The 56471-nt window shown below is 67.1% G+C and carries 52 protein-coding genes, 1 tRNA gene, 1 pseudogene and 2 riboswitches (1 of these 56 running past the window's edge); of the genes and pseudogenes, 36 read left to right on the top strand and 18 right to left on the bottom strand.

Annotation, left to right across the window (positions count from 1 at the left end; translation table 11 throughout):
• On the bottom strand, positions 1-998 hold the 5' portion of the coding sequence (locus DWV11_RS12295; protein ID WP_210725733.1) for a sensor histidine kinase. The gene continues 541 nt to the left of window position 1, outside the view; 998 of the gene's 1539 nt are visible here — the first part of the coding sequence; its start codon is at positions 996-998; its stop codon lies beyond the left edge, outside the window.
• 2 nt (positions 999-1000) lie between these two features.
• Positions 1001-1711, bottom strand: a complete 711-nt coding sequence (locus DWV11_RS12290) for a response regulator transcription factor (RefSeq protein WP_115789213.1) — start codon at positions 1709-1711, stop codon at positions 1001-1003.
• Positions 1712-1878: 167 nt separating this feature from the next.
• Between DWV11_RS12290 and DWV11_RS12285 the strand changes: the two genes are divergently transcribed.
• On the top strand, positions 1879-2085 hold the full coding sequence (locus DWV11_RS12285; protein ID WP_115789212.1) for a hypothetical protein: 207 nt from the start codon (positions 1879-1881) through the stop codon (positions 2083-2085).
• A gap of 38 nt (positions 2086-2123) precedes the next feature.
• Here DWV11_RS12285 and DWV11_RS12280 read toward each other — a convergent pair whose 3' ends face one another.
• Positions 2124-2903, bottom strand: coding sequence for a LysE/ArgO family amino acid transporter (locus tag DWV11_RS12280; RefSeq protein WP_245953589.1), 780 nt, complete (start codon positions 2901-2903; stop codon positions 2124-2126).
• Positions 2904-2972: 69 nt separating this feature from the next.
• Between DWV11_RS12280 and DWV11_RS12275 the strand changes: the two genes are divergently transcribed.
• The gene (locus DWV11_RS12275; RefSeq protein ID WP_115789211.1) at positions 2973-3932 is read left to right on the top strand and encodes a LysR family transcriptional regulator ArgP; all 960 of its coding nucleotides are present in this window, start codon (positions 2973-2975) and stop codon (positions 3930-3932) included.
• Between the two features lie 18 nt (positions 3933-3950).
• Here DWV11_RS12275 and DWV11_RS12270 read toward each other — a convergent pair whose 3' ends face one another.
• The 3 genes from DWV11_RS12270 to DWV11_RS12260 are packed head-to-tail and all read right to left on the bottom strand — an operon-like array spanning position 3951 to position 8340.
• On the bottom strand, positions 3951-5597 hold the full coding sequence (locus tag DWV11_RS12270; RefSeq protein ID WP_115789210.1) for a DNA repair helicase XPB: 1647 nt from the start codon (positions 5595-5597) through the stop codon (positions 3951-3953).
• 8 nt (positions 5598-5605) lie between these two features.
• Positions 5606-8083: a helicase-associated domain-containing protein gene (locus DWV11_RS12265; protein WP_115789209.1), complete on the bottom strand. Its 2478-nt coding sequence runs from the start codon at positions 8081-8083 to the stop codon at positions 5606-5608.
• Between the two features lie 41 nt (positions 8084-8124).
• Positions 8125-8340, bottom strand: a complete 216-nt coding sequence (locus DWV11_RS12260; protein ID WP_115789208.1) for a hypothetical protein — start codon at positions 8338-8340, stop codon at positions 8125-8127.
• Positions 8341-8509: 169 nt separating this feature from the next.
• On the opposite strand from DWV11_RS12260, the gene DWV11_RS12255 reads away from it, so the two are divergent.
• The 3 genes from DWV11_RS12255 to DWV11_RS12245 are packed head-to-tail and all read left to right on the top strand — an operon-like array spanning position 8510 to position 10873.
• Complete coding sequence (locus tag DWV11_RS12255; RefSeq protein ID WP_115789207.1) at positions 8510-8893, top strand: cold-shock protein; 384 nt, start codon at positions 8510-8512, stop codon at positions 8891-8893.
• A gap of 7 nt (positions 8894-8900) precedes the next feature.
• A complete protein-coding gene (locus DWV11_RS12250; RefSeq protein ID WP_115789206.1) occupies positions 8901-9542 on the top strand; it encodes a DUF3027 domain-containing protein in 642 nt (213 codons plus the stop codon).
• A 44-nt stretch (positions 9543-9586) separates the two neighbouring features.
• A complete protein-coding gene (locus tag DWV11_RS12245) occupies positions 9587-10873 on the top strand; it encodes an MFS transporter (protein WP_115789205.1) in 1287 nt (428 codons plus the stop codon).
• A gap of 112 nt (positions 10874-10985) precedes the next feature.
• Here the strand turns inward: DWV11_RS12245 and serC are convergent, their stop codons facing one another.
• Positions 10986-12116, bottom strand: coding sequence for a phosphoserine transaminase (gene serC / locus DWV11_RS12240; RefSeq protein ID WP_115789204.1), 1131 nt, complete (start codon positions 12114-12116; stop codon positions 10986-10988).
• A 290-nt stretch (positions 12117-12406) separates the two neighbouring features.
• Between serC and DWV11_RS12235 the strand changes: the two genes are divergently transcribed.
• From DWV11_RS12235 to DWV11_RS12200, 9 genes are all read left to right on the top strand, one after another.
• Positions 12407-13102, top strand: a complete 696-nt coding sequence (locus DWV11_RS12235) for an iron-dependent transcriptional repressor DtxR (RefSeq protein WP_115789203.1) — start codon at positions 12407-12409, stop codon at positions 13100-13102.
• A 113-nt stretch (positions 13103-13215) separates the two neighbouring features.
• Positions 13216-13421: riboswitch (cyclic di-AMP (ydaO/yuaA leader) on the top strand.
• Between the two features lie 2 nt (positions 13422-13423).
• The gene (locus DWV11_RS12230; RefSeq protein ID WP_115789202.1) at positions 13424-14245 is read left to right on the top strand and encodes a M23 family metallopeptidase; all 822 of its coding nucleotides are present in this window, start codon (positions 13424-13426) and stop codon (positions 14243-14245) included.
• A gap of 146 nt (positions 14246-14391) precedes the next feature.
• Positions 14392-14563: riboswitch (cyclic di-AMP (ydaO/yuaA leader) on the top strand.
• Positions 14564-14566: 3 nt separating this feature from the next.
• A complete protein-coding gene (locus tag DWV11_RS12225) occupies positions 14567-15343 on the top strand; it encodes an NlpC/P60 family protein (protein ID WP_115789201.1) in 777 nt (258 codons plus the stop codon).
• A gap of 263 nt (positions 15344-15606) precedes the next feature.
• The gene (locus DWV11_RS12220) at positions 15607-16107 is read left to right on the top strand and encodes an HNH endonuclease (protein WP_115789200.1); all 501 of its coding nucleotides are present in this window, start codon (positions 15607-15609) and stop codon (positions 16105-16107) included.
• Between the two features lie 62 nt (positions 16108-16169).
• A complete protein-coding gene (gene mobA, locus DWV11_RS20145) occupies positions 16170-16772 on the top strand; it encodes a molybdenum cofactor guanylyltransferase (protein ID WP_168404687.1) in 603 nt (200 codons plus the stop codon).
• A gap of 30 nt (positions 16773-16802) precedes the next feature.
• Positions 16803-17105, top strand: a complete 303-nt coding sequence (locus tag DWV11_RS20140) for a DUF6457 domain-containing protein (protein WP_168404685.1) — start codon at positions 16803-16805, stop codon at positions 17103-17105.
• Complete coding sequence (locus DWV11_RS12210; protein ID WP_115789199.1) at positions 17102-18430, top strand: molybdopterin molybdotransferase MoeA; 1329 nt, start codon at positions 17102-17104, stop codon at positions 18428-18430. Before DWV11_RS20140 ends, DWV11_RS12210 begins: the two co-directional genes overlap by 4 nt.
• A 152-nt stretch (positions 18431-18582) precedes the next feature.
• Complete coding sequence (gene fdhD / locus DWV11_RS12205) at positions 18583-19455, top strand: formate dehydrogenase accessory sulfurtransferase FdhD (RefSeq protein WP_115789198.1); 873 nt, start codon at positions 18583-18585, stop codon at positions 19453-19455.
• 185 nt (positions 19456-19640) lie between these two features.
• Positions 19641-22661 carry an alpha-mannosidase gene (locus DWV11_RS12200; RefSeq protein ID WP_115789197.1) on the top strand — a complete coding sequence of 1007 codons (3021 nt, stop codon included), beginning with the start codon at positions 19641-19643 and terminating at the stop codon, positions 22659-22661.
• 10 nt (positions 22662-22671) lie between these two features.
• Here the strand turns inward: DWV11_RS12200 and DWV11_RS12195 are convergent, their stop codons facing one another.
• The 5 genes from DWV11_RS12195 to DWV11_RS12175 all read right to left on the bottom strand — a co-directional run bounded on the left by DWV11_RS12195 (position 22672) and on the right by DWV11_RS12175 (position 26655).
• Positions 22672-23487: an amino acid ABC transporter ATP-binding protein gene (locus DWV11_RS12195; RefSeq protein ID WP_115789196.1), complete on the bottom strand. Its 816-nt coding sequence runs from the start codon at positions 23485-23487 to the stop codon at positions 22672-22674.
• Positions 23474-24139, bottom strand: coding sequence for an amino acid ABC transporter permease (locus tag DWV11_RS12190; RefSeq protein ID WP_115789195.1), 666 nt, complete (start codon positions 24137-24139; stop codon positions 23474-23476). Before DWV11_RS12190 ends, DWV11_RS12195 begins: the two co-directional genes overlap by 14 nt.
• A 15-nt stretch (positions 24140-24154) precedes the next feature.
• Positions 24155-24967 (bottom strand): amino acid ABC transporter substrate-binding protein, encoded by an 813-nt coding sequence (locus DWV11_RS12185; protein ID WP_115789268.1) that lies wholly within the window; start codon positions 24965-24967, stop codon positions 24155-24157.
• A 267-nt stretch (positions 24968-25234) separates the two neighbouring features.
• A complete protein-coding gene (locus DWV11_RS12180; protein WP_115789194.1) occupies positions 25235-25936 on the bottom strand; it encodes a hypothetical protein in 702 nt (233 codons plus the stop codon).
• Positions 25933-26655: a hypothetical protein gene (locus DWV11_RS12175; RefSeq protein ID WP_115789193.1), complete on the bottom strand. Its 723-nt coding sequence runs from the start codon at positions 26653-26655 to the stop codon at positions 25933-25935. The genes DWV11_RS12180 and DWV11_RS12175 overlap by 4 nt, the downstream gene beginning before the upstream one ends.
• Before the next feature lie 180 nt (positions 26656-26835).
• On the opposite strand from DWV11_RS12175, the gene DWV11_RS12170 reads away from it, so the two are divergent.
• Positions 26836-28500 (top strand): ABC-F family ATP-binding cassette domain-containing protein, encoded by a 1665-nt coding sequence (locus DWV11_RS12170; RefSeq protein WP_115789192.1) that lies wholly within the window; start codon positions 26836-26838, stop codon positions 28498-28500.
• On the top strand, positions 28497-30410 hold the full coding sequence (locus DWV11_RS12165) for an ABC transporter ATP-binding protein (RefSeq protein WP_115789191.1): 1914 nt from the start codon (positions 28497-28499) through the stop codon (positions 30408-30410). The genes DWV11_RS12170 and DWV11_RS12165 overlap by 4 nt, the downstream gene beginning before the upstream one ends.
• Positions 30411-30484: 74 nt before the next feature.
• Here the strand turns inward: DWV11_RS12165 and DWV11_RS12160 are convergent, their stop codons facing one another.
• From DWV11_RS12160 to DWV11_RS12150, 3 genes are all read right to left on the bottom strand, one after another.
• Entirely contained in the window at positions 30485-30883 is a 399-nt protein-coding gene (locus DWV11_RS12160; protein WP_115789190.1) for an NUDIX hydrolase, read from the bottom strand.
• The gene (locus DWV11_RS12155) at positions 30880-31323 is read right to left on the bottom strand and encodes a DUF6314 family protein (RefSeq protein WP_115789189.1); all 444 of its coding nucleotides are present in this window, start codon (positions 31321-31323) and stop codon (positions 30880-30882) included. Before DWV11_RS12155 ends, DWV11_RS12160 begins: the two co-directional genes overlap by 4 nt.
• Position 31324: 1 nt before the next feature.
• Positions 31325-31397, bottom strand: a tRNA-Arg gene (locus DWV11_RS12150).
• A 202-nt stretch (positions 31398-31599) separates the two neighbouring features.
• Here DWV11_RS12150 and DWV11_RS12145 point away from each other — a divergent pair.
• The 3 genes from DWV11_RS12145 (at position 31600) to DWV11_RS12135 (ending at position 34419) form a co-directional block, all read left to right on the top strand.
• Entirely contained in the window at positions 31600-32394 is a 795-nt protein-coding gene (locus DWV11_RS12145) for a hypothetical protein (protein ID WP_115789188.1), read from the top strand.
• 101 nt (positions 32395-32495) lie between these two features.
• Positions 32496-32909 carry a DUF7793 family protein gene (locus DWV11_RS12140; RefSeq protein WP_115789187.1) on the top strand — a complete coding sequence of 138 codons (414 nt, stop codon included), beginning with the start codon at positions 32496-32498 and terminating at the stop codon, positions 32907-32909.
• Positions 32899-34419, top strand: a complete 1521-nt coding sequence (locus DWV11_RS12135) for a putative bifunctional diguanylate cyclase/phosphodiesterase (protein ID WP_115789186.1) — start codon at positions 32899-32901, stop codon at positions 34417-34419. The genes DWV11_RS12140 and DWV11_RS12135 overlap by 11 nt, the downstream gene beginning before the upstream one ends.
• 72 nt (positions 34420-34491) lie before the next feature.
• Here DWV11_RS12135 and DWV11_RS12130 read toward each other — a convergent pair whose 3' ends face one another.
• A complete protein-coding gene (locus DWV11_RS12130) occupies positions 34492-34740 on the bottom strand; it encodes a hypothetical protein (protein ID WP_115789185.1) in 249 nt (82 codons plus the stop codon).
• A 180-nt stretch (positions 34741-34920) separates the two neighbouring features.
• On the opposite strand from DWV11_RS12130, the gene DWV11_RS12125 reads away from it, so the two are divergent.
• Both DWV11_RS12125 and DWV11_RS12120 read left to right on the top strand, forming a co-directional pair.
• Complete coding sequence (locus DWV11_RS12125) at positions 34921-35961, top strand: hypothetical protein (RefSeq protein ID WP_115789184.1); 1041 nt, start codon at positions 34921-34923, stop codon at positions 35959-35961.
• Between the two features lie 49 nt (positions 35962-36010).
• Entirely contained in the window at positions 36011-36781 is a 771-nt protein-coding gene (locus DWV11_RS12120) for a DUF998 domain-containing protein (RefSeq protein ID WP_115789183.1), read from the top strand.
• A 5-nt stretch (positions 36782-36786) separates the two neighbouring features.
• Here the strand turns inward: DWV11_RS12120 and DWV11_RS12115 are convergent, their stop codons facing one another.
• Positions 36787-37413, bottom strand: coding sequence for a hypothetical protein (locus DWV11_RS12115; RefSeq protein WP_115789182.1), 627 nt, complete (start codon positions 37411-37413; stop codon positions 36787-36789).
• 86 nt (positions 37414-37499) lie between these two features.
• Here DWV11_RS12115 and DWV11_RS12110 point away from each other — a divergent pair, with 86 nt between their 5' ends.
• The 5 genes from DWV11_RS12110 (at position 37500) to sucD (ending at position 44084) form a co-directional block, all read left to right on the top strand.
• On the top strand, positions 37500-38360 hold the full coding sequence (locus DWV11_RS12110) for an inositol monophosphatase family protein (protein ID WP_115789181.1): 861 nt from the start codon (positions 37500-37502) through the stop codon (positions 38358-38360).
• Between the two features lie 107 nt (positions 38361-38467).
• On the top strand, positions 38468-41026 hold the full coding sequence (gene pcrA / locus DWV11_RS12105; RefSeq protein WP_425452061.1) for a DNA helicase PcrA: 2559 nt from the start codon (positions 38468-38470) through the stop codon (positions 41024-41026).
• 14 nt (positions 41027-41040) lie between these two features.
• Positions 41041-41736, top strand: a complete 696-nt coding sequence (locus DWV11_RS12100; RefSeq protein ID WP_115789179.1) for a hypothetical protein — start codon at positions 41041-41043, stop codon at positions 41734-41736.
• Positions 41737-41997: 261 nt separating this feature from the next.
• On the top strand, positions 41998-43167 hold the full coding sequence (sucC, locus tag DWV11_RS12095; protein WP_115789178.1) for an ADP-forming succinate--CoA ligase subunit beta: 1170 nt from the start codon (positions 41998-42000) through the stop codon (positions 43165-43167).
• Between the two features lie 14 nt (positions 43168-43181).
• Positions 43182-44084, top strand: coding sequence for a succinate--CoA ligase subunit alpha (gene sucD, locus DWV11_RS12090; RefSeq protein WP_115789177.1), 903 nt, complete (start codon positions 43182-43184; stop codon positions 44082-44084).
• Between the two features lie 112 nt (positions 44085-44196).
• Here sucD and DWV11_RS12085 read toward each other — a convergent pair whose 3' ends face one another.
• Positions 44197-45183: a LacI family DNA-binding transcriptional regulator gene (locus DWV11_RS12085; protein ID WP_245953587.1), complete on the bottom strand. Its 987-nt coding sequence runs from the start codon at positions 45181-45183 to the stop codon at positions 44197-44199.
• A gap of 160 nt (positions 45184-45343) precedes the next feature.
• Here DWV11_RS12085 and DWV11_RS12080 point away from each other — a divergent pair, with 160 nt between their 5' ends.
• The 10 genes and pseudogenes from DWV11_RS12080 to DWV11_RS12035 all read left to right on the top strand — a co-directional run.
• Positions 45344-46795, top strand: a complete 1452-nt coding sequence (locus DWV11_RS12080; protein WP_115789175.1) for a sugar porter family MFS transporter — start codon at positions 45344-45346, stop codon at positions 46793-46795.
• Positions 46796-46905: 110 nt separating this feature from the next.
• Positions 46906-47313, top strand: coding sequence for a tautomerase family protein (locus tag DWV11_RS12075; protein ID WP_115789174.1), 408 nt, complete (start codon positions 46906-46908; stop codon positions 47311-47313).
• 126 nt (positions 47314-47439) lie between these two features.
• A complete protein-coding gene (gene iolC / locus DWV11_RS12070) occupies positions 47440-48438 on the top strand; it encodes a 5-dehydro-2-deoxygluconokinase (RefSeq protein ID WP_115789267.1) in 999 nt (332 codons plus the stop codon).
• The gene (locus tag DWV11_RS12065) at positions 48435-49376 is read left to right on the top strand and encodes a Cgl0159 family (beta/alpha)8-fold protein (protein WP_115789173.1); all 942 of its coding nucleotides are present in this window, start codon (positions 48435-48437) and stop codon (positions 49374-49376) included. Before iolC ends, DWV11_RS12065 begins: the two co-directional genes overlap by 4 nt.
• An 8-nt stretch (positions 49377-49384) precedes the next feature.
• Positions 49385-51313 carry a 3D-(3,5/4)-trihydroxycyclohexane-1,2-dione acylhydrolase (decyclizing) gene (gene iolD, locus DWV11_RS12060; RefSeq protein WP_115789266.1) on the top strand — a complete coding sequence of 643 codons (1929 nt, stop codon included), beginning with the start codon at positions 49385-49387 and terminating at the stop codon, positions 51311-51313.
• Between the two features lie 62 nt (positions 51314-51375).
• Positions 51376-52875, top strand: coding sequence for a CoA-acylating methylmalonate-semialdehyde dehydrogenase (locus DWV11_RS12055; RefSeq protein WP_115789172.1), 1500 nt, complete (start codon positions 51376-51378; stop codon positions 52873-52875).
• A 34-nt stretch (positions 52876-52909) separates the two neighbouring features.
• The gene (locus tag DWV11_RS12050) at positions 52910-53827 is read left to right on the top strand and encodes a sugar phosphate isomerase/epimerase family protein (protein WP_115789171.1); all 918 of its coding nucleotides are present in this window, start codon (positions 52910-52912) and stop codon (positions 53825-53827) included.
• Positions 53828-53872: 45 nt separating this feature from the next.
• Positions 53873-54904, top strand: a complete 1032-nt coding sequence (locus DWV11_RS12045) for a Gfo/Idh/MocA family protein (protein ID WP_115789170.1) — start codon at positions 53873-53875, stop codon at positions 54902-54904.
• Positions 54901-55779 (top strand): sugar phosphate isomerase/epimerase family protein, encoded by an 879-nt coding sequence (locus tag DWV11_RS12040; RefSeq protein WP_115789169.1) that lies wholly within the window; start codon positions 54901-54903, stop codon positions 55777-55779. The genes DWV11_RS12045 and DWV11_RS12040 overlap by 4 nt, the downstream gene beginning before the upstream one ends.
• A 151-nt stretch (positions 55780-55930) precedes the next feature.
• Positions 55931-56471 (top strand): annotated as a pseudogene (locus DWV11_RS12035) (hypothetical protein); the annotation flags it as partial.

The raw sequence follows: 56471 nt of genomic DNA, 5'->3' as shown, positions 1-56471 counted from the left end.
AGGGAGTCCAGGACGGCGTCGTTCGCCAGCAGCCGCAGGTCCACGGGGTTAAGCTGCAACGGCCGCTGTTCGTCCAGGCGGGCAAGCATCAAGAGGTCCTCGACCATCGATCCCATGCGCTTGGCTTCGCTTTCGATCCTGCCCATCGCAGTGCCGACGTCCTCGGGGGTGGCCAGGGCGCCGTGCCGGTACAGTTCCGAAAAGCCGCGGATGGTGACCAGGGGCGTGCGCAGTTCGTGCGAGGCGTCAGCGGCGAAGCGCCGCATCCGGCCCTCCGAGGCAGCACGTGCGGCGAAGGACGTCTCAATGTGCGCGAGCATCGCGTTCAGTGACGCGCTGAGCCGGCCCACTTCCGTGGCCGGGTTCTCGATCTCGACCCGGCGGGACAGGTCGCCGGCCGCGATGGCCGCGGCAGTCTTCTCCACGCGCACCAACGGCCGGAAGGACCGGCCCACCGTCCAGGTGGCAATGAAGAATGCCAGCACCAGCGTCAGCAGCCCGACACCGACCACCACGAGAGTGGCGTGCTCCATGACCTTGTCCACCGGGGTCAGCGGCAGGCCCACGGTCACCACCGCGTTCTGTCCCGTGCTGGTGTCCACGACGACGACAGCCACCACGCGCCAGTTGTTTCCGTCCGTGCCGCGTACTTGGAAGGGTTGGAGGCCATAGCTGCGTGCAGTGTCAGGGGAGAAGCTGGAGATATCCGGGTGGATGTTCTTGTCGCCGCCGAACGGGTACGGGGCCGCTCCAGGGCTGAAGAGCATGAGGGAGTAGTCGGTGGGGACGGCCGGATTGGGTTCGAGCTTGTCGAAGGAGCGCTGCTGTCGCGCGAGGTCGACGGCGGCGCGCAGCTTGTCGTCCACTTGGTCCTGCAGGTAGCTCCGCACCAGGGTCAGGGTTCCGGCGCCCGTCGCGGCGAGTGCCAGGAGCAGCAGGCCCATGATGATCGCCACGAGCTGTGACTTCAGGGATGCCGACTTCCAACGGTCGCTCAAGGTCAGCGCTTCTCCGCTGTCCGCAGCACGTAACCGACGCCGCGCTTGGTCTGGATGAGGCCTGCGGAATCGGGGTCGATGTCTACCTTGCGGCGCAGGTAGGAGATGTAGGACTCCACGATCGAGGCGTCGCCGTTGAAATCGTATTCCCAGACGTGGTCCAGGATCTGGGCCTTGGACAGGACCCGGTTCGGGTTGAGCATCAGGTAGCGGAGCAGCTTGAACTCGGTGGGCGACAGCTCGATCACGGTGCCGCCGCGGCGCACCTCGTGCGCGTCGTCGTCGAGCTCCAGGTCATCCACCCGGAGCACGGCGTCGTCGTCTTCAAGCGGTTGCGTCCGGCGCAGCACCGCACGGATCCGGGCCACCACTTCGTCGAGGCTGAAGGGTTTGGTGACGTAGTCGTCCCCGCCGACGGTGAGGCCGGTGACCTTGTCTTCGGTATCGTCCTTGGCTGTCAAGAACAGCACCGGGAAGTGCTTACCTGAGGCGCGCAGGCGTCGGGTGACGGTGAAGCCGTCCATATCCGGGAGCATGACGTCGAGGACCACGAGGTCCGGGGCATGCTGCTCGACGGCGGCCAGCGCCTCGCGTCCGTTGGACGCCGCGACAACGTCAAAGCCCGCGAACCGCAGCGAGGTGGAGAGCAGCTCGCGGATGTTCGGTTCGTCGTCGACAACGAGGAGCTTGGCTTCAGGACCGTTCTTCTTCATACATTCATGGTGCTCCCAGTAACTGTGAGTTTGCTGGAAGCTTGTTGTGAGGAATGTCCAGGTTCTGGGCGGCGGCGGTGGGGCTCTCTTTGACCGTCTGCCGCCGGGATACGGACACGCCGGGGTGGGAGGGCAAAAATGTCAGTGCCCGGTTCCACACTGGAGCCATGACAGAGCAAGCAGCACCGAAGACCGGATCCGCCACCGAATACCACGTTCACTACCTCGACGTGGAGTCCGGACGCCTCGGCCACGAAACATTCGATGCCTTGGCCGAGGCCGAGCGTTTCGCGGACTCGAAGCTGTCCGCTCCGGAGTGCTGGGCGACGGTGGATGCCGTTCCGGCGGCCCGTGAGGGACGCCTGGTGGCCTGAGGATCCGCTTGGTTTCTCGACGGGTCAGGTCCCCGGCGTCAGTTTCCCAATGCGAGGCCTGCCGCCAGGCCGGCCATCGTCAGGGCAATGCCGCCATCGAGGAGGCGCCATGAGGCCGGTCGGGCAAAGAACCCCCGCAGCAGGCGGGCTCCGAAGCCCAGCGAACAGAACCACAGGATGCTGCCGAGCGCCGCTCCCGCGCCGAACCACCATTGCAGGTCCCCGCCTTGGGCATGGGCCACCGATCCCAGCAGGACCAGCGTGTCCAAGTAGACGTGGGGGTTGAGCCAGGTCAGCGCCAGGATGGTGGCCAGCGCCGGGGACAGGTCCGTGGCGTGTGTGCCCTTGGTGTGGGCAATAGTTGCAGTCCTTGACGTGCCGGTCCCCGAAGTAGCCCGCACAACAGACCCAGAGACCACAGACCCAGAGCCCGCCGATCCTGAAGCCGCCGATCCTGAACCCGCAGACCCGTCCCGCGCAGTCAGCCCGTCTCCACTGTCCTCCCGCGGAAGCAGGGACCGAGGACGGAAGGCGCGCCGCGCCGCCATGGCGCCGTAGCAAAGCAGGAATGCAGCGCCGATGTACCGCAATGCCACAACTACCGCCGGCGCGGCTGCCACCAGCCCGCCCATACCGAGGATCCCTGCAGCGATCAGTACCGCGTCGGAGCCTGCGCATACCGCGACGACGGCGCCCACATGTCTGCCGAGGAGCCCCTGCCGGAGCACGAAGGCGTTCTGGGCACCGATGGCCACGATGAGGGCGAGCCCCGTGCCAAAGCCCAGGACGATTGAATGAATGATTGCGCTGATTTCCACCCGATTGACGCTACGGCGGTCCAAATGATTAGACCAGCTAAAGATTCTTAGTATCCCTAAGATGATCTTATGACTCGCTTTTCCTCCGAGCTGTTGCGGACCTTTTCCGCCGTCGTCAGCGAAGGCACCCTCGAGGCCGCCGCCCGGCACCTCCACGTCACGGCCTCGGCCGTTTCCCAGCGACTCAAGTCCCTCGAGGACAGCGCCGGACAGGTCCTGCTGCGGCGCAGCAATCCGGTCGAGGCGACGGCAGCCGGGGAAGTGGTGCTGCGCTTGGCCAGGCAAATGGCGCAGCTCGAAGAGGATGCCGGACGCGAGCTGGGGCTCGCGGCCGGGGCCACCGAGCACCACAGCATGCCCATCGCCATCAATGCGGACTCCCTCGCGGTCTGGTTCCTGCGATCACTGGCCAAGATGCCCGTCGGGTTGGACGTGGCCTTCGATCTGCGCCGGGACGACGAACAGCATTCCGCGGGCCTCCTGCGCTCAGGCGATGTGATGGCGGCAGTGACGGCCACCCCCGAGGCCGTGCAGGGGTGCCGCGTGGAACCCCTGGGCATCATGCGCTACCGGGCCGTGGCCGCACCGGACTTCCTGGAACGGTGGCTGCCGGACTTCAAGGCAGGTAGCCGGCTGGATCCGCAGCTGCTCAACGCTGCTCCCGCCGTCGACTTCGACCGGAAGGACACGTACCAGGACGCCTTCCTCGATGGTCTGTTCAGCAAGTCTCGCAGCCGTGCGGCACGGCCCGCGCGGGGGCCGCGGCACTACGTTCCGGCGTCGCAGGACTTCTTCGACGCCGTTCGCCTGGGCCTCGGGTGGGCACTCGTCCCCGAAATCCAATGCGGGCCGGAGGTTGATGCAGGGCGCCTGGTGGAGCTGGCCCGGGAACGTCCCTTCGACGTGCCGCTGTACTGGCAACGTTGGCGCACGTCTTCGCCGCTGCTGGACACCATCAGCGAGGTGGTGCGGGCCACCGCCGCCGAGTACTTGCTGGCCCCCGAAGCTGCGCGGCCCCGCCGCCGGTGACGCCAGGGGCGCGGCTGTTCAGCCCGCCGCGCCGACGTCTTTCGCGTCCATGATCCGGTAGGCGTACCCCTGTTCGGCCAGGAAACGCTGGCGCTTCGCGGCGAAATCCTGGTCCAGGGTGTCCCGGGCAACCAACGCGTAGAAGCGTGCCGCCCGGCCGTCTTTCTTGGGGCGCAGAAGCCGGCCGAGCCGCTGCGCTTCCTCCTGCCGGGACCCAAAGGAACCCGAAACCTGGATGGCCACGGAAGCCTCCGGCAGGTCGATGGAGAAGTTGGCCACCTTCGACACCACCAGGGTATTGATTTCTCCGGCCCGGAAGGCATCGAACAGTTTCTGCCGCATACGCACGGAGGTTTCGCCCTTGATCACCGGGGCATCCAGGCGCGCGCCGATTTCGTCGAGCTGGTCGATGTATTGCCCGATCACCAGCAACTGCTCGCCGGGGTGTGCAGCGACCAATTGTTCGACGAGCGCGGTCTTGGTTTCCGACGTCGAGCACAGACGGTACTTGTCGGCGTCCTCGGCCATCGCATACGCGACGCGCTCATCCCGCGGCAGGTCCACCCGCACTTCCACGCAGTCGGCCGGGGCAATGTAGCCCTGCGCCTCGATGTCCTTCCACGGCGCGTCGTACCGTTTGGGCCCGATGAGCGAAAATACCTCGCCTTCCCTGCCGTCCTCGCGGACCAAGGTGGCGGTCAGGCCCAGGCGGCGCCGGGCCTGGAGGTCTGCTGTCATCCGGAAAATCGGCGCGGGCAGGAGGTGGACCTCGTCATAGATGATCAAGCCCCAGTCATGCCCGTCCACGAGCTCAAGGTGCGGATAGATCCCGCCGCGCCTGGTGGTGAGAACCTGGTAGGTGGCAATCGTCACCGGCCGGACTTCCTTGACGGAACCGGAGTATTCGCCGATCTCGTCCTCGGTGAGAGTGGTCCGCCGGAGCAGCTCGTCCTTCCACTGCCGGGCCGCCACAGTGTTGGTCACCAGGATCAGCGTGGTGGTGCAGCCCGTGGCCATGGCGGCCGCTCCCACGATGGTCTTGCCCGCCCCGCAGGGAAGCACCACCACCCCGCTGCCGCCGGACCAGAAGTTCTCCGTGGCCAGCTTCTGGTAGGGGCGCAGCTGCCAGCCGTCCTCGTTCAGGCTGATCAGGTGCGGCGTCCCGTCCACATAGCCGGCGCGGTCATCGGCCGGCCAGCCCAGCTTAAGCAGCAACTGCTTGAGCTGCCCGCGCTGCGAGGAGTGCACCACCACGGTTTCGCCGTCGATCCGCGGTCCCAACAGGGGAGCGATCTTCTTGGCGCGGATGACCTCCTCCAATACGGGATAGTCGTCCGTGCGCATCACCAGTCCGTGTTGCGGGTCCTTCTCCAGCCGCAGCCGCCCGTAGCGGGACATCGTTTCCTCGACGTCCAGCAGCAGCGAATGGGGCACCGGGAAACGCGAATACCGCAGGAGAGTATCCAGTACCTTTTCGGCGTCCAGCCCCGCTGCCCGGGCGTTCCATAGCCCGAGCGGAGTGAGCCGGTAGCTGTGTACGTGCTCCGGGGCGCGCTCCAGCTCGGCGAATGCCGCAATGGCGTGCCTGGCCTCGGTGGCGAGTTCATGGTCCACTTCCAGCAGGATGGTCTTGTCGCTCTGCACAATCAGCGGACCGTCGCTCACTCTGCTCCTTACTTGTGTGGTTTGGCGGCCTGCCCGGCCGCGGGTTCGACGTCGACGATCCGGTGGATGGACAGCACCCGTTCGGTGTCCCGGGCGGGGTCGAACACCCGGACCCTACCACCGGAGACGGAGACAGGAACAACCGTTTCGCTGTTGGAATTCCCCTCCCCGTCCACCACATTCATGGTGACTGCCTGCTTCAGCCGGATGGCCCGCTGCAGGGCCTCCAGTCCGAGTTGCGCGGATGCCTCGCCGGAGGTCTCCGCCGCCCCGCCCCGCCGGTGCCGCAGCACCGCAAGCTGTGCTTCGACGTCGTCCTCTGCGGGCGCCGATCGGGGCGCCGAATAGACCGGCCGTGCGCTTCCGGCGACGGCGGCGGTCCGCTTGTAACGTACGACGGCGGGCTCGGGCTCCTGCACGGTGGGGGACAGTCCCAGCTCGCGCAGCACCCTTGCGGTTTCCCGGGGGCTCGCCGCGGAGGTCAGCACGGTGGGCGCGATCCGGACCAGGCCCAGGCTCGAGGTGCCGGCCTCCAGGAGGAGTTCGGCGATGGCGGCTTCGTCGTCGCTCTGGATGAAGCTGGCGCTGCTGGCGACGCGCAGCCTTCCGTGCCTGGAAGCAGTGTCCTGCACCAAGTACTCCAGCGGCTGGGGAACGTCCGTGGCGGAGTGTTCGCTCAGGAACTGCAGGATGGACGCGGCGTCCTGGCCGGCGTCGAGCGCCCTGCGGATGGAAGCCTCGGAGAAACGGTAGATGGTGGCAGGGCCCTGCCCCTCGGCATCGGCGAGCAGGGTCAGGCGCTCGCCGAGTCCCGGCGCCAGGTACCCCGGCGCCACTGCGGTGAGGTCGGCCTGCAGGAGCACGTGGTTGACGGCGGCCGGCAGGTGCTCGCCAAGGATTTCCAAGGCCCGGTCCGGGTCTTCGGTGGCGATTGCCGCACCGAGCTGGGTAAACGCGCCGGAACCGATGAGCCCCAGAAGCTCCGCTTCGTGGAGGATCCCGGGCACCAGGGAGCTGAAGCGGCGGGCCATCCGGGGCTGGGACCACTCCGCGCGTTCCAGCACGGAGCGCGCGTCCAGGACGGGGGCCCTGCCATCAGGGGCGGACGCCTCCGCGGTGAGCTCCTGCAGGATGTCCAGCACGCGACGGCGGATCAGCGGGGCGTCCGGACGCTGGGCCTCGGCGGACAGGGCGTTGATGGTGGTACCGGCGGAGTTCGGCCTGCCTTGGTGGCCGGCGGATGCGGATACTGCCTGGCCCACCAGGGAGGGCGCCCGTTCGCTCGCCAGCCAGGCATTGACCACCCAGAGCCATTGTTCCTGGCGGGGCAAGGCGAGCCATTCCAGCCCGGGCGGCTGGATCCAGGTTGAGCTGTCCACGTCCAGGCGCAGGAGCCCGGCGAGTGCGGCGAGTTCCAGGAACAGGCCCGCCTCGCGTATCTCCAGCCGGAGCCGGTCCGCGAGGCGTTTCAGTTCGCGCACACCTACGCCGCCGCTGCGTAGTGTGGCGAGCGGCTGCTCGCGCACGGCCGCGAGCAGCTCGCCGAGGAGCCGCAGGGCCTCGGCGATGGCGCCAAGGGCCGCGTTCCGGCGGAGCAGGGCGCTGGTGAGGCCTAATTCGGGCCGCGGGGCCCGCACGGTGAAATGGTCCACGATCATGCCGTTGCGCAGCGCCAGGCCCACGCTGTGCGGAAGCTCCACGTGGGAGGCGTCCAGGGGGACCAGCAGGCCGCGGGCCAGCAGCCAGTCGACAGGGCCGACGTCGGGGCCTTCGTTGCCGATCGAGGCCATGCGCTGGGCCTGCGGCACGGCACCCATGGCCCAGTTCCCGAACTTGTCCAGCAGGGCACGGGTCCGTTCCGGGGCGCCGGCGAGGATGTGGTCCAGGGCCTTCGGCCCCGAGGTCCAGCGCTGCAGGGCGAGGGCGGCTTCCATGGGGGTGGCTGCTTCCGGCACGGCCGCCCCGCTGCGGCGCAGCTCGGCAACCAGGTGGACCACGCGCTGCGCGAAGGCGGGCTGCAGCCGTACCAGTTCCGTGTAGCTGCGGCCCAGGCCCGCCGGGTAGATGCCCACCACGTCCTTCAGGCTCCCCACCGGCAGGTAGAAGCGCTGCCTGGACACGGGCGGATGGGTGCCGGCGGGCGGTTCGCAACGGTGGATGAGTGCCAGGTCCCCGAGCCGGTGCAGGATCGTTTCGAGCGCCGTCAGGGTGGCCCCGGCGATCGCTTTCTTGAGCCCGGCCGCGGAAACGCCGTGGCCGGTGTCCGGGTTCGTGCACAGGTGCAATGCTTCCAGGACCTGCATTTCGGGCTTGGTCAGCCGTTCGAGGGCCCGCTGCACGCTCACGCGCGCGCTGGCCCGTGCGGCGAGGGCCGCGAAGTCCGGGGCCGCGGGTGAAATAAGGTCCGGCCGCGCGGCGAACAGGGCCCGCAGCGAATCGTCGCTGCGCGCTTCCAGGTCTTTGCTGAGCGCGCGGATGAGGGACATCACTTCAACGTTACCGCCCGCAGGAGCCAGCGTGACCTGCCTTATTTCCGGCGGCGCTGGAACACGGCGTCCACCACCAGGACGAGCATCCCGAGGAAGGCCAGCGGCAGGCCGTAGAGGGCCACGGACGTCATCCAGACCGGGGCGGCACTGCCCGCGGCTGCGATCGCCATGACCCCACCCACGGCGGCCAGGGACAGCAAAGCGACGACGGCGGCAGCGATCGTCAGGGGGCGGCGGTAGCCGGTGATACTCATGGAAGCAACGCTAACAGCCCGTCCCAAAGCGCGGGATCGCTGCCCGGCACGATAACCTTAAGGGAACAGACCAACACGGAGCAGGCAATCGCCCCTGATCCCGCAGGACCCTGCGGATGCGGTGAACTGCCGGCCGTGCCTCCACGCAAGAACGAAGAAGGTTGAATACGTGCCCACCGGCAAGGTCAAGTGGTATGACAAGGACAAAGGTTTCGGCTTCCTCGCGGCCGAAGACGGCCAGGAAGTGTTCCTGCCCAAATCGGCGCTTCCCGCAGGCGTAAGCGAACTCAAAGCCGGAACCAGGGTCGAGTTCGGCGTGGCCGATGGCCGCCGCGGCGCCCAGGCCCTTGGCCTGCGTGTGCTGGACAAGTTGCCTTCCGTTGCCAAGGCCAAGCGCATGGGCGCCCGCGAGCTCGCCCCTGTGGTCCAGGACCTCGTCTCCGTGCTCGACAAGCTGTCCGGCAGCCTCTCCGCGGGCAAGTACCCCGAAGGTGCCAAGGGCAAGGCCATCGCGGCTGCCCTCCGCAAGGTTGCCGACGAGCTCGAGGCCTAGGCCACCCATGACTTCCGAATCCGTAGAAGCCGGCCAGGCCGACGCTCCCGCAGCGGCGGCAGGTGGTGCTTCCGCGCGGAAGACCGCTGCGGCCACCCCCCAGGCAGCCCCGTCGAAGGCTCCGGCAGCCAAACCGCGCGCCGGCGTCCCGGTGTGGCGGGTCGGGAAACCGGACGCCTTCCTGGCTGCCGCCGTCGACGTCGCCCGCGAAGCGGTGGCCACCATCGCGAAGGACAGCGAGATCGGCCCGCACATCGCGGCGAAGTCCGAGGGCGAGCGGGTGGTCACGCACCTCTTCGAGTCCCGCCTGCCCGGCTACGGCGGCTGGCAGTGGTACGCCGTGGTGACCCGCAATTCCCGCTCGAAGACTGTCACGGTAAGCGAACTCGGGCTGTTGCCCTCGGAGGAATCGATACTGGCCCCCGAATGGGTTCCGTGGGCCAAGCGCGTCCGTCCCGAAGATGAGGCCCCCGTTCCGGCGGGCGATTCGGACGACGCCGGCGGCATCGGTGCCGGCGGCGGCAAACCGTCCGATGCCGGAGACATCTCCGAGGACGCTGACGACGACGGTGCAGATGCTTCTGAAGTCTCCGATGACGCCGATGAACCCGACGACGCTGCCGGCGACGGCGAAACCGAGGCTGAATAGGTCTTGGGGCGTCCTGCAGGTGATCCGGATGAAGGCGGCAACTGATGTCCACCTTCAGGTCCCTGCACATACGCAACTACCGGGTCTGGTTCCTGGGCGCCTTGGTCTCCAACGTCGGGACCTGGATGCAGCGCACCGCCCAGGACTGGCTGGTCTTCGACCACCTCAGCAACCATGACGCCGGGGCCATGGGCATCACGCTCGCCCTGCAGATGGGTCCGCAGCTCTTCCTGGCGCCTTGGGCCGGGTTGCTCGCGGACCGCTACAACCGCCGGCGCCTGCTCTTCCTGACCCAGGGGCTCATGGCCCTGCTGAGCACGGGCCTGGGAATCCTGGTGGTGGCCGGGGCCGGGCAACTGTGGCACGTCTACCTCTTCGCCCTTCTGCTGGGCCTGGTGTCCGCCCTGGATGCCCCGGTCCGTCAGACATTTGTCTCCGAACTCGTGGGCGACGACTCCCTGGCCAACGCCGTGGCGCTCAACAGCGCCTCCTTCAATGTCGCCCGCATGATCGGTCCGGCCGTCGCGGGCGTGCTCACCGTCGTCGTGGGCCCGGGCTGGGTCTTCCTGCTGAACACCGTGACGTTCCTGGCGATGATCCTGGCCTTGGCTGTGATTCCCATGAACACCCTGCGCGTCCAGCCCCGTGCCGCGGCAGGCAAGGGCCGCATCCTTGAGGGCCTGCGCTACGTGCGCCACCGCCGGGACATCGTGGTGGTCCTCGTTGCGATCTTCATCATGGGCACCCTAGGGCTGAACTTCGTCCTGTTCATCGCGGCGATGGTAGGCACGGAATTCGGCATGGACGCCAGCGCCTTCGGGCTGATGAATTCGGTAATGGCCATCGGCTCGGTGGCCGGCGCACTGCTCTCGGCCAGGCGGGGACGTCCGCGCCTGCGCCTGATCTTCGGGGCCGCCGGGGCCTTCGGGGTGGCCAGCCTCCTGGCCGCCCTAGCACCCGATTACACCTTGTTCGGCTTTGCGCTCGTGCCGGTGGGCCTGTTCGCGCTGACCATGATCACCAGCGCCAACGGCTATGTGCAATCCACTACCGATCCGGTGATGCGTGGCCGCGTCATGGCGCTTTACATGGCGATCTTCATGGGCGGAACACCCGTCGGGGCGCCGTTGGTGGGCTGGATCGCCAACGTGGCCGGGCCGCGCTGGTCCCTCGGCGTCGCCGCAGCGGCAGGCATCTCCGCCGCCGTCGTCGGACTTGTCTGGATTGTCAGGGCGCGGCAGCTCCGCCTGCGGTTCGACCGGAGCGCGAGGGGGCTGCGGGTCTTCCGGATAGCCTCTGTGCCAGCCGGCGAGGCACCGCACCGGTCCTAGCCCGCTAAGCTCCACAAGGCCTGTCTCCACAAGGCCTGTCTCCACAAGCACAGCGTTCTTACAGAAAGCGCCGCCCCGGGAAACCCGGAGCGGCGCCGTTGCAGTCGGTGTGCTACTTGCGCAGTTCGCCCACCACGTAGTCGATGCTGGCCAGCAGCGCCGAGACGTCATCGGGCTCGATGGCAACGAAAGTGGCGATGCGCAGCTGGTTGCGGCCCAGCTTGCGGTACGGCTCGGTATCCACGATGCCGTTGGCGCGCAGGATCTTGGCGATGGCGGCAGCGTCCACGGAGTCGTCGAAGTCGATCGTGGCGATGACGTTGGAGCGGTCCTCGGCCTTGGCCACGAACGGGGTGGCGAACTCGGAGGCTTCGGCCCATTGGTAGACCCGCTGTGCGGAGTCCGCGGTGCGCTTCGCGGCGAAGTCCAGGCCGCCGCTCTTGTTCAGCCACTGGATCTGGGCATCCAGCGTGACCAGCGTGGTCAGCGACGGCGTGTTGTAGGTCTGGTTCAGCTTGGAGTTGTCGATCGCGGTCTGCAGGTCCAGGAAGTCCGGGATCCAGCGGCCGCTGGCCTTGATGCGGGCAGCGCGCTCTAGCGCGGCCGGGGAGAACAAGCCAAGCCACAGGCCGCCGTCGGACGCGAAGTTCTTCTGCGGGGCGAAATAGTACACATCGGCTTCGGCAACGTCGACGTCGAGGCCGCCGGCGGCGGAGGTGGCGTCCACCAGGACGAGCGCGCCGTCGTCGACTCCGTCAACCCGCTTGACGGGCGCCGCGACGCCCGTGGACGTCTCGTTCTGCGGCCAGGCATAGACATCGACGCCGGCCTCGGCGAAAGCGACGGGGCGGGTGCCCGGCTCGGACTTGATGATGGAGGAAGCCTCCAGGAACGGGGCCTTGTTGGTGGCCGCGGCGAACTTGGAGCCGAACTCACCGAAGGACAAGTGCTGTGCCTTCTTCTCTACCAGGCCGAAGCTGGCGACATCCCAGAACGCAGTGGAGCCACCGACACCGAGGATCACCTCGTAGCCCTCGGGAGCGCGGAAGAATTCGCTCAGGCCCTCGCGGACGGAACCCACCAGGTTCTTGACCGGTGCCTGGCGGTGCGAGGTGCCGAGGATGGTTGTGGAGGCTGCGGAGAGGGCTTCGATCTGCTCCGGGCGGACCTTCGAAGGCCCGGCGCCAAACCGGCCGTCCAGAGGTTTCAGGTCTGCCGGGATAGTGATGCTGTTCTCGCTCACGGTTTAGCTCCAATGGTGTTGCGGGCCAGGTGGTTCGTGGCGGGTGGCAGAAGTGCGCCATCGCCTCCCCAATTCTGCCTGACTTCGCGGGCAGCTCAGAACCGGGCTGTCACAGTGCGCCACGCCCCGGCGAATGTGTCCCGTGGCATCGCCCGGAATTATCAAGAGTAATTCCAAATAAGCTAGGCTGGAGCCCGGAGCGCGGGTCGGAATGCCCGCGAATCGGCCGCCGTACTGCTTGCGGTACGGTGGAAAATACGCAAGATACTGCGCTCGAGGAGCTGAGCTTGATGACGGATCTGATCGATACCACTGAGATGTATCTTCGAACCATCTTGGAGCTCGAAGAAGAAGGCATCGTGGCTCTTCGTGCCCGCATCGCCGAACGCCTCCGGCACTCCGGCCCCACGGTGTCCCAGACGGTGGGCCGTATGGAACGGGACGGTCTCGTCGTCGTCTCCAATGACCGCCACCTCGAACTGACTCCGGCCGGGCGCAAGCGCGCCACCGAGGTCATGCGCAAGCACCGGCTCGCCGAACGGCTCCTCGCTGACGTCATCGGCCTGGATTGGGCCTACGTCCACGATGAGGCATGCCGCTGGGAGCACGTGATGAGCGAGCGCGTCGAACGCAGGCTCTATGAACTCCTGGACCGCCCCACCGAGTCCCCGTACGGCAACCCGATCCCGGGGCTCGAAGCCATTGGCGGAACCCCTGCGCTCCCGTTCGGTGACGGCGTCGTGAACCTCCTGCAGGCCATGGACGACTACGCCCCGGACGCCCGCGTAGTGGTCAGCCGACTGGCCGAACCCATCCAGGTGGAGCCCGAGCTCCTGGTCCAGCTGGATGAGGGCGGCATCCGCCCCGGTGCGCAGGTGTCCCTTGCCCGGGTGGGGGACTACATCTCTGTTCGCGTCCCTGGCATTGAGGGTGCCCTGGAGCTGCCGCCGGAAGTCGCCGCGCACGTCTTTGTGACCGTCGACTGACCCGCCGGCGAAGATAACGAATTTATTACTGAGGGTATTAATCACCTATAGTTGGGTACGAGCGCCGATACCAAAGCGTTACCTGATCCGCAGTCGAACCCTGCCAGCGGAACAGGTGGATTAATCCGTTCATTGGCAGGGGCGGGGGAACCATCGCTGGTTGCCGGAAGGCAGCCTTGGGGTGAAGTCCGCACGGGAAGCACGTTACGCAGGGCCTTTCGGGGATACCCCTGTGCCGCGTGCCTTTTCTGCGGGCCAGGTCTATGCACTCTCTGACCTGAATCCGACAGCTAACCTCGCAGGCTTCCAGAGAGGAACCTTTTGACCACGCAGAACACCAGGGGCCGCAGGCGTGCGTCCGGTCCCGTTGCTGAGCTGCGGCCACGGGCCGTCGCAAGGGTCGACCTGCCTCGTGATTCCCGTGCCGGCACCCGCCGCCGCAGGAGCCCGCTGCAGCAGGTGGCGGACTTCGCCGCCGCGAGCGGCGTGGGCCAAAAGGCCGGCGTTGCGCTAGCTGCCACCGGTCTCATCATGACCGTGGCGCTCCCGGGAACCGGGGCCCTGACTGCTTCCGAAGGCGGCTCCTCCGCGGCCGCTTTGGCGGCAGGCTCGCAGCCCGAAATTGCGGTTTCCGCCAGCGCGAAGGTCGATTTCAGCCGCATGGCCGTCTCCACCAAGGCCGATCCGGACGCCAAGCTCCGCCAGTTGCTCAGCGCGCAGTCGGCCGGCTCCGTCCAGGTCGAATCGTCCAAGGGCACCCTTGGCGCACCGCTGTCCAGCATGGTTTCCGTCTCGCCCTTCGGTTACCGGATCGATCCGTTTACCGGTGGCTACGGCGAGTTCCACCGCGGCCGTGACTTCGCGGCACAGTGCGGCACCGATGTCTTCGCAGCGGCCTCCGGCAAGGTCACCTTCGCCGGCTGGCACCCCTACGGCGGCGGCAACCGGGTGGTGATCGACCACGGCAACGGCCTGGAAACCACCTACAACCACCTGTCGTCGTTCAACGTCTCGGTGGGCCAGAGTGTCAACCGCGGGGACGTGATCGCCCTCAGCGGCACTACCGGCGCTTCCACCGGCTGCCACCTGCATTTCGAGGTCATGGTCAACGGCGACGTGGTCGAGCCCCTGGGCTGGCTGTAGCCCGATCTGATGGTGATCTCTCGCATGATTGTCACCTGCCGTGACCTGAATGTGACATTCGATCTGAATTGCTGTACCGTCTAAACCGCATCAACTTCTAGAGAGTTGATGCACTTGAGTGGATTGCCTAGCTCTGCCACTGCTCAAGGATCCGTTCGCAAAACATCGTCTGGCAGAGGCGGGGGACCCACTTCCGGTCATCACCAACGGTGGCCTTGGGGTTAAGTCGCAGATCTTTTCCACTACGGAACTGCCCTGCGGCCGGATGACTCCCATCCGAATCCGACAGCTTACCTCGCGGGCATAGGGAGAGGCTTCTACGTGTCTTCACGCACTATTCCTGCGCGCCACCGCGCCGCAGCCCCCAAGACTGCACCGCTTGCCGTCATCGCCAAGACCGTTGGCAGCAACGCCGGTGGCATGGGCCGCCAGGCAGTCGTTATCGCCGCCGCATCCGGCCTGGTGCTGACCAGCGGTGTCGCCGCCAACGCTGCTGAAACCAACGTTGCCCGCGAATCCAGCGCGGCTTCCACCCTGGAAGTCCAGTCCGTCGCTCAGGCAAGCATTTCCGCCGGCTCCAGCGTCGCCATCAAGTTTGAGCGCCCCGCCGTCAAGACAGTTGCCGCTCCGGTAGCCGAGGAAGCCCCCGTGGCTGTCCAGGAAGCCGAAGCCCCGGCACAGGCTTCCCAGGCCACCGACGCCAACACCCCGGTTGCCCAGGTTTCCGTTACCACCGCCGCTGGCGCCCCGGCCGCCAAGGTCACCAGCGGCAAGGGTGCGGCGATCGCTGCAGCCGCGTACGCCCAGCTCGGCGTTGCTCAGGACTGCACCGCCCTCGCCAGCAACTCCTTGGCCGCCGTCGGCATCAACTTCCACGGCTGGCCGGCAGACTACCTGTCCCTCGGCCGCACCGTCAGCGCCGCCGAGGCTCAGCCGGGCGACCTGATCTACTACCAGAACGGTGGCATGGGCATGGCTCACATCGCCGTTTACGTTGGTAACGGGATGGCCGTGCACGGCGGCTGGAACGGTGGAACCACCGCACTCTACAGTGCCAACGTGGGCTCCGGCCCGGTTTTCATCCGCGTCGGCGGCTGATTCCAGATCCTTCGTGCGAAGGCCCTGCAGGTCACTGACCAGCGGGGCCTTCGCCTTTTAATACGGTCTCCCCGTCGCGGGGGAGACCGTTACCTACATGGCTGGCGCATGAAATTTTGACGACATGCACCGGGTTTGATAGTGCGGATTCGTTGTTCGGGCCCTTGCATGTTTACTCTTGAGGTGTCGATCCACAGCCCGTACATGCAGAGGGCAGCCGGCCCTCGCGCCCCTGACGGGTGCGGCCGTGAAGAGGTACGTGCATGCGCACACTCGTTCTTAATGCTGGATATGAACCGCTGGCGGTAGTCACCTTCCGCCGGGCGCTGGTCCTTGTGCTCACCGGAAAAGCGAGCGTAGTGGCCGAAGGCGACGAGCCTGTCGTCGGGCCACGGGAGATTCTCGGACGTCCGTCCGTGATCCTCCTCAACCGCTACATCCGGCCGCGCTACAACAGGATCACCGCGGTCACCCGCCGTGGCGTTTTGCGCCGCGACGGACACCGTTGCGCCTATTGCGGCAAGACAGCCCACACCATTGACCACGTCCACCCCAAATCCAGGGGCGGCGCGGATTCCTGGGAAAACCTGGTGGCGGCGTGCCTGCGCTGCAACAACGCCAAGAGTGACCACACGCCGGCCGAGATGGGTTGGAAGCTGCGTTTCACTCCGGCGGCCCCCACCGGGACCATCTGGCAGATCAAGGAGCTTGAGAAACCTGCACCTGCATGGGATCCCTTCCTGTTGCCTGAATCGGCGGCCTGACGCCAGCCGTCGCCGGCGGCCGCGAGCGGCCGGCCTTCGGCATGCCCGGGTAGGCTGGGCGGATGGAGTTCGATGCGGTGATCCTCGCGGGTGGAAGGTCCTCCCGCCTTGGCGGCGTGCCCAAGTCCGGGCTGGTTTACGATGGCGCCACGCTCCTTGAGCGGGCTCTGGCCGCAGCGCACGGCGCCGGTTCGCTCGTCGTCGTCGGCCCCCGTCCGGATAAGCTGCCGCCCGGGGTGCTGACGGTCCGGGAAGACCCGCCCTTCGCGGGACCCGCCGCGGCCATTGCTGCCGGGCTGGCGGAGTTGGGCCGGAGCGGGAAGCCCCGGGCGCCCTGGGTCCTGGTCCTGGCGTGCGACATGCCGCACGCCGCGACCGCGGTGGGGCCGCTGCTGGACGCAGTCCAAGGCCATCCTGGGACCGACGGCGTGCTGGGACTTTCCGCCGACGGCAGGAAGCAGCCGCTCCTGGCCGTCTATGCCACGGACGCCCTGCGCAGGGTCACGGCGGCGCGGGCCGCGGAAGGCACCTTAACGAACGCCCCGGTGTTCGGACTGCTTGCTAGTCTTGATTTGCTGACCGCCGCGGTTCCCGAACACGCCGCCGACGACGTGGACACCTGGGACGACGCCGCTGCGCTTGGCGTGCACGGCAACCCGTCGTGACACCAGTTGCATCGGACGTGGAGGCGAGTCGTGAAGAGCCAGGAAGAAACCCTCGAAGAATGGTGCAGGACCTTGCTTCAGGCCTTTGAGCTCGAAGACACCCAAGTGGACATCGACGCCGTGCTGTCCCTTGCCGGTGTCGCCGCGCATTCGGTGGTGCGCCCCGCTGCCCCGCTGACCACCTTCGTGGCGGGCTTTGCCGCGGGCGTTGCCGCAGGTTCCGGCCAAGCAGACCAGAAGACGTCGATGGACGCCGCGATGGCTCTGGCCCGCAAACTCTCCAAGGATTATTCGGCCGTCGAACCAGGCACTGGGGAGACCGACGCCGGATGACCGATGCCGAGGCCGCACACGACCACGGCCACCTGGACCACCTCTGGGACGAAGCACGGCACCTCGCTTTCGACTGCGCAAGCCCCATCCCCGCCGGGCCCGTCCCCCTGGCTGAAGCGCTGGGCCGCACCCTCGCCGAGGATGTCCTCGCCTTGCAGGACCTGCCGCACTACGCCTCCTCGGCGATGGACGGCTGGGCCGTCAACGGAAGCGGCCCCTGGATCCTTGCCGAACCCGGCCACCGCCTCGCTCCCCATCAGGCAAGCCCTATTGTCACCGGCGGGCTGATCCCGCCCGGAGCCAAGGCAGTTCTGCGCAGCGAAAGCGGCGTGATCACCACCGACGACGACGGCCTGCCGGTCCTGGCGCTCGGCGGAGGCGCCAAGCCGGGGGAGCCTCGCAACGGGCAGCACATCCGCCGTGCCGGCGAAGAAGCTGCGGAGGGAGAGATCCTCATCAAGGCCGGAACCGTCCTCAATCCGGCGCACCTCGCCGTGGCCGCGCTGGCCGGCCGCGACGAACTCACAGTCCTGGGCAAGCCCCTGGTCAAGTTCCTGTACACCGGCTCCGAAGTCGTCACCGAAGGGGTGCCCGTCCCTGGCCAGGTCCGGGACACCTTCGGCCCCCAACTGGGCGCCGTCGTCGAACTGCTGGGCGGCATCCGCGGCGGCCAGGCGAGGGCAGGCGACTCCTATGAGGAATGGCTCGACGCCCTCCAGGAAGCCGAGCCGTCCCCCGAGACTGCCCCCGCCGACGTCGTTATCACCACCGGCGGAACCGGCCGTTCAGGCACGGATCACCTGCGCAAGGCCGTCGCGGAACTGGGCGGGAGGCTGCTGATCGACGGCATCGCCATGCGCCCGGGACACCCGGCCGTGCTGGCTGAACTGCCGGACGGCCGTTTCGTGCTGGGCCTGCCGGGCAACCCGCTCGCCGCCATGATGGTGCTGTTCACCGTCGGGGCGCCGCTGCTGGCAGCACTGGGCCACGGAACCCTGGGCGAGGTGGGCGAGGTCCCGTCCGGGGCCACGCTTGACGCCCAACCGGGCCGCACCCGGCTGATCCCCTTTAAGTTTGTCTACGGCCTGGCCTCCCCGGCCCAGCATGCCGGCGCCGGCATGATGCGCGGCCTCGCAGGCGCGGACGGCGTGATGGTTGTTCCGCCGCACGGTGTGCAGCTCGGGGCCCCGGTCCCGGCGTTCGCCCTGCCGTGGGGACCGCCTCTTCCCGCACCGAAGGCCCAGGATGAGAAGCCCCGGAAGGCCGCAAGGCCGGCGCGGAAGGCTCCCTCGGGGCCCGTGGACTGGAGCGCACTGGACACCTGACCCGGCCGGCCGGATCCGGCGGCTGCCCGGATGACGGGCACCGGGTGGCATCACACCTGCGTGCTTGCCATGATGGAGCTATGAACCGCAGGTCCCCAGCAGGACAACGTGACGGCATCGTCAACCATGTTTCAACCCCGGAGGGCAGCTGAATGGGACGCGTGACCCAGCGCCGCAAGGTGCACAAATTCGTGTTGGACGGCTCCGTGCAGGCCACCGAGCATCCGGTCCGGTACCGCGAGGACGTCCTCGCAGTCGAGGAACCCCTCGAAATCCGCCTCGGCCGGATGTCCTTTTCCGTCACGATGCGCACGCCCGGTGACGACTTCGACCTCGTCGCCGGCTTCCTGGTGTCCGAAGGCGTGATCTGGGAACCTGCGCAGCTGGTTTCACTGCGGTTCTGCGCCGGCGAAGACGAGAACGGCGTCCAGACGTTCAATGTGGTGGAGGCCCAGCTGCGGCCCGACGTCGTCCTGCCGGACACCGGCCGCAAGGTCTACACCTCGAGTTCCTGCGGGATCTGCGGTACCGATTCGATCGAGGCCGTCCGCAAGACCCTGCGCCACGACACCGCCGGCGACGGCCTGCGGCTGCCGGTCGAGGCCGTTGCCGCCCTGCCCGACCGGCTCCGCGAAGCCCAAGCCGTGTTCGACAAGACCGGCGGCGTCCACGCGGCCGGGCTGTTCCGGATCCACGAGGACGGGTCCTCGGAGCTGCTGTGCCTGCGCGAGGACGTGGGCCGGCACAACGCTGTCGACAAGGTGGTGGGCTGGGCACTGCGCGAAGGCAAACTTCCTTTGTCCGGCACCGTGCTGCAGGTTTCGGGACGCGCCTCCTTCGAACTGGTGCAGAAGGCCGCCCTCGCCGGAATCCCGGTCCTTGCAGCGGTCAGCGCCCCGTCCAGCCTGGCCGTGGAGCTCGCGGAGGAAACCGGCGTGACGCTGGTGGGCTTCAGTCGCCGCACCAGCCTGAACGTGTACGCAGGCAGCGAGCGGCTGCTGAGCGGTGTCACGTCTCCTGCCTGAAGACCCGCGCGCAGAGAGAGCCGGCAATCACTTGGCGATTGGCCTTCAACGACGTAGATTTTTATCCATCGAATGGAAGCGCCATCCCGGAGGGGCAGGACTGTCCACACTATGACAAGCCTGCTTCCCATTAAGGCTCACGGCCCAGCCAGGAAAGAGACGGCGGGGCGCTAGGGGGATCTGAATTGCACGACGACCGGCGACTGACCGAGAAGCGCCTGGACCGTTTTGTCCGCGAGCGGATAGCGCCCGCGATCCATGGCCGCACCGTACCCTTGACCCTGAGCAGCTGGGACGTCCCGGACGAGCCCGTACCCGTTACCGAAGCCATCCACCAGGACTACACGCCCCTTGACCACGGTTCCGCCTGGGGGCGGGCGTGGAGCACCAAATGGATCCGGCTGCAGGGTGAAGTCCCGGACGGCTGGGGTGCAGCGGAAGGCACCACCGTTGAGGTCGTCGTCGACCTCGGCTTCAGCAATGACGCTCCAGGTTTCCAATGCGAAGGCATCGCCTGGCGCCCGGACGGCACCATCATCAAGGCCATTTCGCCGCGCAATCAGCATGTGCCCCTGAAAATGCTGGGCGGTGGCATGTCCGTGGACTTCTATGTGGAGGCCGCAGCGAATCCGGACCTAAGCCAGGGCTGGACCTTCGCCGCCACGCCCCTGGGGGACAAGGCTACGGCGGGAGAGGAACCGCGCTACCGGCTGGGCCGGATTGCCATTGCCGAACTCAACGAAACGGTCTGGGAGCTCAGCCAGGACATCTGGACCCTCAGCGGGCTCATGCACGAGCTGCCCACGGAGCTGCCGCGCCGCCACGCGATCCTGCGTGCCTTCGAACGCATGCTGGACATCATGGATCCGGACGACATCGCCGGAACCGCCGCGGCCGGGCGCGCCGCACTGGCCGGGGTCCTGGCCAGCCCCGCTTACGCTTCCGCACATGAGCTGCTCGCCACCGGCCACGCGCACATCGACTCCGCCTGGCTGTGGCCGGTCCGGGAGACCATCCGCAAATGCGCGCGCACCTTCTCCAATGTCGTGGCGCTCATGGACGATAACCCCGACTTCGTGTTCTCCTGCTCTTCCGCGCAGCAACTGGCCTGGATCAAGGAGTTCTACCCCGAGCTCTTCGTGCGGATCCGGGAAAAGGTCAAGGCCGGCCAGTTCATGCCGGTGGGCGGCATGTGGGTGGAATCGGACACAAACCTGCCCGGCGGCGAAGCCATGGCCCGTCAGTTCCTCGAAGGCAAGAGCTTCTTCCTGGAAGAGTTCGGCGTCGACTGCCAGGAGGCCTGGCTGCCCGATTCCTTCGGTTATTCCGGGGCCCTGCCGCAGATCGTCAAGTCGGCCGGTTCGCGCTGGTTCCTGACCCAGAAAATCTCCTGGAACCAGGTCAACCGGATGCCGCACCACACCTTCAACTGGGAAGGCATCGACGGTACCCGGCTGTTCACCCACTTCCCGCCGGTGGACAGCTACAATTCCGAGCTCCACGGCCGCGAACTCGCCCACGCCGAACGCAACTACCGTGAGCACGGCCGCGGCAGCATTTCCCTGGTGCCCTTCGGCTACGGCGACGGCGGCGGCGGACCCACCCGCGAAATGGTGGCCGCCGCGCACCGCACGGCCAACCTCGAGGGCTCGCCGAAGGTCCGGTTGGGCACCGCACGGGACTTCTTCGAGCGGGCAGAGGCCGAATACCCGGAGCTGCCCGTGTGGGTGGGGGAGTTGTACCTCGAACTGCACCGCGGAACCTACACCAGCCAGGCCAATACCAAGCAGGGCAACCGCCGCTCAGAGCACCTCCTGCGGGAAGCCGAGCTGTGGTGCGCGACGGCGGCCGTGCGGAGCGGATACCGGTACCCCGCGGCGGAGCTCAAGAAGCTGTGGCGGCTCGTGCTGCTGCAGCAGTTCCACGACATCCTGCCCGGCAGTTCGATCGCCTGGGTCCACCAGGACGCCGAACGCAACTACGCGGCGATCGCCCGTGAACTTGAGGAGATCATCGCCGGAGCCGCCACGGCCTTGCTCGGCGAAGGGGATACGCCATTCCTGCTCAACGCCGCGCCGCACAGCCGCCGGGGCGTCCCCGCCTTGGCCGCGGCCGAAGCCACTCATATCGCGCAGGCGGTGGAGGCCGCGGAGCAGGACGGCGGCTACGTGCTGGACAACGGCGTCATCCGCGCCGTGCTGGACGCCAACGGACTGCTGGTTTCCCTGTCCGACCATGCCAGCGGACGCGAGGCCATCGCACCCGGGCAGGCCGGCAACCACCTGGAATTGTTCCGGGACACCCCCAACGAATGGGACGCCTGGGACATCGACGAGTTCTACCGCCACAACGTCCGCTCCTTGGCTGAAGCGCGCTCGCTGCGGCTCGAACGCGAGGGCGGGGACGCCGTCGTCGTTGTGGAACGCGAGGTGGGTTCCTCCACCATCACGCAGCGCATCACCCTGGCGGCGGGCGCGCCGTCGCTGGACATTTCCACCGCCGTGGACTGGCAGGAGCGCGAGAAGCTGCTGAAGGTTTCCTTCCCCTTCGACGTCCGGGCAGACCGTTCGGCCTCGGAGACCCAGTTCGGGCACATCTTCCGGCCCACCCACAACAACACATCCTGGGAAGCGGCGAAATTCGAAATCTGCGCCCACCGCTGGATCCACGTGGGCGAGCCCGGCTACGGCGTGGCCGTCGCCAACGGCTCAAGTTACGGGCACGACGTCACCCGGGCCATCCGGGACGACGGCGGCACCACCACCAACGTGCGGGTCTCGCTGCTCCGGGCGCCAAAGTTCCCGGACCCGCAGGCCGACCGCGGCCGGCATGTGCTGGAACTGAGCGTGCGTCCGGGCGCCGCGATCGCTGACGCCGTCGAGGAAGGCTACCGCCGCAACCTCGCGCCGCGCATCGTGGCCGGGGCGAAGGCGGCGGAGCCGCTGGTCAGGGTGTCCGGACAGGCGATCATGGTGGAGGCCGTGAAGCTGGCCGAAGACGGATCCGGGGACGTGATCGTGCGTCTGTACGAATCCCTCGGCGAACGATCCCACGGCGTGGTCACGGCCAATTTCGAGGCCCGCTCGGTGCACACGGTGGACCTCCTGGAGCGGCCCGTGGACGCGCCCGGCGTGGTGGCCGGCAAGGATGACGCCGCACTCACGCTCCGGCCCTTCCAGCTGGTCACCCTGCGTTTCGGCCGCTGAGCGTCCCGGCTCAGACCTCGTGCTGGATGCGTTTGACGAACTGCTTGGTGCGTTCCTGCCTCGGGGCGCCCAGCACCTCGGCAGCGGGTCCGCGTTCCACCACGACGCCGCCGTCCATGAAGACAACCTCGTCCGCCACGTGCCGGGCGAAGCCGAGCTCGTGAGTGACGATCACCATGGTCCAGCCTTCTTCGGCCAGTTCCTTGATGACCGCCAGGACTTCGCCCACCAGCTCCGGGTCGAGGGCCGAGGTGGGTTCGTCGAAGAGCAGGAGCTGCGGCTTCAAGGCCAGAGCGCGCACAATGCCCACGCGTTGCTGCTGGCCGCCTGAGAGCTGGAAGGGGTATGCATCCCGCTTCTCCGCCAATCCCACCCGGGCCAGCAGGCGCAGCGCCTCGGCTTCGGCCTCGGCCTTGGGACGCTTCTGCACCTGGACCGGGCCTTCGGTGACGTTCTTCAACACCGTCATGTGCGGGAACAGATTGTAGTGCTGGAAGACCATGGCGCTGCGGTCCCGCAGCGCCGCGATCTCCCGCTTGCCCACCGGGGAACCGAAGTCCAACGCGAGGGGCCTCCCGGCCCCGCCGGAGCCCCCGCCGTCGGCGGCCACACCAAAGGTGACCGTGCCGCCGTCGGGCACTTCAAGGCCGTTGAGTGAGCGCAGCACGGTGGTCTTGCCGGAACCGGAGGGCCCGATCAGAGCCACCACCTTGCCGCGGCGGACGTCGAGGTCGATGCCGCGCAGCACAGTGTTGCTGCCGAAGGATTTGGTGAGCCCGCGGGCGGAGAGCACCAGCGAAGCGTCAACGGGATCAGTGGGCGACATAGCGGTCCAATCTGCGTTCCAGGGCCGACTGTGCCGTGGACAGGGCCAGACACACTACCCAGTAGACCAGGGCTGCCTCGAGGTACAGCACCATGAACTCCTGGCTGAACGCGGCGATCTGCTGGGCGTTGCGGAAGAGTTCGGTCACGAGGATGAGGGAGGCCAGCGAGGTGTCCTTCACCAAGGAGATGAAAGTGTTGGACAGCGGCGGCACCGAGACCCGGGCAGCCTGCGGCAGGATGATCCGTACCAGCGTCTGCGTGCCGGACATACCGATGGTGTGCCCTGCCTCCCACTGCCCCTTGGGCACCGAGAGGATGGCCGCCCGGATGATCTCGGCCGCATAGCCGCCCACATTGAGCGAGAACGCGATGATGGCGCTGGGCCAAGGCTCAAGCTTCACCCCCAGGCTGGGCAGGCCATAGAAAATCACGAACAACTGCACCAGCAGGGGAGTGCCCCGGATGACCGAGACATAGAAGCGGGCGATTCCGGAGAGCACCCTGTTGGGGCTCAAACGAAGCAGCGCCACCAGCAGGGCCAGGAGCAGGCCGAAGGCGAAGGACGCCAGGGTCAGCGGGATGGTGCCGGTGAGGGCGCCGCCGATGATCGGGCCGAAGGAACTCCAGACGAGGTCCCAGTTGAAAGTCATCCGCGGGCCTGCCGGCTACTTGGTGACATCCGCGCCGAAATACTTCTGCGAGATCTTCGCCAGGGTTCCGTCAGCGCGCAGATCGGCCAGCGCCTTGTCGACGGCGGCGGTCAGTTCCGTGGATCCCTTGCGGAAGACGAAGGCGCTTTCGGTCTTCTCCGTGGATTCGGCGGCGACCTTCAGCCCGGAATCGGGAGTGCTCTTGGCGTAGTCGAGGTAGGTCAGCTTGTCGTTGACAGTGGCGTCCACGCGGCCCTGCCGGACCAGCGTGGCGGCCTGGGCCCAGCCCTCGACCGACTGCACGTTGGCCCCGGCTTCCACGGCGAGCTTGTAGAAGTTGCTGGTGAGCGACTGCGCGGTGGTCTTGCCTTTGAGGTCGCTGAAGCTGTGGATGCTGGAGTTGTCGGCCTTGGTCACCACGACGCCGGTGGACACGGTGTACGGGGCGGAGAAGGTGTACTTGGCCTTGCGCTCGTCGTTGATGGAGATCTGGTTGGCGATCGTGTCGAAGCGCTTGGCGTCCAGGCCGGCGAAGATGCCGTCGAACTGGGTTTCCTGGAAGCTTGCCTTGACGCCCAGCTTCGCCGCCACGGCCTCGGCAATTTCGACGTCGAAGCCGGTGAGCTTGCCCGAGCCTTCCTCATGGAAGCTGAAAGGCCGGTAGGTGCCTTCCGTGGCGATCACGATCTCGCCCTTGGACTTGATGTCGGAAAGGGAGGTGTCGGAGCCGGAGGCCGGTGCGGGGCTTCCGCCACAGGCAGCCAGGGTGAGGGCGGCGGCGGCGAATGCTGCGGAAATTGCTGTGCGACGGGTGAGCAGGCTTGTCATGAATGCCATCTTGCCATGCGTTCCTGCCGGACCCGGCGTGGCTTGCCCTCCGCAACTGCCGTTAAAAAGGCTGAGTGGGGGCGGTCCCCAACAGCCCGCCACCACTCATCCCCCCAATGGTGATCCTGTCCGCGCCACGGCTTCTCGAAACCCGTTCATGATTCAAGGGCCAGGCTGCGTCTCATTCACACAATCATTATTGTGGCACGTTCTAATGGGTTTGTGAAAGAGGTTACGCGGTATGTTCTGGATTTTCTTCACCAAACGTTAGCCATGGGACCTGCGCCGGGCAAGGGATTTCGAGAGCCAGATCCCGCCCAGGCCCAAGGCGCTGGCCAGCGCTGCCGAGTAATTGATCGCAGGACGCAGCCAAGCCGCCGATTCCGGAACCAGCGGAAACCCCTGTGACAGGAGCAACAGGCAGAAGCCCAGGAACAAGGTGCCCGAGGCGAGGCGCAACAAGGCCGGCCCCGAACCGCGGACAGCCTGCCAGATGCCGGGAAGCAGGCAGGCGGCAACGTAGCCGGGGTAGAGCCGGCCCAGGGCCGCGTAGCTTTCCAGGGCAGGGGTCTGGGAAAGGCCGGACAATCCGGTGGTCGACCCCCTCGTATCCATGGAGAAGAAGATCCAGGCGGTCAGCACCGTGACCACCGCCAGCACGGCTATGCCAAGCGGTCCGCGGATCGCGCGCATCCCGGCCGGGGAACCGAAGGCGGCGGCGGTCCTGACCCCGAGCAGCAGGAACGTGCCGTAGAGCAGGAAACGGAGCAGCAGGTTGGCCAAGTTGATGCCGCCAAGCACCGCGTCGACGGCAAGGTAGGGCTCACGGATGCTCAGCAGGATGTCCACGGAAAGCAGGGCGAAGAGGAAGAACATGGTCCGGTTCTGGCCCCTGATCGCGCTGGGCACCCGCACTGCCGTCATCGCAACGCAGACAAAGAGTGTCAGCCAGGGCAGGACGGCGGTCATCCCAGGTTCTCCCAGATTCGTTCGGTGCGGTCTCGTTCGTGTTCCTGGCGGTGCAGGGACTTGCCCAGCGCCTGCAGCCGGTCCCCGGCGAGGGAAACCAGGTCCGCGGTGCCCAGCCGGTCGAGGGCCGCCCGCCTGGCCCCGATCGGCCACCCGGCTTCCTCTTCGCTGACCAGCCCGCTGGCGATCAGTCCGCCCGCAGGCCCGACGCCGGCCTCCCGCGCCGTGGCGATGGCCAGTTCCGGGGGCATCCGGTTCGCCGTCAGATGGGCGGAGAAGTTCTGCGGGGCGATCCCGGTGGCGTGGCTGACCCGGTGCCGCAGTTCGCCGTCGTCGATCGCCTCCACCCAGTTGCGCACGGACGTTTCATGCGGGACAGCAGCCAGTTCAAAGAGCTGGGGTGCCCCGGGGTCATTCCGGGCGATGACGGCGCGGAGCAGGTCCATGGACGCGATCTGGCTGATGAGCTCGGCATCCGTGGGAGCCACGGGGGTGCCGCGCAGGTCGGCGTAGGAATCGAAGGACGCGAGGGCGGACACTGGATTGAGCTCCAAGGCCCGGCTGATCAGCACCAGCGATGATTCCGCCACCTTTCCGCGGACCATCTGCTGGGCCAAGGTGGTCCGTTTCACGCCGGAGGCCCTGCAGACATCGGACGTGCTGACGCCCGGGGCAACTCCATGCAGCCAGCGCTGGAAAGCTTTGGAAGGGAGGGACATGCTCGGCTTTCGAATGTCGAACGGGCTGATTTTACGTAGTGGACCTATTGAATTATGCTTGATTTCCGAACCCGCTGGTCCGAACACCCCCCAAGTCCGGACCAGCGGGTTTTTCCATGTCCGGAAGCGTTCCGGCGGGAAGCGGCCTGCTGCCGGCCGGCACGGTGAGAGGATTGGACAATGACTGCAACACTTGTCGCCAAGGATCTTTCCGGCGGCCACGGTCACCGCACCTTGTTCTCCAAACTCTCCCTGACAGTGGCCCCGGGAGACGTGGTGGGCGTCGTCGGCGCCAACGGTGCCGGCAAGTCCACGCTGCTTCGCATCCTGGCTGGCGCGGACCGCCCCCAGGAAGGCACGGTCAGCCTAGCCCCGGCCGACGCCTTCGTCGGCTGGCTGCCGCAGGAACACGAACGGACGCCCGGCGAAACCGTGGCAGCCTACATCGCCCGCCGCACCGGGTGCGCCGAGGCCACCGAGGAAATGGAGGCCGCCGCGGAAGCCCTCGGCAGCGGCGCGCCCGGAGCGGACGACGCCTACTCTGTGGCCTTCGACCGTTGGATGGCCTCCGGCGCTGCGGACCTCGAGGAACGCATTCCCCCTGTCCTGGCCGAACTCGGCCTGGAGACGGGACACGACGCCCTCATGACCGGGCTCTCCGGCGGCCAGGCCGCGCGCGTGGCGCTCGCGGCCCTGCTGCTGAGCCGCTTCGATGTGGTCCTCCTCGACGAACCCACCAACGATCTCGACCTCGAGGGCTTGGACCGGCTGGAGAAGTTCGTCCAGGGCCTGCGCGGTGGGGTGGTCCTTGTGTCCCACGACCGCGAGTTCCTGGCCCGCTGCGTCACCCGGGTGGTGGAACTGGACCTGGCCCAGAACTCCGTGTCCGTGTACGACGGCGGCTACGATTCCTTCCTCGAAGAACGTGCCGTGGCCAAGAGGCACGCCCGCGAACGCTACGAGGAATATGCCAGCACCAAGGCCGACTTGGTTTCCCGCGCCCGCACTCAGCGCGAATGGAGCTCGCAGGGCGTCCGGAACGCCATGAAGAAGAACCCGGACAACGACAAGAACCGCCGCGCTGCCAGTACTGAATCCTCGGAGAAGCAGGCCCAGAAGGTCCGCCAGATGGAATCCCGGATCGCCCGCCTCGAGGAAGTCGAAGAGCCGCGGAAGGAATGGCAGCTGCAGTTCAGCATTGGTGCCGCGCCCCGGTCCAGTTCGGTGGTCGCCACGCTGCGGGACGCCGTCGTGCGCCAGGGCGCCTTCACGCTGGGACCGGTCAACCTGCAGCTGAACGCCGGCGAGCGGATCGGCATCACCGGACCGAATGGCGCCGGGAAATCCACCCTCTTGCGTGTCCTGCTCGGGATCACGGACCCCGACGACGGCGAAGCCTCCTTGGGAGTCTCTGTCGCCATCGGCGAAATCGACCAGGCCCGCGGCCTGCTGGCCGGGCACCTCACCCTTGCGGTCGCCGTCGAGACCGTCCTGTCCGACTGGCCCACCGCCGAGGTGCGCACGCTGCTGGCCAAGTTCGGTCTCAGGGCCGACCACACCTCCCGGACGGTCGACTCGCTTTCGCCGGGGGAGCGGACCCGTGCCGCCCTGGCGCTATTGCAGGCCCGCGGCGTGAATCTGCTGGTCCTGGACGAGCCCACGAACCACCTTGACCTGCCGGCCATCGAGCAGCTCGAACAGGCCCTGGACAGCTATGACGGCGCGCTGTTGCTCGTCACCCACGACCGGCGCCTGCTCGAAAACGTCCGCCTGGACGTGCGCTGGCACGTCGAAAGCGGCCAGGTTACGGAACTTCACCACGCAACGGGAGGCGCAAAGCCATGAGCATGGACCGCGTGGCGTGGACCTCGCTCTACAACATCACCCGTGCCAAGAGCGGGTCGCAGCCGTTCTCCAAGGAGACCCTCAAACGCGTGCTGGGCTTCGCCAGGCCCCACCGCACCCGGCTGATCGCCTTCGTGCTGGCCTCGATCGGCGGGGCGATCCTGGCGGTGGCCACCCCGGTGCTCGCCGGTCGGGTGGTGGATACGATCATCGCCGGTTCCGACGCCGGTGAGGTGATCTGGCTGGCCGTGCTGATCGCCATTGTGGCAGTGGCCGAGGCCGGGCTGGGATTGCTGACCCGCTGGCTGTCCTCCATGATCGGTGAAGGCGTGATCGTGGACCTGCGCACCCGCGTGTTCAACCACGTCCAACGGATGCCCATCGCCTTCTTTACCCGCACCCGCACCGGTGCGCTCGTGAGCCGCCTCAACAACGACGTCATCGGGGCCCAGTCCGCGTTCGCCGGCACGCTGTCCGGGGTGGTCAGCAACGTGGTGGCCCTCGCCCTGACCCTGGTGGTCATGCTGAACACTTCCTGGCTGGTAACGGTGCTGGCCATGGTGCTGCTGCCCGTTTTCCTCATTCCGGCCCGCCGGATGGGTTCCAAGCTGGCCGACCTCCGCCGTGAGGCTGCGACGCATAACGCGGCCATGGGTACCCAGATGACCGAGCGCTTTTCAGCCCCCGGCGCCACTCTCGTCAAGCTGTTCGGCCGTCCGGCGGACGAATCCGCCGAGTTCGCGCTGCGGGCAGGCAGGGTCCGGGACATCGGCGTGCGCACCGCGATGCTGCAGTTCACCTTCATCACGGCACTCACGCTCGTTTCGGCGCTCGCGCTCGCCCTGGTCTACGGGCTGGGCGGCTGGCTCGCGCTCCAGAAGCAACTGGCTGCCGGCGACGTCGTGGTGCTGGCGCTGCTGCTCACCCGGCTTTACGCGCCGCTCACCGCCCTCTCCAACGCCCGGGTGGAAATCATGAGCGCCCTGGTCAGCTTCGAGCGGGTCTTCGAGATCCTGGACCTGGAGCCGCTGATCAAGGAAAAGCCCGGTGCCGCCACCATCCCCGAGGGTCCCGTTGCGGTGGAGTTCGATGACGTCCGCTTCGCCTACCCCTCGGCGGACAAGGTCTCGCTGGCCTCCCTCGAGGAAGTGGCGATCCTGGACACCCGCGGCGGCGAGGAGGTGCTGCACGGCATCAGCTTCCGGGTCGAGGCCGGGCAGACCGTGGCGCTGGTGGGGTCCTCGGGTGCGGGCAAGTCCACCGTGGCGCAGCTGCTGTCCCGCCTGTACGACGTCGACTCCGGCGCGGTCCGCCTGGGCGGCTACGGCCCCGGCACCGGCCTGGACATCCGGGACGCCACTTTCGATTCCCTTCGCAACACGCTGGGCATGGTCACCCAGGACGGGCACCTGTTCCACGAAAGCATCGCCTCCAACCTGCGCCTGGCCCGGCCCGGCGCCACCGAAGAGGAGATGTGGGATGTGCTGCGCCGTGCCCGCCTCGAGGCCATGGTCCGGTCCCTGCCGGACGGCCTGGACACGGTGGTGGGGGAGCGCGGTTACCGGCTTTCCGGCGGCGAACGGCAGCGGCTCACCATTGCCCGGCTCCTGATCGCGCAGCCCCGCGTGGTCATCCTCGACGAGGCGACGGCGGCCCTTGACTCCACCAGCGAAGCCGCCGTGCAGGCGGCCCTCGGCGAGGCACTCCAGGGGCGGACCGCCGTCGTGATTGCCCACCGGCTGTCCACGATCCGCGCGGCGGACGCCATCCTGGTGGTGGAGGACGGCCGGATCATCGAACGCGGAACACACGCCGAACTGCTCGCCGCCGACGGCCGCTACGCGGAGTTGTACAACACCCAGTTCGCGGAGGCGACTGCGGTGGCGCAGGAGGCCGTTCCCGAGCTGTAAGCCCAACTGACTGGCGGTTGAGGTCGTTTTGAGCGCCCTAAACGACAGCAACTGCGGGCTAGTTGGGGTGCGGGCTACTGCTTGGCCAGCGCCGGGAGCACATGCTCGGTGAGCAGCGGGGCGAGGTCTTCCGGTAGTTCGCCGTCGAGCTCCAGCCAGCGGATCTCGGCGATTTCCGCCGAGGGGTGTGCCTCCCAGGTGCCGGGTGCGGTGAAGACCGTTGCCTGGATGTCCGTGGCGGCCTCGTTGGCGGCGGTGGCCAGGTAGATCCCCAGTGGCACGAGCTCGCCCGGGGCGACCCGGATGCCCACCTCTTCGGCGAGCTCCCGCGACGCCGCCTCCGCAGCGCTTTCGCCAGGCTCAGGCTTGCCGCCGGGGTGCATGAACTTGTCCGTGCCGCGTTTGCGGACCGTCAGCATGCGGCCGGCGCGGTCGTAGACACAGACCGCACTGACCACGATCAGATCCCTCACGATTCCCTCCTCAGGACGGATTCAAGCAACAGGTCCTTCGCCGGGCCGTGCACATCCCAGCTGTAGGCGAAGGAATCGGGGCCGAGCCAGCGGTAGTTCACGGCGTAGTCGTCAGGGTCGCACCAGTGCCGGGCCTGCGACGTGTCCGCGCTGAAGCTGAAGCGGTGGAACGGCCGGCCGTCGGGGAAGAACATGTCCATGGCATCGGGAGTGTCCGCGGGACGCAGCAGGTATTCGCGCGAGGCAGGGCCGCTGTGGCTGCCCCATTCAAGGGCGCCGTTTTCGCGGTAGCGGAGGCCGCCGTCGGGCGTTTCAGTGTACTGCGCGACGCCGGTGAAGGTTCCGCGCGTGCCGCTGCCGCGGTCCCATAAGGTGCGCTCCACGGTCCAGCCGCCGGCCAGCCAGGCACGGAGGTCCGGGACGGGCTGGGTGTCAGTCAAGTGCCCTCGATTGGAATCGAACCAACGACACCGGCTTTAGGAGAGCCGTGCTCTATCCACTGAGCTACGAGGGCGGGCGGTGCTCGAGGCCTGCTCCAGTTAGCCAGGCGCCGGACACGCATCTAAGCATACAAGCTGCGGGCAGGGCGTCCGAATTCCGCAACAGGCGCCGCCAGGATTCCCTGGGCGAGCGTAGCGGTGGGGCCCACGCCGCCAGGATTCCCTGGGCGAGCGTAGCGAGACGAGGGCGGCGGTGGGGACGTAGGCTGGGCCGTGATGGGAAAGCAGATGTCCGCCCCGGCCGTGCCGGGCAGCTTCCTGCCCGATCTCGGAAGTACCCGGTCCCTTGTCGGTGCCTGGGCCCAGCTCAGTGTGGTGCAGTACTTTGCCGCCGAAGCCGCGGTGATCGAGGCATGGGCGGCGCCTGCACCCTACGACCGCCGGACCGGCTTCATCAGCGACCTGGGCGCCATCAACTGCGCAATCTACGACGGGCGGGACGTCTGCTCCCCGCTGCACCTGCTCATGAACGCCTCATTCGTAGTGCAGGGCCTAGGCCTGCTCCTGGGGGCCTTGCTGCTGGGTTCGGCAATGCTGTGCATCGCGGCCCGGCCGGGGGTGCGCATCCAGCAGGGTGCCGCATACCGCCGGAGTTGGAGCGGGGCGGTGGGTGTTCGTGTGCTGACAGGAGCAGCGGGCACCGGAACGGTCATTGTGGGACTGGTGCCCGAAGACCTGGGTTCGCCGTGGCACTTCGCGGGGGCGCTGATGTACTTCATCGGGAGTGCCCTTGCCCTGCTCCTCCTGGGGTTCCTGTGGCTTCCGCACACCGGATTGAGTTGGTTCCTCATTGCCTGCGGGACGGTATGCCTCGCAGCACTCACGGTCGGTGCAGTGACCCGCATGGACTTGCCCGAACCCGGCACGTTGGAACGGCTGATGGCCTATCCGCTGACGGTGGGATTCTCCGTGGCCGGCCTGCTGATTGCCAGCCGCGTGAGGCGGGTCCGGCGGGCCGCGGCCCGGGCTGCGGACCGCACCCCGGCGTGGGACGGAAAGGAGCGGATGTGACAGGAGTGACTTATCATTGGTCCACCGCTGCAAGGCGCCGACGAAACACATGGCGAGTCGGCGCCGCAGGAAGAACATCGCCACGGCAGGATCCGGGACCCATGAGCAATCAGCAGATCGCGCGGCAAGCAGGAGGCACGGAGCCGGGAAGGGCCGAGCCGTTTGACATCGCGCCGGCAAACGACGGGATCGTAGAGCTTGTCCTCCCTGTCCGATCGCAGCTCCACACCCCAGAAGCCCGGGCCGCATCCACCTTGGTGCGCGCCAAGGTCGACGGGCGCAAACGCCCCCTGCTGATCACTGTCACCGGCGTGTTGGATATCAACGACGGCGCCCGCGCGGTTTCCGCCGCCCCCGAAACCATCTCGGCGCTCGCCTTACTCGGCGAGAGCCCCGTGGACCGCGTCATGGCGCATTTCCTGCTGCGGATGACGCCGAAGACCATCCCCGCGCGATTCTTTACCTCCGAGGCTGCAGCCCGGGAGTGGCTGGCAGGGTATCTTCGTGAATCCTGAACCGCAGGATCCGCGCCTCCTGGCGCTGGTCGAAGGGGTCATCCGCATCGCAGACGGCGACCTCAGCACGCGCATCCCGCTTTCGGGGCCGCGGGACGAAGTTGCCGCCGTCATCGCGGGAATCAACCTCATGGCAGATGACCTCCAGGCCGTTTACCGGGAACTGGAAGAACGGGTGGAGAGCCGGACCGCCATGCTCCGCGAGGCCCAGATCGAGCTTGAGCGGATGGCCCTGACCGATCCCTTGACCCAGCTGGCCAACCGTACTGCCCTCAACCGGGCCCTCAGCCAGGAGCTCGCCGAAGCCGAGGAGGGCGAACTGCCGCCCGCCCTGCTTGTCCTGGACCTTGATTCCTTCAAGGGCGTCAATGACAGGCTGGGCCACAGCGCCGGCGACGACGTGCTGCGCATTACCGCGAAGCGACTCGGCGAGGCCGTGCGTGATGGCGATACCGTCGCGAGGCTGGGCGGCGACGAATTCGCGGTGATGCTGCCCAAATCGAACGTGGTGCAGGCCCGCGGCGTGGCCAAGCGGATCCTGCGGGCCCTGGCGGAAAGCATCGAGATCGGGGACCTGCGGATCGTTTGCGGCACCAGCATCGGGCTCAGGGTCGCCGAGCCGGGCCAATCCGTGGAGCAGCTTGTCATGGAAGCCGACACCGCCATGTATGCGGCCAAGGCCGAACAGCGCAACGCCGTCAAGGTATTCGAGCCGGCTTTGCTGCACGCCCGCCGGTTGCAGGGCCAGATGATCACAGAGCTTCGCGAAGCCATCCGGACAGACCAGCTGGTCCTCTACTACCAGCCCGTGGTGGAACTTGCCAGCGGCAGGGTCGAGGGAGCAGAGGCCCTGGTGCGCTGGAACCACCCTGAGCGGGGCATGCTCATGCCGGACAAATTCATCCCTTTGGCCGAAGAAACCGGCCTCATCGTGGACCTTGGCGATTGGGTCCTCCGCACGGCCCTGCGGCAACTGCGCACCTGGCTGGACACTCCGGGGCTCGTGGACGACTTCAGCATGCGGGTGAACATTTCCCCCACCGAGCTGAGGAGCCTGGAACTGATTGAACGGGTGCGTGACGCACTCACGGACGCCGGCGTCGATGCCTCGAAGCTGGTCATCGAACTCACGGAGTCGGTGGCTGTCAACGGCTCGGACTTGGACCGCTACTCCCTCTCCGGCCTGCGCCACCTGGGCGTCCAGCTGGAGATCGATGACTTCGGCACCGGGTATTCCTCCATCAGCTACCTGCGCAACCTGCCGGTGCACGTGGTCAAGATCGACCGGTCCCTCATTGAAGGGCTGGGCTCGGACGACGGGCAGAGGGCTTTCGTGGCCGCGGTGCTCCAGCTGATCCACGCCTGCGGGATGGAAGCGGTGGCCGAAGGGATCGAGACCGCCGAACAGGCCGCGGAGCTGTCAAGGCTGGGCTGTGCGAGCGGCCAGGGCTACTATTTCAGCCGGCCGGTGCCCCCGGCCGATTTCGTCCGCCTGCTGGGCGCGCCCTGAATCTCAAGCGGACAATGCGAAGGGCGCCGGAGATGATCCGGCGCCCCCTGCTTGCCTCAACTACGTTTCGTTCTAGAGATCGTTCCCAGTGGTGGTGGAGTTCGGCCACCAACCGGTAGCTTCCACGGAGGAAGTCTTGGCGAAGTTCGGCCACCAACCGGTAGCTTCTACGGAAGACTTCGCGAAGTTCGGCCACCAGCCGGTAGCAACGGAAGTATCCTGTGCGGAATGATCGGCACTTGCCGAAATGGCTGCCGAAGTGGAGAATCCAGCCACCGCAAGCGCGGCAGCGGCAAGGAAAGTAGCGACAGTTCTTTTCATACAGATACTCCTGGTAGGTGACTGGTGTGATGCAAGAGAACGGAGTGAAACGTAGTTAGTATAGCGATTTGCGACACGCCGTGTCACTAGCTTGGGTTTACGATTTCCGGGGAAGATGGTATGCCCGCCCGGGCGTCCGGGCCGGAAACCACGGGCCGCCGATTTCGGGATAATGAGGTCATGTCGGAAAACAGGGGGACACCGTCCTACGCAGCCGCGGAGCTGCTCGCCAGGGAGTACCGGGCCAGCCACGAATTCGCCAAGGCGGCGGAGAGTGCGCGTGATGCCGCCCGGACGGCCCGCGACGAGGGCGACACCTCCGGGTGGTGGAACATGGCGCTCTTCGAGGCCGAGAACCTGCTTGACGCCGGAGACTTCGGACCCGCCGCGGACCTCGCCAGGACACTGTCCCAGATGCCCCCGGCCGGCGCCTCCTCCCGGGACCGCGCCAGGGCGCTGATACTGCTCGCGAAATCCATCCAGGGCGGCGGGCTCCTGGACGATGCTGCGGAAGCGGCGCGCTCCGCCGTCGAACTGCTTGCCGACGAGGCTGACGCCGAGTTCGAGGTCCACGCCCGCCAGGCCCTGATTGCTGCGCTCGCTGAGTCCGGCAAGCTTGACGAGGCCTGGGCAGAGTCGCTGGCCCTGTCGGCCCGGATCTCGGACGACATGGACGACCAGCTGGCAGGCAAGGCGTACTGGGTGATCGGCAACGTCGCCTTCCTGTGCAACAAGGTGGAGGAGGGCCTGGAACACCACGAACTCGCCGCCGACACCTTCTCGCCGTCGAGCAACCTCGACGTCTGGGCGAAATTCAACAAGGCCTCGGCCGCGATGCGCCTCGCGGCGGGCGTGGCGGACTCGGGGACGCTGCGCTGCATCGAGCGTGCTGAGCTTGCCACGGACATTGTGGGTGGCAGTGAGGAGGAAATCCTCCTGCTGCGCTACGTCCGCGCCCACTGGAACTTCCTGGCCGGAGACGCACCGGCCGCGATCGCGCTCTTGACCGAGGTCACCGGGTCAGCGGACAAGCTTCCGCCGCAGACCGCAGGGGAAGCCTATTTGCTCCTCGCACGCGCAGAAGCCGCGGACGGGCGCCGGCAGGCTGCAGAACTGAGCCAGAAGCAGTCCGTGGAGTATTTCGAAAAGGCCGGCGCCCACCAGCGCGCCGTCCAGGCCGGCGCCCTCCTGTCCGGCGGAGCGGATACCCCGAAGCCCTGACTGCGGCCCGCCCTTCGCCCGCGGACCGCGTGGGTCTATATTGGGCGCTATGACGACGGCGGGTACCCCGCAGGCGAGCGAACGCGCACTGTTGCCGGATCTTGCCGGGCGGCGTGAACTGGTGGGCGCCTGGGCTTCCCTGAGCCTCATCCATTACTTCGTGGTCGAAGCAATCGCCATGGCCGCATGGCAGGGCTCGCCGTCGTATGACAGGCGCTCCCACGTCATCAGCGACCTCGGCGCCGCGAACTGCGCCCCCTTCAACGGCTACATGGTCTGTTCCCCGCTGAACTGGCTCATGAACGCGTCTTTTGTGCTGCAGGGCGTTGCGATGGTGCTCGGCGCCGTGCTGCTCAGCTCCGCCGTCCTGTCCGTGGCAGCCAAGCCCGGTCAACGGGCCATCCGCACCGGACCGGGCAACGTACCATGGCTTGCCGCCGGAGCGGTCAGGAGCTTGGTCCTGGTGGCCGGAATCGGGCAGGCAATGGTCGGCCTCATCCCTGAAGACACGGAGCTGGCATGGCACCTGACCGGAGCCGGCCTCTACTTCATCGCCGCCCCGATTGCCCTCGCCATCCTCGGCCTGGTGTGGCTGGGCCGGAGTTCCATGTCCTGGATGGTGCTGCTCTTCGGCGTGGTGTCGCTCGGCGCCACCGTGTACGTGCTGGCCTCGGCGCTCCGGGTGGATGAACCGGGGTCCATCGAGCGGACCATGGCCTACCCGATCATCCTGGGACTGTCCTTGGTGGGCCTCACGGTTGCCTACCGGGTGCACGGTGAACGCCGGAGGATCCGAAGGCTCGCAGGACCTGCCCGCTAGGAGCGTCAGTCGCGTTTCGCGCGGCGCCGCCCCAGGAAGACCGCGGCTACGCCGCCGGCCAGGCTCAGCAGGAAAAGCACCCAGCCGAGTACCGTGAGGGTCGACGCCACGGCCACCTGACCGGCGTCGGGCGTTGCCTGGGCCAGGGCGGCATCGATCGCGACGTTGCCCCACAGACGCACCGCCGCGAAGGCCAGGGGCGCCGCCCACAAGGCCCAGCGGAGTGCCTTGCGGGAAACGTTGATGCCCACCAGGAGCAGCCAGCTGAAGCCGAAGATCAGCGGAAACAGGGTGCCGGCCGTCTTGTGGATGTAGCCCAGCTGGCCGCGGGCGTCGTCGTTCATGGCGGTGTGCAGCTGCTGGACGTAGTCGGCGGAGAAACCGCCGATGAGGGAATCCGGCATGGCCAGGCCGTTGGAGAGCTGGGTCATCTGGTTCAGGGTCAGCAAGTGCAGGTACCAGAACAGGAACACACTCGCCACGACACCGGCGATCACCACCAGCTTGCCGTTGCTTTCGGCCTTGGCCGGGGTGCGGTTCGTGGTGGGGTTCACGGGTGTTGCCGGGTGGCTCGCGGGGACGGCTGCCTTGGCGCCGTGCTTCCTGATCCGTTGTGCGGGAGTCTTGGCCATCCAACCATTATTCCGCCACTTAACGCCCATCCGCTTCCCCAACCTCGCTGCGCTCGGCCGGGGCCCTCGCGGATAGGCTGGGACCCATGACCACTGGCAGGCACTCCGCTGTTGAACTCGACCCCGCACTCGATGACTACGAACTGGCCGCGGCCCTCGTCCGGGAGGCCGGGCAGCTGGCTCTCCTGATGAGGATGGGCGGTCTCCAGGCGGACCGCAAGACCTCCGTGTCCGATGTCGTCACAGCCGCCGACCGGGCCGCCGAGGCCTACGTGCTGGAGCAACTGCGCCGTTGCCGCCCCGAGGACGGAATCCTCGGCGAGGAAGGCAGCTCCGTGGCCGGCAGCAGCGGCCGGACCTGGGTAATCGACCCCGTGGACGGCACCTTCAACTTCCTGCACGGCTCGGCGTATTGGTGCTCGGCCATTGCCCTCAAACGCGACGGCGGCCCGGACACCGACGGCGGCCCGGACACCGACGGCGGCCCGGACCCGGAGGTGGTCCTCGGCGCCGTCTACCAGCCGGAACCGGACAAGCTCTGGCTGGGCGGCGAATCCCGCCCGGCCACCCTCAACGGTGAACCGATCAGCGGCCCTTCGGCCACCCCCCTCGCCGAACTCTGCGCTGCCACCTACATCCACCCGACCTGGCTCGCCGACCCCCGCGCGGCCATGCCGTGGCATGCGGCGGCAGTGTCCGCGGCGTCCCTGCGGATGTTCGGTTCCGGCTCCTGCGACCTCGGCCGGGTGGCCGACGGCGAGCTCGGCTGCTGGTTCCAGCACAGCTGCCCCGAGTGGGACTGGCTGCCCGGCAAAGCGATTGTCCGCGCGGCCGGCGGGGACACCGCCGTCGTGCGCGTGAACGGATTGGACTGGTTCATCGCCGGAGGCCCGACGGCGGTCCGCGAGCTGGGCGTGGCGCTCACCTCCGTGCCCCAGTTCGCGTAGCCCCGGCGCCCGGGAGGCGGGCCGGCGGCCGGGCTGCGTGACCTTCTACGTCATGGCCCGGAAGTCCGGTGTCAGCCCCACCGCCTAGACTTGTAATCACCATGGATATGTTGTTCGACCCCTATGCAGGCAGCTCCTACAAGGCTGCGCCCGAGCCCGCCCGTTCCCTCGCCGGTGCCGCCTTGCCGGCGTCCGGCGGACCCGGCGCATCCCTGCATGGTTCCGGTACCGGCGGGTCCGCTCCCTGGGAGCCTGCCGGCGGCCACGTCGGGCACTCCATGCCGAGCGCAGAGTCATTGCTGCTGGGCCTGAACCCGCAACAGGAAGAGGCCGTGAAGCACTCCGGCAGCCCGCTGCTGATTGTGGCCGGTGCAGGTTCGGGAAAGACCCGCGTGCTCTCCAACCGGATCGCGTACCTGATCGCCACGGGACGGGCGCACCACGGCGAAATCCTCGCCATCACCTTCACCAACAAGGCCGCCGCCGAAATGCGCGAACGCATCGAGGCGCTGGTGGGCGGCCGCGCCAAGAGCATGTGGATCTCCACCTTCCACTCCTCCTGCGTCCGCATCCTGCGGCGCGAGGCCGCCAACGTTGGCCTGAACTCCAACTTTTCCATCTACGACTCCGCCGACTCGCTGCGGCTGATCACCCTGGTGGCCAAGAACCTGGACCTGGACCCCAAGCGCTTCGCGCCAAAGGCCATCCAGCACAAGATTTCCGCGCTCAAGAACGAACTCGTGGACGACGACGCCTTCGCCGCCGCGGCCAACTACAACGATCCGTTCGAGCAGGCTGTGGCCGAGGTCTTCAAGGGCTACACCCAGCGGCTGCGCCAGGCCAACGCGATGGACTTCGACGACCTCATCGCCCAGACGGTCTACATGTTCCGTGCCTTCCCCGCTCTCGCCGAGTCCTACCGCCGGCGGTTCCGGCACGTGCTGGTGGACGAATACCAGGACACCAACCACGCCCAGTACGCGCTGGTCCGCGAGATTGTCGGCACCGATGCCGGAACCCAGGACGCCGCAAGCCAAGGCGGACCCGGACATGTCGGCCCCAGCGAGCTGACCGTCGTCGGCGATTCCGACCAGTCCATCTACGCCTTCCGCGGCGCGGACATCCGCAACATCGTTGAATTCGAAGAGGACTACCCTAACGCCCGCACCATCAAGCTGGAGCAGAACTACCGCTCCACCCAGAACATCCTCTCCGCCGCCAACTCGGTGATCTCCCGCAATCCGAACCGGCAGGAGAAGCGCCTCTGGACGGCCGAGGGCGACGGCGAAAAGATCATCGGCTACGTGGGCGAAAACGAACACGATGAAGCCCAGTTCATCGCCAAGGAAATCGACCGGCTGCAGGACGAGGAAGGCCTGCGTCCGGGCGACGTCGCCATCTTCTACCGCACCAACGCCCAGTCCCGTTCCATCGAAGACGTCCTGGTCCGCGTCGGTTTGCCCTACAAGGTAGTGGGCGGCACCAGGTTCTACGAACGCAAGGAAATCAAGGACGCCCTCGCGTACCTGCGCGTCCTGGTGAACCCGGACGACGACGTCAACCTCCGCCGCGTGCTGAACGAACCCAAGCGCGGGATCGGCGACCGCGCCGAAGGTGCTGTGGCGGCCCTCGCCGAACGGGACCGCACTTCCTTCATGGCCGCGGCCCGCCGCGCCGCCGAAGCCCCCGGAATGGCCACGCGTTCGGTCAACGCCGTGCTCGGCTTCGTGAAGCTGCTGGACGACCTCGCCGAGGTGGCCGCAGGCTCGGGCGCGGCCGCCGCCCTGGAAGCCGTGCTCGAACAGACCGGGTACCTTGCCGGACTGCGTGCCAGCAACGACCCGCAGGACGAATCGCGCGTGGAGAACCTCGCCGAACTGGTGGCCGTGGTCCGCGAATACGAGCGCGATAACCCAGAAGGCTCGCTCGGCGAATTCCTGGAGCAGGTCTCCCTGGTGGCCGACGCCGACCAGATCCCGGACGCCCCCGGCGGCTCGGCCGCAGAGGCGGCCGCCGCCGTGGCCGAGGCCAAGCGATTGGGCGTGGTCACGCTCATGACCCTGCACACCGCCAAGGGCCTGGAATTCCCGGTGGTTTTCCTGACCGGCATGGAGCACGGGATCTTCCCGCACCAGCGTTCGGCCACGGACCCGAAGGAACTCGCCGAAGAGCGCCGCCTGGCCTATGTGGGCCTGACCCGCGCCCGGCAGCGGCTGTACGTCACCCGCTCGGAGGTCCGCAACATGTGGGGCCAGAGCCAGTACAACCCGGCCAGCCAGTTCATCGAGGAAATCCCTTCGGACCTGGTGGAGTGGAAACGCGAAGGTACCTCCCGCCAGCTCGGCGGCTGGGGTGCATCGTCCCCTGGCGGCAACCGCTACGGCGGTTCCTATTGGGGAGCGGGGACCCCCCGCGGCGCCGCCGCCAGCCCCACTGCAGGGTTCGACGCCGACGTGCCGGCCGCCGTCGCACGCAACCGGGTGCAGCCGCAGAAGGAAGTCATCGCGGTGGCGGTGGGGGACAAGGTGAACCACACCAGCTTCGGCAACGGCACCGTGATCGGCGTCGAAGGAACCGGGGACAAAACGGTCGCGAAGGTGACGTTCGACGTCGGGGAGAAGCGCCTGCTGCTGCGTTACGCGCCGCTGACCAAACTGGAGGGCTGACACCGCCGGGCATAATGGGTGCCATGCGACGGACTGTGTTGGGGATTCTGGCCGCCTGCCTGCTGATGCTGGCCACCGGGTGTTCGGTGTCCACGAAAGACCCGGATTATGTGCCGCCGGCCCCGCTGCCTCCCTTGGAACAGCTCAAGCAGGTTCCGGTTACCCAGCCCAGTGAACTCGCCGGGGGCGACGACGTGACCGCGTTCGTCAGCGCGGACCGCAATATCGTTTGCGCCATGACCTCGGCCCGCGGAGACCACCTGAGCCTCCCCTACGAGGCCAACAACTACGGGGACAGCGCCAACGGAAAACTCGCCACTGTCCCCGTGGTGCACTGCGAACTGGCCGTGTACCCGGCGCCGAGGGCCAAGGACGCCACCGACAACTGCAACGGCACGGGCCTGGGCTACCTTGGCGGCACTGTGCTGCTGCGGCCGGACAAGGTGGCCTACGGTGCTTGCCGCTCCGGAGTCACCGAAATGGAAGCGGAGTTCGGGCCCAAGGGCAACCGCTCGGGCCCCATCGCAGAACTGCCGGTGCTCGGCGAAGGGCAGAACATCGAACGCAACGGCCTGCGTTGCTCCACATACAACGGCGGTGTCGCTTGCGGGAACCTCTCCGCGGGCGTGGCCTTCTTCGTGAACCGGGCCGGCTACATGCTCGTCTCCAAGGGCGGAACTGTTACCAGCGGCACGATGCCGGCATCCTAAGCTGCCAACTGAGAGGAAACTGCTGAAAATCCGCGGGATTCCGCGGATTTTCTACGCCTGATAGAAGTGTGTGGTTACTCACTTAACGGGTACTGTAGAACCGGCTTGCCCCCGCGGGCGGCTAGAGTTCCAGAGGAACTTGCGCAATATGACCGGCAGTTTTGGCGGGATGTTGCACACTTCTCTTCCGCAGCTGGTTACCGCGGTTACCGCGGACCCCGGCTGTACCGACACTACTTCGACGTAGAAGGACACTAAACCGTGGACCTGTTTGAATATCAGGCGCGCGATATGTTCGAAGCGCACGGTGTACCCGTGCTCGCCGGCATCGTGGCGCACACTCCTGAAGAAGCAAAGGCAGCTGCCGAGAAGATCGGCGGAGTCACTGTCGTCAAGGCACAGGTTAAGGTCGGTGGCCGAGGCAAGGCCGGCGGCGTGAAGGTTGCCAAGACTGCCGACGAGGCGCTTGAGCACTCCACCAACATCCTGGGTATGGACATCAAGGGCCACACCGTCAACAAGGTGATGATCGCCCAGGGCGCAGACATCGCCGAAGAGTTCTACTTCTCCATCCTGCTGGACCGCGCCAACCGCAACTACCTGGCCATGTGCTCGGTGGAAGGCGGCATGGAAATCGAGCAGCTCGCCGTCGAGCGTCCCGAGGCCCTTGCCAAGGTCGCGATCGACCCCGCCACCGGCATCGACCAGGCCAAGGCCGACGAAATCGTCGCCGCCGCCGGTTTCTCCGCAGAACTGGCCCCCAAGGTCTCGGCCGTCATCCTGAAGCTCTGGGACGTCTTCAAGAAGGAAGACGCCACCCTGGTCGAGGTCAACCCGCTCGTCCGCACGGGCGCCGGTGACATCGTTGCCCTCGACGGCAAGGTCTCCCTCGACGAGAACGCCGACTTCCGCCACGTGCACCACTCCGAGCTGGAGGACAAGGACGCCGCGGACCCGCTGGAAGCCAAGGCCAAGGCCCAGGACCTCAACTACGTGAAGCTGGACGGCGAAGTGGGCATCATCGGCAACGGCGCCGGTCTTGTCATGTCCACCCTCGACGTTGTCGCCTACGCCGGCGAGAACCACGGCAACGTGAAGCCCGCCAACTTCCTGGACATCGGTGGTGGAGCCTCCGCCGAGGTCATGGCCGCCGGCCTGGACGTCATCCTGGGCGACGAGCAGGTCAAGAGCGTTTTCGTGAACGTCTTCGGCGGCATCACCGCCTGTGACGCAGTGGCCAAGGGCATCGTCGGTGCACTCGCCGAACTGGGCAAGTCCGCCAACAAGCCGCTGGTTGTCCGCCTCGACGGCAACAACGTGGACGAAGGCCGCCGTATCCTGACCGAGGCCAACCACCCGCTGGTGACCCTGGCAGCAACCATGGACGAGGGCGCCGACAAGGCCGCCGAGCTCGCCAACGCAGCAAAGTAAAGGGACGCAGGACTATGTCTATCTACCTCAACAAGGACTCCAAGGTCATCGTCCAGGGCATCACCGGCGGCGAAGGCACCAAGCACACCGCCCTGATGCTCAAGGCCGGCACCAACATCGTCGGCGGCGTGAACGCCCGCAAGGCAGGCACCACCGTGCTGCACGGCGACAAGGAAATCACCGTCTACGGCACCGTCAAGGAAGCCATCGCGGAGACCGGCGCAGACGTCTCGATCGTCTTCGTTCCCCCGGCATTCACCAAGTCCGCCGTGGTCGAGGCCATCGAAGCCGGCATCGGTCTCGTGGTTGTCATCACCGAAGGCGTTCCGGTGCAGGACTCCGCCGAATTCTGGGCCCTCGCCCAGTCCAAGGTGGACGCCGACGGCAAGCAGATCACCCGCATCATCGGTCCGAACTGCCCCGGCATCATCACCCCGGGCGAAGCCCTCGTGGGCATCACCCCGGCGAACATCACGGGCAAGGGCCCCATCGGCCTGGTTTCCAAGTCCGGTACCCTGACCTACCAGATGATGTACGAACTGCGCGACCTCGGCTTCTCCACTGCCATCGGCATCGGCGGTGACCCGATCATCGGCACCACCCACATCGACGCCCTCGCGGCGTTCGAAGCCGACCCGGAGACCAAGGCGATCGTCATGATCGGCGAAATCGGCGGCGACGCCGAAGAGCGTGCGGCCGACTTCATCAAGGCCAACGTCACCAAGCCGGTCGTCGGCTACGTGGCCGGCTTCACCGCCCCCGAAGGCAAGACCATGGGCCACGCAGGCGCCATCGTCTCCGGCTCCGCCGGTACGGCCCAGGCCAAGAAGGAAGCCCTCGAAGCCGCAGGCGTGAAGGTCGGCAAGACGCCGTCCGAGACCGCCAAGCTGCTCCGCGAGGTCTACGCCGCGCTCTAAGCGGCTGCAGGACCCAGTGCCCGTTACGACGGCGCCCGTCATCTTTCCCGCGAAGGTGACGGGCGCCGTCGTCGTTAACGGCCAGGAAGTTCCCGACGGCGGCGGGCTGCTTTCAGTGCAGCGGCGCGGTGGAGGCGCGGGTGACGAGCGTCGGGGCGAGGATGCGGTCGACGGCGGGGGAGGCCGGGTAGAGCATGCGTTCGACGGCGGCCTGGCCGGCGGCGCGGCCGAGCTCGCGGGCGTGCAGGTCAACGGTGGTCAAGTCGATCCCGTGCAGCCCCGCCACCCGGGAGTTGTCGTAGCCCACCAGCGACAGGTCCCCGGGAATGGACAGTCCGAGTGAGGCGGCGGCCTCCCGCACGCCGAGGGCCAGCTCATCGCTGTGGGCGAAGATTGCGCTCGGCCGCTGCCCGGGCGGGGACGCGAGCAATTTCAGCGCCACCGCGGCGGCGTCCTCGCGGCTGAAGCCTGCAGCCTCGATGATGAGCGGCTGCAGCCCGTGCTCCAGCATGGTTTCCCGGTAGCCGGTGCGCCGCTCCAAGTGGCCTTCGAAGGCGGGTCCGCACAGGTGGGCAATGTTCCGGTGGCCAAGGTCCAGCAGATGCCCAGTGGCCAGGCGGCCGCCGCTGATGTCGTCGGAGTGGATGCTGTCCACTCCCGGCACGGAGCGCGTGACGTTGACCAGCGGTACGCGGCGGTTCAGTTCCCGCACGCGCTCGCCAGGATCGAGCAGCGTGGCCGCGATGATGACGCCCACCTGCGCTTCGAACAGCGGGTCGAGGGCGCGCGGATCCGGGCCGTAAGGCGTGGCGTTGACGCTGATGACCAGGCGGGAATCGTTTGACCTGAGGACTTCCTGAACGCCGCTGAAGATGTCGGCATAGACATCGTTATGCAGGTCCACCAGGTGCAGCCCCACCGCCGTCGGGCGCTTCCGCGCGAGGTCCGCCGCCTGGATGTTGCGGCGGTAGCCGAGCGCATCGGCAGCGCTGAGGATTTGCCGCCTCATGTCCTCGCTGACTCCCGGTGCGCCGCGCATGGCGAAGGAGACGAGGGTGCGGGATACCCCGAGGTGGCGGGCGACATCGCTTTGTGTCACCGCCCGCTTGCTTGTCTCCGTATCCGGCGTGCGCATGGCATCAATGATGGCACGCCCGAGGAAATATTGAACTTTTTGAGAGTATGACCTGACAAAGCTTCTTTCGCGCGTTAGGGTGGGTGTGATCCACCTCGCATGACCCGACGACAAAGGAGTCTCATTGAGTTCACATCCCACGGACCGTACGGTCGCGAACGGTGCCACGCTGCCCCCGCTGACGGCGGGCGCGCACCGCAAGCGCCTCGGCCTGGTGGCCCTCGTCGCCACCTTCGGCGGCCTGCTCTTCGGCTATGACACCGGCGTGATCAACGGGGCCCTGCGGCCCATGACCGCCGAACTCGGCCTCTCGGCCTTCACGGAAGGCATTGTCACCAGTTCCCTCGTGTTCGCCGCCGCAATCGGCGCGATTTCCTGCGGCCGGATTTCCGACGGCTGGGGCCGCCGGAAGACGATCCTCCTCCTCGCGGCGCTCTTCTTCGTGGGGACGCTCGCGGTGGTGCTCACCCCGAACTTCGCCATCCTGGTGCTGGGGCGCATCCTGCTCGGCCTCGCGGTGGGTGGTGCGTCCGCCGTCGTTCCCGTCTTCCTGGCCGAGCTGGCGCCGTACGAGATCCGCGGCTCCCTGTCCGGTCGAAACGAACTTGCGATCGTCGTCGGACAGCTCGCCGCATTCGTTGTCAATGCTGTCATCGGAGGTCTCTTCGGCCACGTGGACGGAGTCTGGCGCATCATGTTCGCCGTCTGTGCACTGCCCGCCGTTGCCCTCTTCTTCGGCATGCTCCGGATGCCGGAATCCCCGCGTTGGCTCGTCGAGAAGGGCCGCCGCGAGGAGGCCCTGCAGGTCCTGAGGACGGTGCGTTCCGTGGACCGGGCCGACGCGGAACTTGCCGAGGTGGAGTACATTGCCCGTGCAGAGAAGGCGAGCGCTGTCGGCTGGCGGGCCATCCTGGGCAACCGCAACCTGCTGCGCATCCTCCTGGTGGGAATCGGCCTCGGCGTGGCGCAGCAGCTCACCGGCATCAACTCGATCATGTACTACGGCCAGACCGTCCTCGTTGAGTCCGGCTTCAGTGAAAGCGGTGCGCTGATAGCCAACATCGCCCCGGGCGTGATTGCCGTGGTCGGCGGCATCGTCGCCCTGACCATGATGGACCGTGTTGACCGCCGCAAGACCTTCATCATCGGCCTGAGCCTCACCACCGTCTGCCACCTGCTGATCGGCGTAGCGTCGATGGCCCTGCCCGCGGGCAGCCCGATCCGCCCGTTCGTGATCCTGTTCCTCGTGGTGGCCTTCGTCGGCTCCATGCAGACCTTCCTCAATGTCGCCGTCTGGGTGTATCTCTCCGAGGTCTTCCCGCTCCACATGCGCGGCATCGGCACGGGCATTTCCATCTTCATGCTCTGGATCGTCAACGGCTTCCTGTCCTTGTACTTCCCGTCCCTCGTGGCCGGGATGGGCATCACGGGAACCTTCTTCCTCTTCGCCGTGGTGGGTGCGATTGCCTTGCTCTTCGTGGCCACGCAGGTACCCGAGACCCGTGGCCACACCCTGGAAGCCCTCGAGGAGGACGTTTCAACCGGTGCGATCTTCGTGGTGGCGAAGTCCAAGTAGGCGGCGCCTGGCCCCGGACGCTGCGGAGTCCGGGTATTGACCCGGCCTTTGCGTAGCGATATTGTAAGTATGTCAGGACAAACTCTGGAAGCTCGGTTTGAAAGGTCGCCATGCCCCTCGTTCGTATCGATGTCACCGCCGGCCGCAGTCCGGAAGAACTCCAGGCCATTAGCCGGGCCGTCCATGAGGCGATCGTCGAGGAGTACCGGATCCCGGAGCGCGACTACTTCCACATCCTCACCGAGCACCCTGCTGGTCACCTTGTGGCGCAGGATGCGGGGCTCGGCTTCGAACGCAGCGGCGCCGTGGTCATGCTCCAGATCTTCACCCAGCGGGGCCGCAGCATCGAGGCAAAGCAGAACCTGTACGCCCGGATCCACCAGGCGCTCGGCGGCGTCGGCGTTGCCGGCGAAGACATCTTCCTGGGCTACGTGGAAAACGGCCCCGAAGACTGGACCTTCGGCTTCGGCCGCGCCCAGTACCTGACCGGCGAGTTGAAGGTGCCGGCGGCGTCGTAGTTTCGCAGGAATGTGCTGACAAACCTTTGACAGGACATTAAAATCGTAGGAAAGTTTAGCTGTGGCCGGTATCACAACGGCCGCGGTCCGCGCCGGAAAACCGGAATGACAAGGAAGGCGGAAGAAGTGGGCTTCGAGCTACTCACGATGGGACGCATCAGCGTCGACATCTACCCGAACGACGTTGGTGTGTCCCTCGACAAGGTGGGCAGCTTCGGTAAGTACCTGGGCGGTTCGCCCTCGAATGTGGCGGTTGCCGCGGCCCGGCATGGCCGCTCGACGGCGGTGATCACCCGGACCGGTGAGGATCCTTTCGGGGAGTACCTGCACAGAGAACTGGCCAAGTTCGGCGTGGATGACCGTTTCGTCAGCGGCGTCGCGGGTTTGCAGACCCCCGCTACGTTCTGCGCGATCCTGCCCGAGGAACAGAAGTTCCCACTGTATTTCTACGGCCGTTTCCCCACGGCCCCGGACCTGCAGATCAAGGCGGAGGACCTGGACCTGGACGCGATCCGGGAGGCGAAGATCTTCTGGTCCACCGTGACCGGGCTGTGCCAGGAACCCAGCCGCGCCGCCCACATCGCCGCGCACCAGGCCCGCCCGCACAGCAGCCTTGGCGAGGGCCAGCACACCATCCTGGACCTGGATTACCGGCCGATGTTCTGGAACAGCATCGAAGAGGCCCGCGAACAGGTCGCCAAGGTCCTGCCGCATGTGACGGTCGCGATCGGCAACGACGAAGAGTGCGCTGTCGCTGTCGGCCCCGGGACTCCGGATGAGCAGGCGGACCGGCTGCTGGACGCCGGTGTGCAGATCGCCGTCGTCAAGCTCGGCCCGGAAGGCGTGATGGCCAAGACCCGCACCGGGCGGGTGGTCTCGGCGCCGGTACCGGTGCAGACCCTGAACGGCCTGGGCGCGGGGGATTCCTTCGGCGGGGCGTTCGTGCACGGTCTGCTGGCCGGCTGGTCGCTGGCCGAGGTGCTGGACTACGCCAACGCTGCCGGTGCGATCGTGGCTTCCCGTCTTTCGTGTGCGGATGCGATGCCCACGCCGGAGGAAGTTGTGTCGCTGCTGAGTGAACGCGGCCGCCTCGTGGCCGACACCCTGAAGGAGTTGGCCAAATGAGCCTGGAGACCCTCGATCTTGAGAATCCGCGCCGCTACGAATTCCTGACCAAGATCCGCCTGGAAGATCCGGGCGCGGTGGCCCGGGCCGCGGCCGCGCGGGTCAAGCACCCGGGTGCGGTGCTGGGCAAGCAGAACTTCATCGTGGCCGCGGACCATCCGGCCCGCGGCGCGCTGGCCGCGCAGGGCCAGCCGACGGCGATGGCGAACCGTCGCGAGCTTCTGGACCGCCTGCAGATCGCGTTGTCCAACCCCGCCGTCGACGGTGTGCTGGCCAGCCCGGACATCATGGATGACCTGCTGCTGCTCCGCGCCCTGGACGGCAAGCTGGTGTTCGGGTCGATGAACCGCGGCGGCCTGGCCGGTTTCGTGAATGAGTTCGATGACCGTTTCACCGGCCATACGGCCGAGGCCCTCGCCGCGCTGGGGGCCGACGGCGGCAAGATGCTTACCCGGATCGCGCTGGGGGACCCGGTGACCGCGCAGTTCCTGGAAGCGACAGCGAAGGCCATCGATTCCCTGACCAGCCGCGGCCTGATTGCGATGGTGGAGCCGTTCCTGTCGGCCTGGGTGGACGGCAAGGTCCGCAACGACCTGTCCGCCGACGCCGTCGTCAAGTCCATCGGCATCGCCTCCAGCCTGGGCGCCACCAGCGCCTACACCTGGATGAAGCTGCCCGTGGTGGAGGAGATGGAACGCGTCATGGCGGCCACCACCATGCCCACAGTGCTGCTGGGCGGAGACCCCGCTGGTCACCAGGACGATGTCTTCGCCGAATGGGGCAAGGCCCTTGCCCTGCCCGGTGTGCAGGGCCTCACCGTGGGACGGACGCTGCTGTACCCGGCCGACGGCGACGTGGCCGGTGCCGTCGCCGCCGCGGCGTCGCTGCTCCACACCGAAGAAATCACCCCCTCCGTCAGCAAGGAGACTATGCGATGACGCGCACCATGACCGTGGCCCAGGCTGTTGTTGAATTCCTGGGTAAGCAGTACACTGTGGACCGGGTGGGCGGGGTGGAGTACCGGGAACGGCTGATCCCGGGGATGTTCGGCATTTTCGGCCACGGGAACGTGGCCGGGGTGGGGCAGGCGTTGAAGCAGTTCCAAGCCAAGGACCCGTCCCTGATGCCGTACTACCAGGGCCGCAACGAGCAGGCCCAGGCGCACCAGGCCGTGGGCTATGCCCGGCACACCCGCCGCCGGCAGACTTTCGCGGTGACCACCTCGGTGGGGCCAGGGTCGACGAACCTCCTCACCGGCGCCGCGCTGGCCACGGCCAACCGGCTTCCGGTGCTGCTGTTCCCCTCGGACACCTTCGCCACCCGCACCGTGGACCCCGTGCTGCAGCAGATCGAACAGCCCCACGGCTACGACATCACGGTCAACGACGCGTTCCGGCCGGTATCGAAGTACTACGACAAGGTCCAGCGGCCCGAGCAGCTGTTCTCCGCCCTGCTGAACGGGCTGCGCGTACTGACCGACCCGGCCGAGACCGGTGCGGTGACCATCGCCCTGCCGCAGGACGTGCAGGCCGAACTCATCGAGGTCCCCGAGGAATTCCTGGCCGAGCGGGACTGGCGGATCCGCCGCCCCGCCCCGGAACCCGAAGACATCACCGAGGCCGCGCGCCGCATCAAGGCCGCGAAGCGTCCGCTCATCGTGGCAGGCGGCGGCGTCCTGTACGCCTTCGCCCAGGATGCGTTGCGGGAGTTCGCAGAAGCCACCGGCATCCCGGTCGGCTGGACCCAGGCCGGCGTCGGCGTCCTGCCTTGGAACCACCCCCAGGCCCTCGGCGCGATCGGGTCCACGGGCACGACAGCGGCGAACGCCCTGGCCCGCGAAGCGGATCTCGTGATCGGCATCGGCACCCGCTACGAGGACTTCACCACCGCATCCCGGACCGCGTTCCAGAATGACGACGTGTCCTTCGTGAACATCAACGTCGCCGCGATCGACGCCTACAAGCACGGCACCTCGTTGCCGATCGTGGCCGACGCCCGCAAGGCCCTGGAGGCGTTGACCGCCGAACTGACCGGCCACACCGTTGCTGCGTCCGTCGCGGCGGAGGTTGCGGGGGAGAAAGCCCGCTGGGACGCCACCGTGGATGCCGCGTTCGCCCAGCGCCACGCGCCCCTCATATCCCAGAACGCGGTCATCGGCGCCACCAACCGGGCCATGGCCGGCCAGGACGTGCTGATTTGCGCCGCAGGCTCCCTCCCGGGGGACCTGCACAAGATGTGGCGGGTCACCGACCCCTTCGGGTACCACGTGGAATACGCATTCTCCTGCATGGGCTACGAGATCGCCGGCGGCCTGGGCGTCAAGCGTGCCGCCCTTGACGAAGCGAAATCCGGCGGCGTGAACCGTGACGTAGTGGTCATGGTCGGGGACGGCTCCTACCTGATGATGCACACCGAACTGGTCACCGCCGTCGCCGAGGGCATCAAACTGATCGTGGTGCTCATCCAGAACCACGGCTACGCCTCCATCGGGTCTCTCTCCGAGTCGCTGGGTTCCCAGCGCTTCGGCACCCAGTACCGGGTGCTGGACAAGGCCACCCACAGCTTCGACGCCGGCGAGAAACTCAACATCGACCTGGCCACGAACGCCGAATCCCTCGGCGCGACCGTGTACCGGATCGAACCGGGCGAGAACGTCATCGAGGACCTCGAAGCCGCGATCGCCAAGGCCAAAGCCGCCCCCGAAGGCAGCGGACCCATCGTGATCCACCTCGAATCCGACCCGCTGATCGACGCCCCGTCCTCCGAGTCCTGGTGGGACGTGCCCGTCTCCGCCACCGCCGAACTCGACAGCACCAAAGAGGCCCGCACAGTCTACGAAGACTGGAAGGCCGTCCAGAAACCCCTGCTGGGCTGAACCGTCCACTGAAGGACCGGCCCCGCATCCGCCCCTGAAAACTTCCTGAGCAGGAGAAACACATGACTATCACCACCATTCCGCATTTCTTCAACGGGGCCGAGCACCCCGGCACCGGCACTGACATCGAGGGTGTGTTCAACCCCGCCACGGGCGCGCAGACCGGGGAAGTCCGCCTGGCGAGCCCGGCGGATCTGGACCAGGCCGTCGCAATCGCGAAGGAAGCCGCGAAGTCCTGGGGCGATATCTCCCTGGCCAAGCGCACCACCATCTTGTTCACGTTCCGCGAACTCGTCGCCGCGCACGTGGACGAGCTGGCCGCCCTGATCACCGCCGAGCACGGCAAGGTCCTCTCCGACGCCAAGGGCGAAATCGGCCGCGGCCTGGAAGTCATCGAATTCGCCTGCGGCATCCCGCAGCTGCTCAAGGGCGAGTACTCCGACCAGGCCTCCACCGGCATCGACGTCTTCTCCTACCGCCAGCCCGTCGGCGTCGTCGCCGGCATCACCCCGTTCAACTTCCCCGTCATGGTCCCGCTCTGGATGGCCCCCATGGCCATCGCCACGGGCAACACCTTCATCCTCAAGCCCTCGGGCCGGGTCCCGTCCGCGGCGATGCTGCTGGCGAAGCTCTTCAAGCAGGCCGGCCTGCCCGATGGCGTCTTCCAAGTCCTGCACGGCAACCGTGAGGTGGTCCAGGGCCTGCTCACCCACCCGGACATCGACGCGATCTCCTTCGTCGGCTCCACCCCGGTGGCCAAGCTCGTGCACGACACAGGCACGGCGCACGGCAAGCGCGTCCAAGCCCTGGGCGGGGCGAAAAACCACGCGATCATCCTGCCCGACGCCGACCTCGACAACGCCGCCGACCATCTGGCTGCCGCCGCGTTCGGTTCCGCCGGGCAGCGCTGCATGGCCATCTCCGTCGCGATCGCCGTCGGCGACGCCGCCGACGCCCTCGTGGCCAAGGTCAAGGACCGCGCCGAGGCCGTCCGCGTGGCCGACGGCACCGACCCCGGGGCCGACATGGGCCCGGTCATCACCAAGGCCGCCCAGCAGAAGATGCGTTCCATCGTCACCGCCGCTGCCCAGTCCGGTGCCGAGCTGGTGGTCGACGGCCGCGAGTTCACCGTGCCAGGCCAGGAGGAGGGCTACTGGTTCGGTCCCACCGTGATCGACAAGGTCGACTTCGACATGGACGCCTACCAGGAAGAAATCTTCGGCCCCGTCCTGTCCGTGGTACGCACCGAAACCGTCGAGGAAGCGATCGAACTGATCAACTCCAACCCCTACGGCAACGGCACCGCGATCTTCACCTCCTCCGGCGCGAATGCCCGCAAGTTCCACCGCGGCGTGCACGTAGGCATGATCGGCATCAACGTCCCCGTCCCCGTGCCCGTGGCCTACCACTCCTTCGGCGGCTGGAAAGACTCCCTGTTCGGCGACAAGCACATCTACGGACCCGAAGGCGTATCCTTCTACACCCGCGCCAAAGTCATCACCGAACGCTGGCCCGAACCCCAACAACGCACCGGCGCCAGCTACAACTTCCCCACCAACTGAATCCCCGCCGCCGCAGAGAAAAGACACCGCTGTCATGACCGACGTCGAGAACAAGCTCATCATCGGCACCGCCCCCGACTCCTGGGGCGTCTGGTTCGCCGATGACCCCAAACAGACCCCTTGGGAACGGTTCCTGGATGAGGTGGCCGAGTCCGGCTACAAATGGATTGAACTGGGCCCCTACGGGTACCTGCCGAACGACCCCGCCCGGCTGGCCGAGGAACTCAAGCAGCGTGACCTCAAGGTCACGGCCGGAACCGTCTTCACCGCCTTCCACCGCGGGGCAATGCAGTACGACGAGGCCTGGGAGCCCGCCCGCAAGGTGGCCGAACTGACGGCCGCCATGGGCGGCGAACACATCGTGGTCATCCCGGCCATGTGGCGCGACGACGTCACCGGCGAAGCCGTGGAGAGCGGCGAACTGACGGACGAGCAGTGGGCCGACCTCTTCGCAGGGCACAACCGCATGGGCAAGGTCTTGCTGGAGGACTTCGGCCTGCACCAGCAGTTCCACTCCCACGCGGACTCCCACGTCGGCGCGCAGCAGGACATCGAAACCCTGCTGGCTGCCACGGACCCGCAGTACCTGAACCTGTGCCTGGACACCGGGCACGCCGAATACTGCGGCGCTTCCAGCCTCGAACTGATCAAGAACTACCCGGACCGGATCGGCTACCTGCACCTGAAGCAGATCAACCCGGACGTCCTGAAGAAGGTCAACCAGGAAAACATGACCTGGGCAGCCGCGAACCTGGCCGGCGTCATGACCGAACCGCCGAACGGCCTGCCTGACCTGCGCGCCGTGATCGAGGCCGTGGAAGGCCTCAACCGGCCGATTTTCGGAATCGTGGAACAGGACATGTATCCGGTGGCCTTCGACGTGCCGATGCCCATCGCCAAGCGCACCAGGAACTACCTGCTTTCCTGCGGCTCCCGCACTACCGTCGGCTGAGTACGCGACACCCTCGAAACACTGAGCTGAAAGGCAAACGTCACCATGAGTGAAAACCTGCGCGTCGCCGTCATTGGCGCCGGCATGATGGGCGCTGACCACATCAAGCGCCTGCACACGCGTATCCACGGCGCCGACGTGGCCGCCGTCGTCGACATCGACCTGGACCGCGCGAACGCCGCCATCGCCGGGATTCCCGGCGCCAAGGCCTTCGCGACCGCCGCGGAGGCCTACGCCTCGGGCGACGTCAACGCCGTCCTGATCGCCACGCCCGGCTTCCTGCACGAACAGGCCCTGCTCGAGGCGCTGCCGCTGGACATCCCGATCCTCTGCGAGAAGCCGCTCACCCCGGACGCCGAATCGGCTTGGAAGATCGTCCAGGCCGAGGTCGAGGCCGGCCGCAAGCGCGTCCAGGTGGGCTTCATGCGCCGCTACGACGCCGAATACGCCGAACTGGGCGGACTGATCCGCGGCGGCGAGCTCGGCGAGCTGCTCATGCTGCACTGCCGTCACCGCAACCCTGGCACCCCGGCCGGATTCACGAACGAGATGCTCATCAACGATTCCGTGGTCCACGAATTCGACGTGATCCGCTACCTGACCGGCGAGGAAATCACCTCCGTCCAGGTCCGTCTCGGCAAGGCATCCAGCAAGGCCCCGGCCGGCCAGCACGACCCCCAGCACGTCCTGATCGAAACCGGGTCCGGTGTCCTGGCCGACGTCGAGATTTTCGTCAACGCGAAGTTCGGCTACGAAGTGGCCACCGAGGCCGCCTTCGAAGAGGCCATCGTGAACATCGGGCGCGACGGCGGCCCGTACGTGCGCCGCAGCGGCGCCTGGGGCGGCCAGGTCACCCCGAGCTTCATCGAGCGTTTCGGTGCCGCGTACGACGTCGAGGTCCAGGCCTGGGTGGACGCCGCCGCCCGCGGCGAGCTGGGCGGTCCGTCCGCCTGGGACGGCTACGCCACCGCTGCCTGCTGCGAGGCAGGCGTCGAGGCGCAGAAGAGCGGCGAGAAGGTCGCCGTCGTGCTGAACGGGAAGCCGGAGCTCTACCGGACCGCGGGGGAGACGCAGTGAAGATCGCGCTCGACCCGACCCCGTTCCACCACAGCCACTCCCTGCTGGAGTTCCCGGCGCTCGCCGCGGACCTGGGCTACCGCTACCTGCAGATGACCCCGCACGCGGACATGATTCCGTTCTTCCGCCACCCCAAGGCGGACGACGCGCTCGTGGCGCAGTTCCGGAAGAACTGCGAGGCGGCCGGCGTCGAAGTGGCCTCGGTGCTGCCGGTGCTGCGCTGGTCCGGCCCGGACGAGACCCTCCGCCAGGCCGCGGTGCGCTACTGGAAGCGCGCCATCCGGATCTCCGTGGGCTTGGGCTGCACCCAGATGAACACCGAGTTCTCCGGCCGCCCCGAGCTGCCCGAGGAATCCGAAGCCGCCTTCTACAAGTCCATGGACGAACTGCTGCCGGTCTTCGAACGCGAAGGCGTCCACGTGGCGATCGACCCGCACCCGGACGACTTCGTGGAGGAGGGCCTGGCCGCCTGGCGCGTGATCCGGGGCCTGAACTCCCCGAACGTCGGCATGGTCTACGTGGCCTCGCACACCTTCCACATGAAGGACGAACCGCTGGAGATCATGCGTGCCGCAGGGAACCGCCTGCGCGTGGTCCACGTGTCGGACACCCTGAACCACCATGCCTCGCACGGCCTGCGGTACATCACCAACCCGCCCGGCAACGCCGTGCGGGTGCACCAGCACCTGAAGATCGGCGACGGTGAGGTCAACTGGGACGAGTTCTTCGGCGGCTTGGCCGAGGTGGGCTTCCTGGACTCCCCGGACACCGTGATGTGCTCCTCCGTCTTCGCGGAGGACGAGAACGCGCACGACGTGGCCCGGTACCAGCTGGAAACGATCGAAAAGTACGTGGCGAAATTCAGCAAGGGCTGAGTCTTCCGCTTCTGTGGTCCCTTGGCTTTCACCGGTCCAAGCGCGGGTGGCCCGCTCAAATTTGAGCGGGCCACCCACGCTTAAGCCGGACTTTTCCACATAGAGCCAGCTGGAGGGTGCCTGCAGCTGACGGGCCCGGTTCAGTGGAGCCATGGAATTCCCTGAAGCCACCTTCCTCAGCTCACCCTCGGGCACCCGTGCGGGAGCCACGGCCTGGGAACTCCACCACGGCTACAAGCGCGGAAACCTTGTGCGGATCAGGCACGGGGTCTACGTTTCGGCCGAGCGGTGGTTGTCCATCAATGGATGGGACCGTTATGCGCTGACGACGGCGTCCCTTGCCGTCCGCGGCGAATCTCCGGTTCTTTGCCGGGAAACCGGGCTGCTGCTGTGGGGGCTCAGTCTCGCCCGGGTTCCGCAGACGGTCGAGTACCTGACCTGCCATCGTGACCAGGTGGGCCGTGCCGCAGCACCGCGGCTCTATGCCGACAGGGATTCCATGGACAAGTTCAGAAAGCGGTTCGCGCCGGAGCTTTCCATGCTTCCCACCGGCTTCCGGGACGCCAAACGCCTGGGCACGCCCACAGGAAATTGGGCGGTGGTCTCGGAGAAACTAATATGTAGTCGTTTCTGTCAAGAGGCAGGGGGAAGGGGGCCCGGGTCGGTGAGCCTGGGGCCGCTTCTGGGATGTA

The organism is Arthrobacter silvisoli, assembly GCF_003369445.1.
Lineage (GTDB): Bacteria > Actinomycetota > Actinomycetes > Actinomycetales > Micrococcaceae > Arthrobacter > Arthrobacter silvisoli.
Note: the sequence above shows the minus strand (reverse complement) of the source record. Positions and strands in the feature narration are given on the sequence as shown.

Excerpts from the sequence above, each read along its gene's own strand:
- DWV11_RS12245 (WP_115789205.1), top strand. The coding sequence starts at position 9,587 with ATGTCCACCTTCAGGTCCCTGCACATACGCAACTACCGGGTCTGGTTC.
- DWV11_RS12210 (WP_115789199.1), top strand. The coding sequence starts at position 17,102 with ATGACCGATGCCGAGGCCGCACACGACCACGGCCACCTGGACCACCTC.
- DWV11_RS12140 (WP_115789187.1), top strand. The coding sequence starts at position 32,496 with ATGAGCAATCAGCAGATCGCGCGGCAAGCAGGAGGCACGGAGCCGGGA.
- sucD (WP_115789177.1), top strand. The coding sequence starts at position 43,182 with ATGTCTATCTACCTCAACAAGGACTCCAAGGTCATCGTCCAGGGCATC.
- mobA (WP_168404687.1), top strand. The coding sequence starts at position 16,170 with ATGGAGTTCGATGCGGTGATCCTCGCGGGTGGAAGGTCCTCCCGCCTT.
- DWV11_RS12265 (WP_115789209.1), bottom strand. The coding sequence starts at position 8,083 with ATGTCCCTCATCCGCGCGCTCAGCAAAGACCTGGAAGCGCGCAGCGAC.
- DWV11_RS12220 (WP_115789200.1), top strand. The coding sequence starts at position 15,607 with ATGCGCACACTCGTTCTTAATGCTGGATATGAACCGCTGGCGGTAGTC.
- DWV11_RS12115 (WP_115789182.1), bottom strand. The coding sequence starts at position 37,413 with ATGGCCAAGACTCCCGCACAACGGATCAGGAAGCACGGCGCCAAGGCA.
- DWV11_RS12235 (WP_115789203.1), top strand. The coding sequence starts at position 12,407 with ATGACGGATCTGATCGATACCACTGAGATGTATCTTCGAACCATCTTG.
- DWV11_RS12055 (WP_115789172.1), top strand. The coding sequence starts at position 51,376 with ATGACTATCACCACCATTCCGCATTTCTTCAACGGGGCCGAGCACCCC.
- DWV11_RS12100 (WP_115789179.1), top strand. The coding sequence starts at position 41,041 with ATGGGTGCCATGCGACGGACTGTGTTGGGGATTCTGGCCGCCTGCCTG.
- DWV11_RS12120 (WP_115789183.1), top strand. The coding sequence starts at position 36,011 with ATGACGACGGCGGGTACCCCGCAGGCGAGCGAACGCGCACTGTTGCCG.
- DWV11_RS12195 (WP_115789196.1), bottom strand. The coding sequence starts at position 23,487 with ATGTCGCCCACTGATCCCGTTGACGCTTCGCTGGTGCTCTCCGCCCGC.
- DWV11_RS12075 (WP_115789174.1), top strand. The coding sequence starts at position 46,906 with ATGCCCCTCGTTCGTATCGATGTCACCGCCGGCCGCAGTCCGGAAGAA.
- DWV11_RS12185 (WP_115789268.1), bottom strand. The coding sequence starts at position 24,967 with ATGACAAGCCTGCTCACCCGTCGCACAGCAATTTCCGCAGCATTCGCC.
- DWV11_RS12290 (WP_115789213.1), bottom strand. The coding sequence starts at position 1,711 with ATGAAGAAGAACGGTCCTGAAGCCAAGCTCCTCGTTGTCGACGACGAA.
- DWV11_RS12180 (WP_115789194.1), bottom strand. The coding sequence starts at position 25,936 with ATGACCGCCGTCCTGCCCTGGCTGACACTCTTTGTCTGCGTTGCGATG.
- iolD (WP_115789266.1), top strand. The coding sequence starts at position 49,385 with ATGACCGTGGCCCAGGCTGTTGTTGAATTCCTGGGTAAGCAGTACACT.
- pcrA (WP_425452061.1), top strand. The coding sequence starts at position 38,468 with ATGTTGTTCGACCCCTATGCAGGCAGCTCCTACAAGGCTGCGCCCGAG.
- DWV11_RS12165 (WP_115789191.1), top strand. The coding sequence starts at position 28,497 with ATGAGCATGGACCGCGTGGCGTGGACCTCGCTCTACAACATCACCCGT.
- DWV11_RS12110 (WP_115789181.1), top strand. The coding sequence starts at position 37,500 with ATGACCACTGGCAGGCACTCCGCTGTTGAACTCGACCCCGCACTCGAT.
- fdhD (WP_115789198.1), top strand. The coding sequence starts at position 18,583 with ATGGGACGCGTGACCCAGCGCCGCAAGGTGCACAAATTCGTGTTGGAC.
- DWV11_RS12065 (WP_115789173.1), top strand. The coding sequence starts at position 48,435 with ATGAGCCTGGAGACCCTCGATCTTGAGAATCCGCGCCGCTACGAATTC.
- DWV11_RS12190 (WP_115789195.1), bottom strand. The coding sequence starts at position 24,139 with ATGACTTTCAACTGGGACCTCGTCTGGAGTTCCTTCGGCCCGATCATC.
- DWV11_RS12170 (WP_115789192.1), top strand. The coding sequence starts at position 26,836 with ATGACTGCAACACTTGTCGCCAAGGATCTTTCCGGCGGCCACGGTCAC.
- DWV11_RS12145 (WP_115789188.1), top strand. The coding sequence starts at position 31,600 with ATGGGAAAGCAGATGTCCGCCCCGGCCGTGCCGGGCAGCTTCCTGCCC.
- DWV11_RS12175 (WP_115789193.1), bottom strand. The coding sequence starts at position 26,655 with ATGTCCCTCCCTTCCAAAGCTTTCCAGCGCTGGCTGCATGGAGTTGCC.
- DWV11_RS12125 (WP_115789184.1), top strand. The coding sequence starts at position 34,921 with ATGTCGGAAAACAGGGGGACACCGTCCTACGCAGCCGCGGAGCTGCTC.
- DWV11_RS12130 (WP_115789185.1), bottom strand. The coding sequence starts at position 34,740 with ATGAAAAGAACTGTCGCTACTTTCCTTGCCGCTGCCGCGCTTGCGGTG.
- DWV11_RS12045 (WP_115789170.1), top strand. The coding sequence starts at position 53,873 with ATGAGTGAAAACCTGCGCGTCGCCGTCATTGGCGCCGGCATGATGGGC.
- DWV11_RS12050 (WP_115789171.1), top strand. The coding sequence starts at position 52,910 with ATGACCGACGTCGAGAACAAGCTCATCATCGGCACCGCCCCCGACTCC.
- DWV11_RS12275 (WP_115789211.1), top strand. The coding sequence starts at position 2,973 with ATGACTCGCTTTTCCTCCGAGCTGTTGCGGACCTTTTCCGCCGTCGTC.
- DWV11_RS12250 (WP_115789206.1), top strand. The coding sequence starts at position 8,901 with ATGACTTCCGAATCCGTAGAAGCCGGCCAGGCCGACGCTCCCGCAGCG.
- DWV11_RS12260 (WP_115789208.1), bottom strand. The coding sequence starts at position 8,340 with ATGAGTATCACCGGCTACCGCCGCCCCCTGACGATCGCTGCCGCCGTC.
- DWV11_RS12285 (WP_115789212.1), top strand. The coding sequence starts at position 1,879 with ATGACAGAGCAAGCAGCACCGAAGACCGGATCCGCCACCGAATACCAC.